Below are 56607 nucleotides of genomic sequence, written 5' to 3'. Positions count from 1 at the left end.
ACCTGCCGCAGCTCGGTCAGGTGGAAGGTCTCCCAGGCGTCGGCTCCGCCGCGGCCGCCGTGCCACCAGTCGCTGTAGTAGCCGACCGGGCCGCCCTCCGGCATGACCACCAGCGCCTCCAGCGAGGCGGTGACCGTCTCGACGTCCGTCTTCTCCGTCCACAGCCGGTAGCTCTCGCCCGGGTAGCAGCAACCGTGCAGCAGGTACAGCACCGGCCAGCGGCGCTCGGGCCGGGTGTCGAAGCCCGGCGGCAGCAGGACCCGGGTGCCGACCTCGCGGCCCAGTGCGGGCGAGTCGATGGTCAGGTCCACCGTGCGCGGCGCGCTGCGTTCGGAGCGGACGAGTGTCGCCGAGGGAGGGCCCGGCTGCCGGTCGGCCCGGGGGCCGTCGGACTGCGCGCCGCCGGGCCGCGTCGGCCCGCCGTGCGCGGACGGGCCCGCGCCGCCGTCCAACCAGCCGGCGGTCAGCAGGGTGACCAGCACGACCAGCAGCAGTCCCAGCCGCCGTCGCACGCGTACCGGGCCGGTCATGCCCTTGATGGTGCCGTTCCCCACAGAACTCCTCGCAGTGCGGATGATCATCGCAGTCCACCGGGGGAAAGCGAAGGCGGCGCGCAGGCATCCACAGGGTTACCGGAATCGGGCGGTTTCGGGACAGTGTGCGTCCCCGTCCGGTGCGGCGGTGTGTGTCCGTCCGGTGAAGGTGTCTCGTCGGAACGCGACGCGCTCTGGCCAAGTACACCCCGGTCGCGTCACCCTACGACCGCGAGCAGTTACTGAATCGCTGTCAACCGGGGGGCCGGAGCCCATATGTCCGCATCGCGCGACCTTCCCGCACCGCCCGACCGCCTCGCGCTGCCCGCCGGCGGGGACGATGCCGCCGCTCCGGAGCGCCCGGCGCGGGCGGACCGTCCGGCCGGGCACGAGGACGCGGAGGCGGCCGGGGCCGTGCGCGGCCCGTTCACCCCGCACCGGCTCCCGGGCCACGCGGGCAGCTCGGCGGGCGCCCTGGAGAGCGCCGCGTCGCAGGCGTCCCCCGCGCCCCGGTCCACTCCGGCGCGGGAGCCCGCGCCGGCACCGGAGCCCGCGGCGGGTCCGCAGCCCGGCCCCGCGTCCGGAGCCGGCCCCGCGTCCGGAGCCGGCCCCGCGTGCGGAGCAGGCCCCGCGTCCGGAGCCGACCCGGCGTCCGGAGCCGACCCGGCGTCCGGAACCCGTCCGGCGTCCGGAACCCGTCCGGCGGACGCAGGGGCGACGCCGGTGCCGCCCCTGCTGCACCTGGTGGACGGCGTGGTCCGGCAGGCGCAGGTGGAGCCGCTGGTGCCGCCCCCGGTCAGGGGCTCGCTGGCGGACATCCCCTTCGACAACGCCGCCGAGGCGCCCACCGACGTGGTGTTCGCGCGCAAGCAGGAGGACGGCGGCTGGCGGGACGTCACCAGCGCCGACTTCGCCGCCGAGGTGCAGGCCGTCGCCCGCGGGCTGCTCGCCTCGGGTCTGCGTCCCGGCGACCGGCTCGCCATCATGGCCCGCACCGGCTACGAGTGGACCCTGCTGGACTTCGCCGCGTGGGCCGCCGGGCTCATCACCGTCCCCCTCTACCCCACGTCGTCCCCCGCGCAGGCCCGCTGGATACTCCAGGACGCCGGGGCCGCGGCCGTCGTCGTCGAGGACGTGGCGGGGGTGCGGCTGGTCAGCGGCATCCGAGGCGACCTGCCGGGGCTGCGCGACCTGTGGCAACTCGACAACGGTGCCGTCAGCCAGCTGGTGACCAGGGGACGGCCGGTGCCGGACGCACTCGTCACCGAGCGCCGCGCGCTGCTGGGACCGGACACCGTCGCGACCCTCGTCTACACCTCCGGGACCACCGGGCAGCCGAAGGGCTGCGTGCTCACCCACGGCAACTTCCTCGCCGAGGTCGACAACTGCGTCGCCCTGCTGGACCCGGTGTTCCGCTCGGTCAGCGACGAGCCCGCGTCCACCCTGCTGTTCCTGCCGCTCGCCCACGTCTTCGGCCGCATGGTCGCCGTGGGCTGCCTGCGGGCCCGGGTGCGGCTCGGCCACGCGCCCAGCATCCAGTCCGAGGAGCTGCTCGCCGACCTCGCCTCGTTCCGGCCCACGTTCCTGCTGGCCATCCCGCACGTGTTGGAGAAGGTCTACAACACCGGCCGGGCCACCGCCGAGAACATGCGCAAGGCGTCCTCGTTCGACCGGGCCGCGCACGTCGCGGTCCGCTTCGGTGAGGCGCAGGCCCAGGGGCAGGTGGGTGAGGGCAGGGGCCCCGGGCGGGTGCTGCGGGCGGCCCGCGGCCTCTACGACCCGCTGGTCTACCGGCGGCTGCGGGCGGCGCTCGGCGGCCGGGTGCGGCACGTCATCTGCGGCGGCTCGCCGCTGGGGCGCCGGCTCGGCGCGTTCTACGCGGGCGCCGGCATCGAGGTCTACGAGGGCTACGGTCTGACCGAGACCACCGCCGCGTCCACCGTCACCCCGCCGCAGCGGCCCCGGCTGGGTACGGTCGGCTGGCCGGTGCCCGGTACCGCGGTGCGGATCGCGGAGGACGGCGAGGTGCTGCTGAAGGGCCGCCACGTCTTCGGCGGGTACTGGAACGCCGCGACCGGGCAGGTGGTGCCGGAGACCGACGCCGAGGGCTGGTTCGCCACCGGCGACCTGGGTGAACTCGACGCCGACGGCTACCTGACGATCACCGGCCGCAAGAAGGACCTGCTGATCACGTCCGGCGGCAAGAACGTCGCCCCGGCACCGCTGGAGAACTGGCTGCGCGCCCACCCGCTGATCGACCAGTGCCTGGTCGTCGGCGACAACCGGCCCCACCTCACGGCGCTGATCACTCTTGACCCCGACGGCCTCACCCACTGGCGCCGCATGCACCACAAGGAGGACGTGCCGATCGAGGACCTGGTCGAGGACGGCGATCTGCGGCACAACCTCCAGCAGGCCGTGAACGAGGCCAACCGGCTCGTCTCGCACGCCGAGTCCATCCGCGGGTTCGCCGTGCTGCCGCACCCCTTCTCCGAGGCCGACGGCCACCTGACGCCGTCGCTGAAGCTGCGCCGCGCGGCGATCACCCGCGACCACGCCCGGCAGATCCAGGCGCTCTACGACTGAGCGCCTGGCGGCCGGACCGGGCGGGTGAACCGGGGCAAAGGTGCGCAACCGGGCGCCGGCGTTAGGCTGGACGTGTCAGCAGGCTCCTGCGGCACCGCAGCCCGCGCCCGTCGCGGGCCCGTCGCGGGACGCCCCGAGGCAGGGAGCACCGCGATGACGTCAGCCACCCACGCGATCCACGACGCGCACAGCCACGAGCACGCCCCGGACTGCGGCCATCAGCAGGTCGAGCACGGCGACCACGTCGAGTACGCCCACGACGGGCATCTGCACCGCTCGCACGGCGACCACTGGGACGAGTGCGAGCCGGCCGGGCACATCGTGCACGCCGAGCACGGTCACGAGCACGGTGAGGGCTGCGGCCACCAGCCGGTCCCGCACGGCGACCACACCGACTACGTGCACGACGGCCACCGCCACGCCGCCCACGACGGCCACTGGGACGACCACTGAGGCCAGTCCGCCGTCAGCTGCCGGTCCGGTAGCCGTCAGCGCCCGCTCGTGCCCCCGCTCGCACCCGTGCCCGTGCGGAAGCGGTCGGCCAGCCACGCCATGGCGAGCGGCGCGCCGCCGTAGGCGCCGGGGACGTGCTTCAGCGGCAGCGTGGTGAAGGTGACGTCGGCGCCCCGGGACCGCCACTCGTCGCGCAGTCCGGTGCCGGACCAGTAGGGGATGAGAGTGTCGGCGGACCCGTGGTAGAGGAAGACGGGCGCCTGCGGCGCGGTCCGGCCGAGCCGGGACTGGTCGAGCCGGCGCACCCAGTCGGGGCGGGTCAGCGGGTTGGTGTGGGTGATGGCGTCGAAGCGGCCGAACGGCCAGGTGCCCGAGGCCAGTTCCACACACTGGTTCTCCGCGATCCGGCGCTGGAGCCTGCCCCGGGCGTTGAGGTACCGGTCCAGTGCCAGTTCGGGGAAGGCCGCGTCCTGGCCGATCGCGGCCATCACGACCAGCCCGGAACCGGCCCGCCCCTCGTTGTGCGCGGCCACCGCCAGCAGGTCCTGCGGCACGCCCCCGGTCGCGATGCCCCTCACGCGCAGCTCCGGCGCGTACGAGGCGTGCAGTTCGGCGGCCCAGCTCGACGCCTGGCCGCCCTGCGAGTAGCCCATGACTCCGATCGGCGCGTCCGCGGCGAGGCCCGCCTCCGGCAGCCGCAGCGCGGCCCGCGCCGCGTCCAGCACCGCGTGCCCGGCGGACCGGCCGACGGTGTAGGTGTGCACGCCCGGAGTGCCCAGGCCCTCGTAGTCGGTGACGGCGACCGCCCAGCCGCGGTCCAGCGCCTGCTGCACGAGCGTGCCCTCCCTCGTCCTGCCGGTCGGGAACGTGCGGGAGGGCGCGCACTGGTCGGCGAGGCCGACCGTGCCGACGGCGTACGTGAGCAGCGGGCGGGGGCCGGTGCGCCGGCCCGGGGGCACGATCACGGTGCCGGAGACGACGTTCGGACGTCCGTCAGCGGTCGTCGAGCGGTAGTGAATCCTCCACGACCTGGCCGTGGGCGGCGTCAGAGGGCTGGGCTTGAAGCGCTGTGGCACGACGCTGACCAGCTCGCCGGGCCGCTGCCCGGCGCCCTCCGGCGCACGCGGCGCAGGGACCGGCGGGGTGTGGGCCGGTCTGGCCTGGGCCGATGGGGTGTGGGCTGAAGGGGCGAGGGCCGATGGGGCGTGGGCCGATGGGGCGAGGGCCGGTGGGGCAGGGGGCGGCGCGGAGTGGGCAGCGGCCGGGGGCGTACCGGCTGTGAGGGTGAGGAACGCGGCGAACGCGCCGAGGGTCCTGCGCGCCCGGGGCGTCCGGCTGGTCCGGTGGGCCCGGCTGGTCCTGCGGACCTGGAGGGTCCGGCGGTGACGGGCGGCCGGGTGACGGGCGGCCGGGTGGCCGGGCGGGTCCACCGGCGAAATGGGGACTGGCAACTCTGGCTCCACTGACTCCACTTGATCCGCCGGCTCACTGCTCGCTGGCTCGTGCGCCTCTCCGAGGGGGGTGCGGGAGAAGCACGGAGCCCGTCCAGGCCGGTCGGCAGACCTGCGCCGTTCCGGCGCCGCTCAGTCTTGTGGGCCGGGCGCCCGGGGGCAGGGCGACGCGCCGCCGGGGCCGGCGCAAGCACCCGTAGTGATGACCCCCCGGAGGTGCGAGAACGGGTGTGCGGCGGCGTTCACCCTCGCGTGTGCGCCGGGTCGCCCGCGCTCGGCGGCGCGCATCCTACAACCGTCCGGCGTGCTCACCGCGGGAACCCGTATACCCATCCGAACATCCCACCACGCTGCGTAGTCTCCGGTTTCCGGCGATTCGTCCGCGGCCCTACGCGGCGGAACGGCGCCCCAACCCGGTTCAGCGACGAGGAGTGAGTTGCAGAATGGCGAACGTGGAGACCTCCCTCAAGGAGACCATGGCCTCGATCGAGGGCAGCGTGGGCGCTGCCCTGGTCGACTACACCAGCGGCATGGCGCTCGGCACCATCGGCGGAGGTAAGGACCTCGACCTGTCGGTTGCCGCCGCAGGCAACACCGACGTGATCCGCGCCAAGGTGCGCACCATGGAGCACCTCGGGCTGAAGGACGAGATCGAGGACGTGCTCATCACCCTCGGCGGCCAGTACCACCTCATCCGGCTGATCAGCGGGCGCGGCGGGAACGGCCTCTTCCTGTACCTGGTGCTGGACAAGCGCAACGCCAACCTGGCGATGGCCCGCCACCAGTTGAAGCGCGTCGAGGCGGAACTGGAGGTCTAGTCGCGCACCCGCCCTCCGGACTCCGTGCGCCCACAAGTTGAAGATTTCTTCAATTCGACACATCGTGATTCGATCAATGTCATGGGGGCGCGGGGCCCGGAGGCGGCAGGATGGACGGGACGACCCCGCCGAGCCGGGTCGGACATGCCCGGCCCGCCGCTCGGGGAGAGGCGAACCATCGACTGCGGCAGGAGACTTCACGATGCAGGTACCCCTGTACCAGGCCAAGGCGGAGTTCTTCCGCATGCTCGGGCACCCGGTCCGCATCCGCGTCCTGGAACTGCTCCAGCACGGCCCGGTGTCGGTGCGGGACCTGCTGAACGAGATCGAGGTCGAACCCTCGAACCTGTCACAGCAGTTGGCGGTGCTGAGGCGGTCGGGCATCGTGGTGTCCATCCGCGACGGCTCCACCGTCAACTACGCGCTCGCGGGCGGCGACGTGGCCGAGCTACTGGCGGCTGCCCGGCGCATCCTGACCGAACTGCTCGCCGGACAGACCGAGTTGCTTGCCGAACTCCGCCAGGCTGACGGCCAGGCCGACCATCTGAAGGACCACCACCCCGCCGGGCGACCGGACCTGGAACGGGTGCCCGGCTCCGCCGGATAACGCGCACCCGCCGGATAACGCGCACCCGCCGGATAACGCGCACCCGCCGGATATCGCGCACCCGGCGGAGACGGCAGCCGTGCGCAGACGGCAGCCCGCCGCTCAGCGGGGGCGGTCCCCGGCGATGGCGACCCGCTCCGCGACGCGGCGGTGCGGCGCGTAGTCGTCCACGGCGTAGTGCTGGGTGGCGCGGTTGTCCCAGAAGGCCAGGTCGCCGGCGCGCCAGCGCCACCGCACCTGGTACTCCGGCACATGGGCCTGCTGCACCAGGTAGCGCAGCAGGGTGTCGCTCTCCTCCCGGTCCATGCCGGTGATGCGGGTGGTGAACGAGGTGTTGACGAACAGCAGCCGCCGACCGGTCTCCGGGTGGACGCGGACCACCGGGTGCTGCACGGGCGGGAAGGCGTCCTGCAGCGGGGCCAGCCGCTCCGGTCCGTAGAACCGGGCGAAACCGGGGATGAAGTCGTGCACGGCGGTGGCGCCGTCGATCCTCGCGCGCACCTCGGCGGGCAGGTTGTCGTAGGCGGCGGCCATGTCCGCCCACATCGTGTCGCCACCGACCGGCGGAACCTCGTGGAGCTGGAGCACCGCACCCATCGCGGGCCGCTCCCGGAACGTGACGTCCGCGTGCCACACGTTCTCGAACGTCGGCGCCGCGTCCCCGCCCTTCTCGAACCGCACCACCTCCGCCGCCGACCCCGTGGCCAGCAGCGGGTTGGTCTCCAACTCGCCCCAGTGGCGGGCGAAGGCGCGCTGCTGCGCGGAGCTGAGGCCCTGGCCGCGGAAGAACAGCACCTTCCACTCCAGCAGCGCCCGGTTCAGCTCCTCCCGCAGCCCGTCGGCCAGCGGACGGGACAGGTCCACGCCGCGTATCTCGGCGCCGATCAGCCGCCCGCGCGGCACCAGCTCGAACCGCTCGTAGGGGCGGCCCTCCCAGCCGTCGGGCACCCGCCGCAGCACCCGGCGGCCCTCGAACAGGCCGCCGTCCGGTACACGGGCCTCCCGCAACCACACACCGGCGGCCCGCTCGGCAGCGGGCGGGCAGTCGGAGACGGGGGTGGCCGGGACCGGCGAGGGGGAGGACGGGGAGAAGGTCGGGGCGGGGGCGGGGCCACCGGTGGTGACGGTCATCTGTGCTCCTGCGGGTGTGCGAGGGCCGGTGCGAACGGGGGCCTGACAGCCCGCGAACCGCGCACGGAGGGGGAGAGCAGGGAGAGGCGCGGGGCACCTGGTCCACAGTGGCGGTACGGGGGCGGCGGAGTGCCCGGCGCAGAGGGGCCGGGCGGGAGGTCCGCAGCTATCGACCGGACCGCTCGCACCCGTCCCGGTCCGGGGCGCACGAGGGCCCCGGCGCGGTGAACGAGTGCGTGATCATGCCGTCAGTGTGGGAACGGCCCGGCACCCCTGTCAACCCGTCGTCAGCTACCCAGGGCCGGTCACGCTCCCGTCAGCACGGGCAGGGTGCGCGGGCCGCGCAGCAGCATGTGGGATCGCCAGCTCGGTGGTTGCTCGGCCAGACGCAGGCCGGGGCACCGCTGCAACAGGGTGCGTATCGCTGTCCGGGCCTCCATCCGGGCCAGTGGCGCGCCCAGGCAGTGGTGCGCACCGTGTCCGAAGGCCACATGGGCACGGGACTGCGATATCGGGCGGTGGATGTCGAACTCCGCGGCACGCGGGAGGAGTTCCTCGGCCCGACTTGCTGCGGCGAGGCCGATGAGCACCGGCTCGCCCGCTGGGATCTCCGTGCCGCCCACCGTCACGGAGGTGGTGGTGAAACGGAAGGCCGACGTCTGTACGGGCGCGGTCCAGCGCAGCATCTCCTCGACGGCACCGTCCAGCAGGGACCAGTCGGCGCGCAGAGCCTCGAACTGCTCCGGGTGCTGAAGGAGGGCGAGTACGCCGCCGGAGAGCAGGTTGACCGTGGTCTCATGCCCGGCGACCAGCAGCAGGAATGCCATGCCGAGAAGTTCCTCCTCGGTGAGCCGGCCCTCGGCGGCGGACGCGGCCCTGTCGCTGGCCCTGACCAGTGCACCCAGCAGATCGTCGTCACCACCTGCTCGCTTGAGGGCGAACAACTCGGTGAAGTAGCCGGACATGGCGGCCGCCGCCGCGGCTCCGGCCTCTGGGCTGCCGGGGTCGACCGTCTCGCTCGACCAGCGGTGGAACGCAGCCCGGTCGGTCTCCGGCACGCCCATCAGTTCGCAGATCACCGCCAAGGGCAGGGGCAGCGCCAGCGCCTCGACCAGGTCGACCTGTGGCTGGTGCGCGAGCGCGTCCACCAACGCGTCGGTGAGTCGCTGCACACGCGGGCGCATCCCTTCCACGCGCCGCGCGGTGAACTCCCCGGCGACCAGCCTGCGCAGGCGGGTGTGCTGCGGGGCGTCCGACTGGAGCATGTTGCGGCCGACCGCGTGGCCCCCGTCGTCGGTCCACGCCGCCGAGTGGCGGATGTCGTTGCTGAAGCGTGTGTCGAGCAGTGCCGCGCACGCCTGCTCGTGCCCGGTGATCAGCCAGCAGGCGCCCTCGACTCCGGGAATCCGCACCCGGTGAACAGGACCGGCCCCGGTCAGCCGGGCGTAGACGGGAGAGGGGTCCGCCGCCAGGTCGCAGCCCTCGGCGGCGGCCAGGGCGGACAGATCGCACACCTCGACGCCGCCGGGAGCGGCAACCTCCGGCTGGGTGGGGCCGCGCATGGTGTCCTCTCCCGGCGTGTTCGCGGCGGTGGAGTGGGTTTCCGGCATCACGACATCCCCTCGGCAGCTAATCGGGGAGTGCTCCCCGGTTGTCACTGTAGCAGAAGTGGGGGGCACTCCCCGGATCTCTCGAAGGGGGTCATGCGGCTGCTAAGGTCCCTGCCATGAGGCGCGACGCCGAACGCAACCGGGAGCTGATCCTCGAAGCGGCCCGCGAGGTCTACGCGGAGCAGGGCGTCGAGGCACCGCTGGACGTCATCGCCCGGCGGGCCGGGGTCGGCAACGCCACCGTGTACCGCCGCTTCCCCGACCGGGCCACGTTGATCGACGCGGTCTTCGGCGAAGCCCTGACGGCGACGCTGCACCTCGGCGAGGAGGCCCGCACCGCGCACGACCCGTGGAAGGGCCTGACCGGCTACCTCACCCGGATCTTCGAGGGGCTGGCAGCCGACCGGGGTGCGAACGACCTCATGACCACCAAGGTGCAGGGCATCCCCTCACTCGACACGCTCCACGCCCATCACCACCGCACCATCGAACTGCTGCTCACCCGGGCCCAGCGGCAGGGCTCGGTGCGCGCCGACGTCACCACCGAGGACCTGCTGCTCGCCCTCGCAGCCCTGGGGCGCACGGTCCCGGCCGCGTCCGCGGTGGTCCGCGACTCCTGGCGCCGCCATCTCGCGCTGCTTCTCGACGGCCTGCGCGCCGCCGCCGCCGTGGAGCCGCTGCCCGATCCCTCGCTCGACGCCGCGCAGTTGACCGAGGTGCTGCACGGAATGACCCCCCTGGCGGGCGGCGCCCGCTGACCTCGCGGACGCGGGCGGGACCCTGTGTGTCCATCCAGGTTCCACGTCTCCCACGCCGAACGTGAGGCCGTGGTGGAGCGGCTTCAGGCGGCCGCGGCGGAAGGCCGCCTGGACTTGGCCGAGTTGGACGGCAGGCTGGAGTCGGCGCTGAGCGCGGTGCACCCGTGCCGACCTGGTGCCGCTGACCGCTGACCGCTGACCGCTGACCGCCGACCGCCGACCTGCCGCCCCCGCTCCCGCCCGACCCGGGGCCGCCGCTGGTGGTGGAGGGCGGTCTGCTCGGAGCGGTGCAGAAGGGGCGGTGGCAGGTTCCCGTCCACGTGACGGTGCGCGGCGGTGCGGCCGGTGCGGTGCTCGACTTCACGCAGGCCACCTGCCGGCTGCCCGAGGTGGAGGTGGAGGTCCACGGCGAGTGGGGCGGCGTCCGCTGAGCCGGGGGCGGCGGGTCCGGAGGGCGCGCGGGCCACGGAAGGGCGGCCGGGAAAGGCAGGAGCCCCCGCCGTCGGCGGGGGCTCCTTGGGTGACGAAGATCAGACCGCGACCATCAGGCCGGGCTGACGTTCTCCGCCTGCGGGCCCTTGGGGCCCTGGGTCACGTCGAAGTTCACCTGCTGGTTCTCTTCGAGGGAGCGGAAGCCGCTCGCGTTGATCGCCGAGTAGTGCACGAAGACGTCGGGGCCGCCGCCGTCCTGTGCGATGAAGCCGAAGCCCTTTTCGGCGTTGAACCACTTGACGGTTCCGGTAGCCATAAGCCCTCCCTGGGCCTATAAGGGTCGCCCTGCTCCAGAACCTGCAAGAAGTCTGAAAACGACGAAAGCCTGCGGTTACATGCTCCGCAGGCTCTGTACTGCAAGGGAAACCAAACTGCAACTTGCGGCGAGCCTAGCACGGTCCCGCCGGACTGGGGAAGAGGCAAATGATCTGTTGCCGTTGCCCTGGTCACCGGCCTGCCCACCGGTCCCGGACGGCCCGGGCGTACCCTCGCGGGTGTGAGTGTGCAGCCCAGTCCCCCCAGGTCCCGCCCCCGGGTCGGGCACATCCAGTTCCTGAACTGCCTGCCCCTCTACTGGGGGCTCGCACGGACCGGGACGCTGCTCGACCTGGAGCTGACGAAGGACACCCCCGAAAAGCTGAGCGAACAACTGGTGAACGGCGGTCTGGATATCGGACCGATCACCTTGGTGGAATTCCTGCGCAATAGTGCGGGCTTGGTCGCCCTGCCCGATATCGCGGTGGGCTGTGACGGTCCGGTCATGTCCTGCGTGATCGTCTCCAAGGGGCCGCTGGACCGCCTCGACGGGGAACGGGTCGCGCTCGGCTCCACGTCGCGGACCTCGGTGCGGCTCGCCCAGCTGCTGCTGGCCGAGCGGTTCGGCATCAGCCCCGAGTACTACACCTGCCCACCCGACCTGGGGCTGATGATGCAGGAGGCCCAGGCGGCCGTGCTGATCGGCGACGCGGCCCTGCGGGCCTCGCTGCACGACGCCCCGCGCCTGGGGCTGCACGTCCACGACCTGGGGCAGATGTGGAAGGAGTGGACGGGGCTGCCGTTCGTGTTCGCGGTGTGGGCGGCCCGGCGGGACTACCTCGCCGAGCAGCCGCAGACCGTGCACGAGGTGCACCGGGCGTTCCTGGCGTCCCGCGACGTCTCGCTGGAGGAGGTCGACAAGGTCGCCGAGCAGGCGGCCCGCTGGGAGGCGTTCGACGCGGAGCTGCTGGCCCGCTACTTCACCACGCTCGACTTCCGCCTGGGCCCCGACCAGCTGGCCGGCATCACCGAGTTCGCCCGCCTGACGGGCTCGGACACCGGCTACGCCCCCGACGTCCCCGTCACCCTGCTCAGCCCCCCGGACGGCGGTTGACGGTCCGGACGGCGGCTGACCGACCGGCGCGTGACCGGGTCCGCCCGTGACGGTCCGCCCCTGACGGGCTGCCCCCGCCCGGCCTCGCGGCGGGCGGCGGGGGCCTACGCTGAGGCGGCACACGCCGCACGGTACAGGGGGAGGCGTCGCTGACATGGAGCCGCTCACGGCTGACGATCCGCGCACCATCGGCGACTACCGGCTGCTGCGCCGGCTCGGCGCCGGCGGCATGGGACGGGTGTACCTGGGACGCAGTCCGGGCGGCCGGACCGTCGCCGTGAAGGTCGTGCACGCGCACTTCGCCGCCGACACCCAGTTCCGCGAACGCTTCCGCCGGGAGATCGCGGCCGCCCGCCGGGTCGGCGGGGAGTGGACGGCCCCCGTGCTGGACGCCGACGCCGAGGCGCCGACCCCGTGGGTCGCCACCGGCTACGTCGCGGGTCCCGCGCTCGCGGAGGCGGTCGGCACGCACGGCCCGCTGGCCGAGCACACCGTGCGCGCGCTCGGCGCCGGGCTCGGCGAGGCGCTGGTCGCCGTGCACCTGCGGGACCTGGTGCACCGGGACGTGAAACCGTCGAACGTCATGCTGACCCTGGACGGGCCACGACTGATCGACTTCGGCATCTCCCGGGCGATGGACAGCACCGCGTCGCTGACCGGGACCGGGGTGTCCATCGGCTCACCCGGCTACATGTCGCCCGAGCAGGTGCTCGGCCGCGACGTGCAGACCGCCACCGACGTCTTCTCGATGGGCGCGGTGCTCGCCTTCGCGGCCACCGGCCTGCCGCCGTTCTCCGGCGACAACTCGGCCACCCTGCTCTACAAGGTCGTCCACGAGGAGCCGGAGCTGCACGACCTGGACGGCGAGCTGCGCGACCTGGTCGCCGCCTGCCTGGCGAAGGAGGCAGCCGACCGGCCGACCGCCACGGAGGCGGCCCGTCTGCTGTCCGGCGGGGAGGGCGCGGCGGCGCTGATGACGCGGGGCTGGCTGCCCGCCCCCGTGGTGGAGGGCGTCAGCCGCCGGGCGGTGGAACTGCTGGAGCTGGAGGCCGAGCCGCCACCCGGCCCGGTCCCGCAGCCGTCCCCGTCCCCGCCGCCCTCCGCCTACTCGGGGACCTTCGGCCCGCCGGACCCGTCCTACGGGGGCGGTTGGGCCGACAGGGCCGACACTCCCGCCGATCCGCGCACCTTCCCGCTGGGCGGCCGGGCCGCGTCGGCGCACACCGCGGGTTCCGGCACGCCTGGTTCCGCCACCCCGGCGGCGACCGGCCCGCAGCGCGGTGGCGACGCTCCGGCACGCGGGCGGCGCAGGTCGGCGCTGGTGGTGGCCGCGGTCGCCGCGGTGGTACTGCTCGCCGGTGGCCTGTACTTCCTCCCCCTGGAGGGCGACAACGGCGACTCCACGGCGGGCGGCACGACCTCCGGGAGCACGTCCGGCAACACGTCCGGCGACACCTCCGCCGGCACGTCGGGGGCCGACGCGGGCGGCGGCTCCGGCGGTGACGCGGGCGGTGACTCCGGGGCCGGGGAGAGCAGCGGGAGCGGTGGTGACTCCGGGTCCGGCGGCGGGGCCACCGACGAGGTGGACGACAGCGGCGGCGGCAAGCAGGCCGGGGCGGTGCCCAAGGCGTTCCTGGGCACCTGGAAGGGCTCGGTGACCACCGCCAACTTCGGAGTGTCGAGCACCTACGAGATCACCATCGAGGGCGGCGGCGTCGGCAAGGTGGTGGCCAGGGACAGCGCGGCGCTGGGCATCGCCGGGTTCGACTGCAGCGGTGACTACCGGTTGGTCTCGGCCACCTCCACCACGCTCGTGCTGGACAGCTCCGGTTCCGACAACCCGCACCCCGGCATCTGCTCGGACGGCTCCGACAAGGAGCGGTTCACCCTGCGCGGCAACGGCAGCCTGCACTACGAGTCCGGCGACACCAAGGCGGGCAACCCGCGCGGCGACCTGACCAAGCAGGACTGACCGCCCCAGCAGGACCGCCCCCCAGCAGGACCGCCCCCCAGCAGGACCGACCCCCGGCTGTCTTCCGACCAGCCCCGGCCGCCTTCCGACCACCCCCGGGTGCCCGCCGGGCGCCCGGCCCACTGGCGTACGCTGGATCGGTCCTGACACTCCCAGGGAAGGAGCGCCCCCGGTGCCCGAGAACGCCGACCTCCAGTCCGTGCTCGACCGTGCCGCCGACGGCGGGCGCATCACCCCGGAAGAGGCCCTCGACCTGTACCGTTCGGCGCCCCTGCACGCGCTCGGCCGGGCCGCGGACGCCGTCCGCAGGCGCCGCTACGCCGGCACCGAGCACATCGCCACGTACATCATCGAGCGCAACATCAACTACACCAACGCCTGCGTCACCGCGTGCAAGTTCTGCGCCTTCTACGCACCGCCCAAGAGCGACAAGGTGTGGACGAGGGACCTGGACGACATCCTGCGCCGCTGCGCGGAGACCGTCGAGCTGGGCGGCACCCAGATCATGTTCCAGGGCGGCCACCACCCCGACTACGGCGTCGAGTACTACGAAGAGCACTTCTCCGCCATCAAGAAGGCCTACCCCCAGCTGGTCATCCACTCCCTCGGCGCGTCCGAGGTCGAGCACATGGCCCGCATCTCAGGCGTCACCCCCGAAGAAGCCATCACCCGCATCCACGCCGCCGGCCTGGACTCCTTCGCCGGCGCCGGCGCCGAACTGCTCCCCGAACGCCCCCGCAACGCCATCGCACCGCTGAAGGAGTCCGGCGAGCGCTGGCTGGAGATCATGGAGACCGCGCACCGGCTCGGCGTGGAGTCGACCTCCACCATGCTGATGGGCACCGGCGAGACCAACGCCGAACGCATCGAGCACCTGCGCATGATCCGCGACGTGCAGGACCGCACCGGCGGCTTCCGCGCCTTCATCCCCTACACCTACCAGCCGGAGAACAACACCCTGAAGGGCCGCACCCAGGCCACGCTCTTCGAGTACCTCCGCCTGATCGCCGTCGCCCGCCTGTTCTTCGACAACATCGCCCACATCCAGGGCTCCTGGCTGACCACCGGCAAGGAGATCGGCCAGCTCACCCTCCACTACGGCGCCGACGACCTCGGCTCGGTCATGCTGGAGGAGAACGTCGTCTCCTCCGCAGGCGCCAAGCACCGCTCCAACCGCATGGAGCTGCTGCACCTGATCCGGTCCGCGGGCCGCGTCCCCGCGCAGCGCGCCACCACCTACGAGCACCTCGTCGTGCACGACGACCCGGCGAACGACCCGGTCGACGACAAGGTCGTCTCGCACCTGTCGTCCACCGCGATCAGCGGCGGCACCGCGCACCCCGAGCTGAAGCTCGTCGACGCCGAGTGACCATCCCGGCCGCCGCAGGACCCCGCATCCGTTCCGGCACCCGCGCCTGTTCCGGCACCCGCGCCCGCCGGGGCCGCTCCGTGCCGGGGGCCCGGCGTTGCTGACCCTGCACGTGCCGGCCACCGGCGACGCGCTCGCCGTGTCCGGCGACCGCCTCGCCGCGCTCGGCCCGGCGGCGCTGCTGCGCGCGGAGCACCCGACCGCCCGGGTCCGGGAGTGGGACGGCACGGTCGGCGCGGGCCGCTGCGCGGCCGAAGCGGTGGCGGTGCTGGAGCACGCCTACCACCCGGACCCGCGCGAGGCCGACACCCTGGGAACCGCACCGCTGACCGGAACCGCCCTGGCCGCGCTGGACCTGACCGCCACCCGCTGCGGCCACAGCGCGCGGCGCGGAGTGCAGCGGCTGCTCGCCGACGGGGTGACGGCGCTGGTCGGCCCGTTCACCCGTCCGGAGGTGCGGACCGCGGTCCGCCGCTCGGGCCTGGTGGTGCTCACCGCGCCCCGGGACCCGGAGTTGGTGACCGGCGGCCGGGCCGACTTCACCGTCACGGGCGCCGACGGGCGCTGCCTGGCCACGGTCGTCGCCGGCCGGCTGCTGTACCGGGCCCGCTGACCGGGAGGGGCGTGCCGGCGGGCCGGTGCGGCGCGACGGGGTGGACCCGGTGCGTCCGCCTGCGGCGCGGGGTGAAGAATGGCACTCGTGACCCGCGCATCGATGCACAAGCAGCCGCACGAAGTCGCCGCGATGTTCGACGGCGTAGCCGCGAAGTACGACCTGACCAACGACGTGCTGTCCCTCGGCATGGACCGGGTGTGGCGCCGGGCGGTGGCCGGTGCCGTCGCCGCCCGCCCCGGCGAGCGTGTCCTGGACCTGGCCGCCGGGACGGGCACCTCCTCGCAGCCGTTCGCCGCGGCCGGGGCGTTCACCGTGCCGTGCGACTTCAGCATCGGCATGCTGCGCGAGGGCAAGAAGCGGCTGCCGTGGATGCCGTTCACCGCCGGTGACGCGACCCGCCTGCCGTTCCGCGACGACACCTTCGACGCCGTGACGATCTCCTTCGGCCTGCGCAACGTCCAGGACACCGACGCCGCGCTGCGCGAGATGCTGCGCGTCACCCGTCCCGGCGGCCGGCTCGTCATCTGCGAGTTCAGCCACCCGACGTGGGCGCCGTTCCGGACCGTCTACACCGAGTACCTGATGCGGGCGCTGCCGCCGGTCGCCGAGGCGGTGTCCTCCAACCCCAGCGCCTACGTCTACCTCGCCGAGTCCATCCGCGCCTGGCCCGACCAGCCGGCGCTCGCCCGCAGGCTCCAGCAGGCGGGTTGGTCGAGGGTCGCCTGGCGGGACCTCACCGGCGGCATCGTGGCGATGCACCGCGGCAGGAAGGCCTGAGCCGGCAGCAAGGCTGGAGTCGGCAGGAAGGCTGGAACCGGCGCACGGACTGAACGGGCCGCAGGGCCTGAACCGGCCGGCGGGGTGTCTCGCCGGGAGCGGGGTGTGCAACAGTGTCGCCGTGCCGACGCGCTGCCCCCGGTGCGGGGATCCGTTGACGGGCGAGGTCCGCTGTGCGGCGTGCGGCCGTCCGCCCGTCGCCGGCGACTCCGCGCAGCCCGAAGCCCCGAACGCGGCGCCACCCGGCCCCCCGGCCCCACCCGCCCCACCGGCTCCGGCAGCCGCAGGCGTTCCGCTCGTCCCCGCAGGGCCGCTGCCGCCCCTGCCCGCGCTGCCGCCGTTCCCGCCGCGCCTGCCGGCGCCGCTGCCGTCGAGGCTGCTCGGTGTGGTGCGGGCCGCGCGCGGTCAGTGGCCGGTCCGGACCACCGGGCGGCCGTTCGCCGCCGGCGGCTGGCCGGCGGCGCTGGGCGCGGCCCTGTGGCCCACCGCGCTGCTGCTCGCGCTGGCACTGGCCACCGTCCCGGCCGCCGGGCAGGCCGACGGCTGGAACCCGGACTTCACCACCCGGCTGCGCATCGCGCTCGCCCTCGTCCTCCAGGGCCTCGGCGGCGGCTTCACTCTGCGCGAGGAGGCCGTACCCGCCGGGAGCAGCACCCTCGGTGGCTGGCCCGCCTCCTCGCTGAGCAGTGAACTCCACCTGTCGGCCGTCCCGTTGACCGTCACCGCACTGTGGATCGCCGCGATCGTGGTGGGCTCCCGGCTCTCCCACCGGGACCGCCCGGCCGGGCCGGGTGCCGTGCCGCGCATCGCCGTGCTCGCCACTTCCGGTGTGTTGCTGCTAGGGCTCGCCGCCAGGCCGTCGGTCGGCGGTGTCACCGTCACCACCGACCCGGCCCTGGCGGCGCTGTGGGCGCTGCTGCTGGGCGCCGCCACGGCGGCCTTCGCCCTGCACGGACGGGCCCTGCACGACTGGCTGTCGGCCCGGCCCCCGATGGGCACGGCGGTGCGCGCGCTGCGCACCGCCGCTGTCGCCACCGGGGGCGCGCTGCTGCTGTGCGGGGTGATCGGCCTGGCCTGGACGGCGGGCGGCCGGGAGGAGGGCGACAGCTGGTGGTGGCTGTTCGTGGCCTTCCTGATGCTGCCCAACCTCGCGGTCGCCGTCCTGGGGCTCGCGTGGGGCGCGACGCTGGAGACGCACCGGGCGGTGACCGGTGGCGTGTGGGAGTTCGACACCTTCGCCCTGGGCGACCTGGGCAGCACGGCCGGTGGCTGGGCGGTGTTCGCCCTGGTACTGGTCGGCGCGTGCTGCGCGCTGGCGCCCGGCGTGCTGGCGGCCAGGGCGTCCGCCTCCCGGGGTGAGCACCTGCTGTGCGCGGCGCTGGTGTGGGGGCTGTTCCTGCTGCTGGTGGTGGTCGGCTCGGTGGAGCTGCACACCTCGGCCGACGCCGGGTACGGCCTCGGCAGCTCCGAGGCGGGCGTCAACACCGTGGAGGCGGTGCTGTTCGGCGCGCTGTGGACGTTCGGCGGCGGGCTGCTCGCGCCCTACCTCGCCCGGCTGCGCCCGTCCGGCCCCGGTCCGGCCGGTGCGGGCCCGTCCGGCCCCGGTCCGAAGCCGGGCCGCTGACCGTCCGTCCCGCCCACGGCACCTGGCCGACCCGGCGGGCGGCACGCTGCATAGACTGCTGACGTCCAGTGCCTAGCTGTGCGGCCAGTGCCTAGTCTTGCGGGAGTGCTCGTGGCAGAACACCACGCCGATGTGATCGTCGTCGGGGCCGGGCCGGCCGGATCCACCACGGCCTACCACCTGGCCCGCTCCGGCCTGGACGTGCTCCTGCTGGAGAAGACGGCGTTCCCGCGCGAGAAGGTGTGCGGTGACGGGCTCACGCCCCGCGCCACCAAGCAGCTCGTCGCGATGGGCATCGACATCTCCGAGGAGGCGGGCTGGCTCCGCAACAAGGGCCTGCGCATCATCGGCGGCGGCCACCGGCTCCAGCTCGACTGGCCGGAGCTGGCCAGCTACCCCGACTACGGACTGGTCCGCAAGCGCGACGACTTCGACGAGCAGCTCGCCCGGCAGGCCGAGAAGGCCGGTGCGCGGCTGCACGAGCGCTGCAACGTCGGCGACCCGATCCTGGACCGGACGGGCCGCATCACCGGCGTGCACGCCAAGCTCGGTGAGGAGCGCACCCCGGCCACCTTCCACGCGCCCGTGGTCGTCGCCGCCGACGGCAACTCCACGCGGCTCTCGCTGAAGATGGGCCTGCACCGCCGCGAGGACCGCCCGATGGGCGTCGCCGTCCGCACCTACTTCACGTCCCCCCGGCACGACGACGACTACCTGGAGTCCTGGCTGGAGCTGTGGGACAAGCGCGGCCCGCAGGACGAGCTGCTGCCCGGCTACGGCTGGGTGTTCGGCATGGGCGACGGCACGTCCAACGTCGGCCTGGGCATCCTCAACAGCTCCAGCGCCTTCAAGGAGCTGGACTGGCGCGAGGTGCTGAAGGCCTGGTGCGCGTCGATGCCCGCCGAGTGGGGCTACACCCCGGAGAACATGACCACGCCGATCCGCGGCGCCGCACTGCCGATGGCCTTCAACCGCAAGCCGCACTACACGCGCGGTCTGCTGCTGGTCGGCGACGCGGGCGGGCTCGTCAACCCGTTCAACGGCGAGGGCATCGCCTACGCGATGGAGTCCGGCCAGATGGCCGCCGAGGTCATCGTGCAGGCCCACGCCCGGCAGACGCCCACGCAGCGCGAACTGGCCCTGCGCCGCTACCCGAAGGTGCTCTCCGACACCTACGGCGGCTACTACAGCCTCGGCCGCGCGTTCGTGAAGCTGATCGGCAACCCGAAGGTGATGAAGCTCGCCACCGACCGGGGCCTGTCGCACCCGGTGCTGATGCGCTTCACGCTGAAGATGCTCGCCAACCTGACCGACCCGACGGGCGGCGACGCCATGGACCGCATCATCAACGGCCTCTCCCGCGTGGCCCCGCGCGCCTGAGGCGCGGACGAGGCGGGGACCCGTAAGGTGCTCAGCCGCCTCGGCGGCCTCAGCCGATCTGCGCCTCGCGGTAGAGCGCTGACGGGTCGGCTGCCTCGGCGGCTTCCGAGGGGTGAAGGTGCTCCTGCCGCTCGGGGTGCAGTACGGCGGCCCTCCACTCCGACACGGTGGCGCTGTCCCCGCCGGGCACCTCGACCGGGGTGAGGTTCGCTGGGACGAGGTGCCACCCGTCGGAGGCAACCCGGGTGGCGAGGACGTAGGTCGTGCCCGGTTGGAGCGGCGGTACGTCACCGACGGTGGACCGTTCCCGCCGCACGGGGTCGTCACCGCCTTCCTGGGCGACGCGGACGGTGCCGCCCACCTCGCCCTGGAGCGTGTCCGTCACGTCGACTTCGAAGGTGGTCCACAGCAGGCCGTCCTCCGAGCGGTCCACGGAGGCACGTTCCTTCACCGTGCCCACGAAGACGTCGTCGGCCCATCCGGCGGCTTGCCCGGCCGTCCCCAGGCTCACCGCGTAGCTCGAACTCACGTGCGTCGTCCCGTACGGAACGGTGAACCACGCCACCGCGACGGCGGCGGCGATGACCGTACCGGCCGCGGCGATTGCGACGGTTGCCGTTCGGCTGACAGCGACCATGAAAAGCCCCACCCGGGTCGGCTCGTCCGTTCGTGCACCGGCTGCGCCACGGGCACACGCGTTTGCGGCACTCGCGCTTGCGGCACGCGCGCTTGCGGCACTCGCCTGCGCTGCGGCGCCCGGACAGGGCTTCGACGCGGAGGGGGTTCGTGTGGTTCCCGCAGTCGCGCCTTCGGTTCGTCGTGCCGTCGTGTCGCCGTGCCTTCGGGCGCATGCGTGAGGGGCTTTCCGCGGTCCACCGCGGAAAGCCCCTCAACGTGTTCCTGCTGCGTTCTCGGGTGCGTCAGAGCACGCGCACGGCTCCGGACGGGGTGCCGCCCCAGCCGAGGTCGTGCATCGCGACGCCGGTGGACGGGTTCTGCGCGCCGACGTACTTGCCGCCGCCGACGTAGATGGCCACGTGCGTGGCGCTGCCCTTGCCGCCCCAGTACAGGATGTCCCCGGGCTGGAGGTTGCTCAGGCCGACCTCGGTACCGGCGGTCGACTGGGCCTGCGAGGTGCGCGGCAGGGAGACGCCGACCTGGCGGAAGGCGGCGGTGGTGAGGCCGGAGCAGTCGTAGGCGTTGGGGCCGGTGGCACCCATCACGTACGCCTTGCCCACCTGGGCGCGGGCGAAGTTGACGACGCTGGCGGCGTTGCCGGACGCGGGCGCGGCGGCTGACGGCGCGGACTGGGTCGCCGTGCTGCCGGAGTTGGAGCTGCTGCCCGAGTTGGAGCTGGTGCCGGCGTTGGCGCTGAGCGTCGTGCGGGCCGCGCTGCGGGAGGCGCGCTCCTCGGCGGCGCGCTTCTCGGCTTCGGCGGCCTTGCGGGCGGCCTCGGCCTTCTGGCGGGCCTCCTCGGCGTCGGCCTTCTTCTTCGCCTTGGCGGCGGCCTTGGTGGCCGCGTTGGCGGCCTCGGTCTGGGCCGCGTCCAGCTCGTACTTGATGGCGATGGTCTGCGTGACGTGCGCTGCCTTGCTGCTGCTGGAGGCGATGACGCCGTCCAGCGAGGGGAGCTCGACGGTGTCGGTGGGCGCCTGCTTCTCGGCGGATGCCGGAGAGGCCGCACCGGTCACCGCGAGAGTCGTGAGGACGCCACCGGCAACACCCGTGCGAATGAGCGTGTTCCGCGAGGAACGACGGGGCTTCCGGTGGCTACGTATGTGAGTCGAGGACATGACCACAGGGCTATCAGGGACGCAGGGTTCCCCTCAACAAAGGTGGGATGCGCCACAGCGGGCCGCCTCCTGTCCGCTTTACGGCATTTGAGGAACCCTCAGGGGTGGGCGAGGTGATGATCAATGTCCAACTAAGCGGTTGTGACCACGTAGTTGTCCGCATTGTCCGCAGGGGGTGGATGCCTAGCATGTCTCAGGCTGGTAACGCCAATATGGCAGCGGCTGACATCAAGACGTGTGGCGCAGGTCACACCGGAACCCCTGCTTCACATCCGCCACAACAGCCCCAAACGGGCATACCTGGTGAACAGCCCAAGTGCGCCCATGTGGCCCGTGTTCGACCATGCCCTGACAAGACGTCAGTGTGGACGTGGAGCCGGGGGTCGGCTGGTGTGGCGACGGTGTGCGCATCGGGCTTCACGTCGCATTCTTCACGAATTTTCCAAAGCGGGCGCGGTGCGCCGATCCGGTGAGTGGGCGTCACGTGTGTACGCACCTCAGTCGTCCGCTCCTTCCCCCGGTACACCGTGCGCCACGGTGTCCGTGGCCGTGGTCCGTGTGGGGGTGGGTGGCGGGACTGCTTGCTGCTCAGGAATCCGTGGCGGCTCGATCGGACTCGCTGCGCAGAACGCAGAACTCGTTGCCTTCGGGGTCTCCCAACACTCCGTTCTAGCAGTTCTGGAGTGTCGGCATGGTGGCATCGGCCCTGGTCAAGCACGGTAGCGGGAATCCGTCCGGCCCTACAGGTTCCATGGAGAAGGAAGCAGGCGCAACACCTTCGGTCCCCACCAGGGCCATGGAGTACACAGCACGTAGGAATTCGCCGCTCTCCACAGAGAGTATGGAGAGAAACCCTCTAGTGAGCTGATCTCATCGTGGCCGGTTCGGGTGATGGCCGGGCCCGTGACGTGACGAAGCTCCTCGACGTTGCTTGGAGTGTCAACAGCCACGCAGCGCAAGGAGCTTCGGTGATCACCTATCGTGCCACGCTCGATGTGCCCTCGGACCTGGTTTCCTGGCTGGAGAACCAGATTGCCACCCGAAGGGGTGAGGCCGGGGGCTCCTGGCGGGCGCTGACGAGCTGGGACCAGGCGATCGTGCTGCTGGTCTTCCTCGCCAAGGGCGACACATTCGCCCAGCTCGGAGAGCACTTCGGTATCGGGACCGAGACTGCCCGGCGCTACGTCAACGAAGGCATCGAGGCCCTCGCGCCGCTCGCACCGACCCTCACCGACGCGCTGGAGGCTGCCGGGCCCGAGCGCCGCCTGCTGCTGGACGGGACGCTCATCCCGGCCTGGCGCTGTGGCGCCCTGTCCACGGACACCAACGACGACCCGCTGTGCAACTCCAAGCACCGCGAGCACGGCTTGACCGTCCAAGGGCTCACCGACACCAGCGGTGAGCTGCTCTTTCTCGGCGAGGCCCGGCCGGGATCGACTCACGATCTGACCGCTGCCCGCGCCGACGGCATCATCGCCGCCGTCGCCGATGCCGACATCGAGACCACGGCGGACGCGGGCTACCAGGGGGCCGGCGGCACCGTGCGCACACCCATCAAGCGCCCGAAGGGCAAGGGGCACAACGGCTGGGAGAAGCTGGCGAACACCGCCCTGGCCAAGCTCCGGGCCCCGGTCGAGCGCGGCTTCGCGGAACTGAAACGCTGGAGAGTGCTGGACACCCTCCGCATCAGCCCGAACCGCATCACCAACCTGCTGCACGCTCTCCTCGTCATCCACCGCAAACGGGCATCACTCGCCAGGGGGTAGATGAGATCAGCTCAGTTTCGACGATGACGATTCGGATCTGTGGGATTAAATACAGTTTGCACGGAAACCCCACCCTTTCACCTGTTCGGGGTGAGGGGGTGGGGTTTTTCAGTTTTGCTCAACGAAATCGCACGCTCAGACGTTTGACGGGCAAGTGAATTTCGTCGATACCGGGAAAGGAGGGCGGAGATTTTCTTCACTTGCCCGTCGATTCTCCCCGAGTGAATTGTTGAATACTCATCAAGAACGGCGCTCCACGTGGAGCACGCCGCTTCCACGTGGCCGATTTCGAGCTGTCTCTCAGCTAAGGGTTGTCCCGTAACTGATCTTTGGCAGCACGAGAGTGGCCGGCCGGGATCGAGGTTCCCTTTGGGGAAGCACTGACCTCCGGTTCACCCCTGTGACCGCACGACACAGCAGCGGATGGCAGGGGCCGTCCTCCCGGCAACGCGTGGATCCACCCGCCCGGGGAGATGAGCAGGGCCCCTGTTATCGTGCGCCGATGTCAACGATCAAGCAGTTCCAAGTGACCTTCGACTGCGCGGAACCTGCGCGCCTCGCCGCCTTCTGGTGCGAGGTGCTGGGGTACGTCGTACCGACAGTCCCGGAGGGCTTTGCCACGTGGGAGGAGTACCACCACTCGCTGCCGCCTGAGGACGAGATCTACTTCGCGTGTACTGATCCCTCGGGTGTGGCCCCGCGCCTGCTCTTCCAGCGAGTTCCCGAAGGGAAAGTCGTCAAGAACCGGGTGCATCTCTGTGTGCGGGCCGGCGCCGGGCTCGTGGGTGACGAGCGCCTGGCCACACTCGAGGCCGAATGCGCACGGCTGATGGCGCTCGGCGCGAAGCACGTGCTGACGCAGCGCGCCGATGGCGTCAACGAGTCGTGCATCACGATGCAGGACATCGAGGGCAACGAGTTCTGCCTCGGCTGACTCTCCTCCGAGACTGGGAGGTGGGGAGCCGTCTCCCGGGGACCTCTCAGGTCCCGCATGCGGCGGGAGTCATCCCGTGAGGGCGAGGTTGTGTAGGCGGGCAACGCCGTGCATCGCGTGGCGCACACCGTCGCCTCTCAGGCGGCAGTCGCGCAGAATCTTCCAGGTCTTCATCCGGGCGAAGGCGTGCTCGACGCGGGCGCGAACCCGTTTGTGGTCGTGGTTGTGTTCGGCCTGCCAGTCGGTCAGTTCGCCGCCTCGGGGCCGGCGGTGCGGGATGACGAGGCCTGTTCCGGGGTAGCCGCCGTCGGCGATCGTGGTTGTCCGGCCGACGGCGGCCTTGGCCCCGGATTCCTCCCATGCCCGGCAGTTGTTGCGGTTGCCGGGCAGGGGCCGGCCGACCACCACAACCAGGCGGGTGTCGGCGTCGATGACCACCTGGTGGTTCGTCGAGTAGCGATAGTTCTTCGACTGCTCGGCGACCTGGTGGTCGCGGGTGGGTACCAGTGTCCCGTCCACGATCAGCACCGCGTCCTTGGCGAATCGCCTACGCGGGGCAAGCGCGAGCCTGGGGCCGAGATGGTCGATGACGCGATCGGCGGTGGACTTCGACACTCCGAAGAGCGGCGCGAGTTGGCGCAGAGTCAAGTTGGTGTGCCAGTACGCGGCCACCAGTAGCACCCGGTCCTCCAGGGAGAGCTTCCACGGCCGGCCACGGCCCGGCGCGTCGCCGCCCTCGCGGCGCAGCTGCCTCATCAACTTGCCGAAGGCGCGCGGGCTCAGTCCGGCGAACGGGGCTATCCAGGACGGCTCCGACGCCGGGATCACACCAGCCACGGCCAAGATCATCCCACGGCAAAATCACTTACGGGACAACCCTTAGTAGTGAACCAAAAATCAGCTTACTGCGCTGCATATCCGTAGAATCGCGGAGGCGAAAATGGTCGTGCAAGGATTCGACGCTTCCTTTTGTGTCGCCCAATGCATACCGGACTTCCGCAGTCGAATATGCCAGGGTCGCAGAGCTGAAGCCGCCGAAGGTTCCTAGTTGGCTTTCCGCCTGGTTGACTGCCCGCTCCGCCTCCCGAAGACTGATGAGTGCGTTCGTCTTTTCTCCAGAGAGAGCATAGGCATAAGCCTGCTGGCCCGCCATGAATGCTCGCATGCGCGGGTTAGATTCCGGCGCCGCTTCTGCGGCGGCGTCAGCAAGTCTCGCCGCTGGTGGTCGACAGCGCGGGATCGGAAGGCGATCTCTGGGAACGTGAGATCAAGCTTCTGATGCGTGACAACACCATGGTCTTCAACATGGCGGAACGCATCCTCGCAAACGCCGTTGCCTACAGCATCACGGCGATGGAACGCCCGGACGTGCATCTCGGAGTCGGCAAGACGGTGGATATCGGCGTCCACCAACTCATCCTCGACACGCCCGTCTACTTCGCCTTCTGCGAGGTGTACAACGGCGGACGGTACAAGCACCATGCGCCGCTGATCGAGCGCCGCCGCGACGGGATCGTGATCCGTACGGCGGAGGTCATCCGCGCCAACGGGTTCGACGCCGACGAGGAACTGTGGGCGATGGACGGCGCCGACTGTTCCCCGTGCGACAACAAGGCACCGGACAGTCACTAGCACCGGCTACAGTGCGTGCCCCTGCCTCGGGCGACCGGGCAGGGGTACCCCTCGGGCGACCGGGCAGGGGCACCGCTGCGAGAAAGGAAATCTGTTGGCGGCAGAGCACAACTACGCGCATGAGCAGGAGCTTTGGGACACCTACGCGGAGAGCACGCGCGAGACGGTGTTCGACTCCGAGCCGGTCTTCCGTTGGACCCAGTACGGCGACCACGGGCCCGGTACGGAACTCCTCGGGGACAGCCCGGGGAGCGTGCTGGAACTCGGGTGCGGCACTGGCCGGGCACTGGGCTATCTCGCCCAGCGGGGGACCGAAGCAACGGGCATCGACATCTCGCCAGTCATGGTCAAGCACACCACTGAGAAATGGGGCCCTCTCGGCGTCCGCTTCATCTGCGCGGAAGTGATTGAGCACTTGGAGAACGACGCCACCACCTATGACGCGATCTACTCCATGTTCGGCGCTGCCTGGTTCGCCGACCCGGCCCGCCTCTTCCCTCTGGTCGCACAGCGCCTGAAACCGGGCGGGGTCTTCGTGTTCTCGCAGCCCCCGGCCATCCCCGGCGCCTACGGGCCGCAAGGCATGTACAAGGGTGGCTTCGCCGGGCCCGCGATGTTCACGTACCGCTACAGCTACACCCCCGCCACGTGGGAAGACTTCCTGTCCACCGCCGGACTCGCCGAGCCTCAGGTACGGGTTCTGGACGCCCCCAAGCCCGGCCACATCGGAACACTGATCGGCAGAGCAGAGCGCCGCTGACTGTCCCCCGCCCGTTCGCGCGCACCACTTGGGCAGCGCGCGGACGGGGCTCTGTTGTGCCCTCTGAGCTGCCGGTATGCTCAGAACTGGTAGTTAGAAGTGTTGGGGTCAGCGAGGATCGCCCAGCCTGAACCGTCAGGATTCCGGTGATCGGCGACAAAGGTGGCACCGAGGCCCAGTAGCCGGTCCGGTTCCTGCTCGCGAGAGGTCTCGGGGCGCAGGCACAGGTGGACCCGATTCTTGATCGTCTTCGCCTCGGGTACCTGGTTGAAGTACAGCGCTGGGCCTTCCGCCAACAGCACCTGCGTCTCCCGGTCACCCGGTCCGGTGTCCGGATGCATCGGACTGCCCGTCACGCCGCTCCAGAAGCGAGCCAGCTCGTAGGCGTCCGCACAGTCAATCGCCACGTTCTGCAGTACCGAAACCATCTGCCCCAGCCTTGCCGGTCTCCACTCAAGGCGCCAACGAGTTGATGCCCACGAGGCTCAGGCGTGGCAGTGCCCGCCGTTCTGCGAGGCCTCGACGGCGTGAACCTTCGGGGTGCCTGTGTCTCCGGCCGAGGCCGCTGGCCTTGGTCGCGGCGATCCGCCGGGCGCGCTCAGCCCCTGAGGGAGGAGGCACCTGACGCCGTCGTCTCCTGCTGCTCGCGGGCGGCGAGTACGGCGGGCATGTGGGCTTCGACGTGCTCGATGAGGGCCAGGAGGCGGTCGGCGGTGGTCTCGCCGAGTTCGGTGAGGGAGTAGCTGACGCTCGGCGGCATGACGGTCAGGACCTCGCGTCGAACGAAGCCGTCCCGTTCCAGGGCCTGGAGGGTCTGGGCGAGCATCTTCTCGCTCACGCCCTCGACCCTGCGGCGCAGGGCGTTGAAGCGGGCCGGTCCCTTGCGCAGGCCGGCCAGGACCAGCACTCCCCAGCGTCCGGTGAGGTGTTCCAGTACGGAGCGCGAGGGGCACTGCTTGGCGAAGACGTCGAAGTCCTCCGCTGAGTCCTCCGTCGCGCCCTCTGCCTCGTCCGCCTGGTCGCACATCTTGTCCATGCTCTCCTCCTCCACCCCGCCATGCTACCTCGCGCACAGCACTGCGAAAAAGTTGGCACTAACTAAAAGTTTGTGTACGGTGAGGTGACCGCGGCCCGGTAGGACCAAGAGGGCTGCCAGACCCATCCGTGTGCGAGAAAGAGAGCCCGTCATGATCGTTGTCACCGGAGCCACCGGACAGCTCGGCCACCTGGTCGTGGAGCACCTGCTCAAGCGCGGCGTCGCCCCGCAGGAAGTCGTCGCCGCGGTGCGCACGCCGGAGAAGGCGGCCGACCTCGCGGCCCTCGGTGTCGAGGTCCGTGTTGCCGACTACGACCGCCCCGAGACGCTGGCCCCCGCCCTCGCCGGCGCCGACAAGCTGCTGCTGGTGTCCTCGTCGGCTCCCGACGAGGTCCGGGTGCCGCAGCACCGCGCGGCGGTGGACGCGGCGGTGGCGGCCGGGGTCGGCCTGATCGCCTACACCTCCGTCGTGGAGGCGGACACCAACCCGCTCGGCCTGGCCAAGGTGCACCGCGAGACCGAGCAGGTCGTCAAGGAGTCCGGACTGCCCGCCGTGCTGCTGCGCAACGGCTGGTACACCGAGAACTACACCGCCGCCCTGCCGGGCGCGGTCGAGCGCGGCGCCATCGCGGGCAGCGCGGGGGACGGACAGATCGCCTCCGCGGCCCGCGCCGACTACGCCGAGGCCGCCGCCGTCGTGCTGACCAGCGACGACCAGGCCGGCAAGGTGTACGAGCTGACCGGTGACACCACCTGGTCCCTGCCGGAGCTGGCTGCCGAGGTCACCGCCCGCTCGGGCACCGAGGTCACCTACGCGGACCTGCCCGCCGAGCAGTACGCGCAGATCCTCACCGGCGCCGGGCTCCCGGGGTTCCTGGTGGAGCTGCTCGTCGACGCCGACGTCAAGGTCTCCAAGGGCGCACTGTCCACGGTGACCGGTGACCTGTCCGCCCTTCTCGGCCGTCCCACCACCCCCATGCCGGTCACGGTGGCGGAGACGCTGGGCTCCTGAGAGGGCGCGAAGCGGTACGGCAACGGCCGGGAGTGCTTCTGAGGTGGCCGAGCGCTGCGGTTGTCAGGTGACGAGCTGGGCGGCCCGATGCCGCAGCTCCTCGGCCCTTGACACCAACGGTGTCCGTCGAAGCGGAACAAGCTCAATGCGCGAGTGCCGTGAGCACAGGGCGTGGAGCCGCCAGGCTGTGTCGGCCACTGGCTCTGGAGGCTGCGCTGCGCTCGCTGACCGCACCGTCTGATGCCGGGCCCGCAGCGCCGAGGGAAGCGGCGCCTCGTACCGACGTCATCGGATGAGCGGTTTCCGGCCACCTCGTTCACGTGCCCTTGTCATATCGCCCCGGTGCTGGGGTTCTGCCGGTAACCCGACAGGCGTATTTTGGTCAGTCGCCTGCGTCTCAGCGTCGTTCACGCGCGTCAGTGTCGTTCGCGCGTCCCAACGTCGCACAGGGGCTGCGGGCGTCATCATGCCCGTCCGGGGCATGTGTCCGTCCGGGGGAGAGGCACACCGCCCATGCAGGGAACGATCGACGGCTTCAACTACGGCGCCTTCACGCCGGTGGCGGCATACCTGATGGCCTGTCTCGGCGCGGCACTCGGCCTGCGCTGCACCACCAGATCACTCAGAGGCAACGACTCGCGCAGAGCGGGATGGCTCACGCTCGGAGCCGCCTGTATCGGGTCGGGTATCTGGACCATGCACTTCATCGCCATGATCGGCTTCCACGTGAAGGAGGCGCCGGTCAGCTACGACGTGCCGACGACCGTGCTCAGCCTGGTCGTGGCGATCGCGGTCGTCGGTGTCGGCGTCTTCATCGTGGGCTACCGGGGGGCCAATCGGATCACCCTCGTCACGGCGGGCGCGGTCACCGGCCTCGGCGTCGCGGCCATGCACTACATCGGCATGGCCGGTATGCGCTTCCGGGGCGAGCTGGTCTACGACCCGTTCGTGGTCGCGCTGTCCGTCGTCATCGCCGTGGTCGCGGCGACGGCCGCGCTGTGGGCGGCGGTGTCCATCCACGGCTTCCTGCCGAGTCTCGGCGCGAGCATGGTGATGGGAGTCGCGGTCACCGGCATGCACTACACGGGCATGGCCGGGCTGAGCGTGCACCTGCACGAGGGCTCCCAGGTCTCCGAGGCGGGAAGCCCGCTCACCTCGGTGCTCTTCCCCATGCTGCTCGGGCCGCTGGTGTTCCTGGTGATCGCCTGCGTGATCGTCATGTTCGACCCGATGCTGGTCTCCGGCGAGGACAACGGCCGACCGTCGTCCCGGCCCGCGCCCCCCGGTGACGCCTTCCGGCCGTCGGCCCACCGCCACGCCGCAGGCAGCGCCGTGATGCACCGGGGGCCGCGCGCGGCCGACGGGCGGATCGACGCCGCGCTGCCCGGCAGCCCCCGCCGTCCCGGTGACCTGGGAAGCCGGGGCCCGTACGGCCGCCCCTGAGCAGTACGCGCCCGCCACCGAACGGGCGACGGGACGTCCCGGGATGTCCCGGGACGTCCCAGGCTGGCGGGCCGAGTGCCCAGGTGACGGCCTGGGACGTCCCGACCTGCCCGTTTCCCGTCGACGCCGCCCTCACCGCCGTGACCTACTGGAGGCGAGAGGCGCCGCGCCACTGCGGCCCGCAGGACATGGAACAGGGAGCGTCATGAAGGCTCGTAAGTCACTGGCTGGTTCGGTCATCGCCGCCGCGGTGCTCAGCATGGGCGTGATCGGTACGACCCCGGCCGCTGCGGCGCCGGGCGACACGGTGGCCTCCTGCGTGAAGACCAGGGCGTTCAACCAGGCCAGCGACTACACGGTCCAGGTGCGGAACACGTGCAAGAAGGCGGTCAAGATCAAGGTCGTCATGCGGCTCGGCAGGGACCACCCCTGCACGACGATCAAGGCCGGCAAGCTCAAGCACTTCTCCAGCAACAGCCTCGGCACCTGGAAGAAGACCGTCTACTGCTGAGCCGTTCCGTCACCCGCTGAGGTGACGGCACGGCAGACGGACGGGCCCGGGGTGTGGTCACCACGCCTCGGACCCGTCGTCGTCAGCGCGAGCGGTGGGCGGTCAGCGGGAGGTGGCGCGGGTGAGGAAGGCGGCCCAGGTGGTCGGGTCGAGGTGGAGGTGCGGGCCGTCGGGGCGGGTGGAGTCCCGGACGTGCACGGCGGCCGGGGTGACGGCCACCTCCACACATTCGTTGCTGTCGCTGGGGCTGTGGGTGCTCTTGAACCATCGCAGCGGGTGGGGGCCGTCGTCACGAACCGAGAGGGTCATGTCTCTCCAAGTGCCCTGTGGATGAAGGTCAGCGACTCTCCGGGGCGTGGTCACGCCGCCTCGGACCCGTCGTCGTCAGCGCGAGCGGTGGGCGGTCAGCGGGAGGTGGCGCGGGTGAGGAAGGCGGCCCAGGTGGTCGGGTCGAGGTGGAGGTGCGGGCCGTCGGGGCGGGTGGAGTCCCGCACGTGCACGGCGGCCGACGTCACGGCCACCTCCACACAATCATTGCTGTCGCTGGGGCTGTAGGTGCTCTTGAACCATCGCAGCGGGTTGGAGCCGTCGTCACGAACGGGAGCGGTCATGTCTCTCCAAGTGTCCTGTGGATGAAGGTCAGCGACTCCCCGGGCGTAAGGGCCTGGGCCCTTAGAATCCCGTACCGCAGCTCAAGGATCTGTATCTCTCTCGGATCGCTGACTAGTCGGCTCGAGAGCTGCGCCTCCGAATAACCTAACGCCGAACCGTCGGTCAGCTGTAGAACCTGAATCTGGCCACCCATCCCCGCATGGTCCTCCCGGTCCGTCGGCATCACCTGTAGCTCGACGTTGCGGAGTTCGGCCAGCGATAGCAGGTGCTCCAGCTGGCGGCGCAGCACCGCCTTGCCGCCGAGAGGCCTCCGCAGGGTCACCTCCTCCATGACGAAGCTGAGGGTCGGGGGCGGCGTCCTGTCGAAGACGGCCCTTCGGGCCATGCGGGCGCCGACGTGCCGCTCCACCTCGGCCTCCCCGTACACCGGGCGGCGCATGGCGAAGAGGGCGCGGGCGTACTCCTCGGTCTGGAGCAGGCCGTGCACGTTGTGGTTTCCGTAGGAGCCCAGCTCGACGGCTTCCGCCTCCAGGCGGGCCAGGTCGCGGACCTTCGTGGGGTAGCGGGCCTCGGCCACGTCCCGTTCCATGGCGACGATCTTGCCGCCCGCGCCCAGCACCTCGTCGGCCTTGCGCAGCAGTTCCGGTTTCGGCAGGCGACGGCCGCGTTCGACGGCGGACACCATCTCCTCGCTGTATCCGAGTGCCGCTCCCAGCTCGGCCTGTTTGAGGCCTGCGTCCTCCCGCCAGAGTTTGAGCTGCCGACCGACCGCCTTCATCACGGAGGCCGACTCGTTGTCGAGGTTCGTGTCCCAGGTGTTGTCGTCGGCGCCGTCCGTCGTGTGGTGCCCGCCCATGTGCCCCGCCTTTCCGCCTCGTCGAACGTGTGCAACGCCGGCGGTGGACGTTCCGTCACCCCGGACTGCCCGGACAAGTGCGCAGCCGACCCGGACAACCCCCCTCCGTGCAGGCTGAGTCACTTCACAGCGTAGAACCGGGCGGACACGCTCAGTGAGATGAACACGGAAATCGATCAGGACAAGAAGGCCGGACAGGACGTGGTGTGTCACCGCTTCACGGTGCTGCTGTCGGCGACGCGCAGGGGTGCGCGGCTGGCGCGGTTGCTGACGGTCGCGCACCTCGGGGTGTGGGGGCTGCCGGTGGACCGGGCCTGCCAGGTGGTTGCCGAGCTGGCGGCGAACGCCGTGCTGCACGGTCGGGTGCCGGGCCGGGACTTCCGTCTGGACCTCACGGTGACGGGTGAGGTGCTGCGCATCGCGGTGACGGACACCCGGGGTGATCGTTTGCCGCTCGCGGCTCAGGTCCGGTCGTCGGCCTGCGCGGCGGACGGGCCGCGTTCGTGGCCGGAGGTGGAGACGGGACGCGGGTTGCTGCTGGTGTCCGTGCTGGCGGACCGCTGGGGGGTGACGGCCGGGCCGGTTCCGCGCAAGACGGTGTGGGCCGAACTCGACATCGGGGGCTGACACCCTGTCACCGGAACGCGGAGATCCACGTTTCGGTCCGTGGGGGAGTGGCGGTCGAAGACGCGGTGGGGCCCGGGGCCACCTACCAAAGAACGTGAAGGAGAGAACAAGGAACCCACCCGCCGACCGACCGTCCGAGCCGTCACCCACAGGGGTGAAGAACGACGGCTGAGGTGGGTTTGGGGGTGCGCGTCGGGAGTAGGGTCGCGGCGTTCGACATCTCGCACGCACATCACACATAACGACGGCCCCCGCCGGGACTGGCATCCCGGACGAGGGCCTGACCAACAAGGAAGACAGAACCTTCCCGATGACCTACTCCGAGAGTAGCGCGCCCCCGTGCGCGCCACCGGCCGTTCCGGCGCGCGGCGTGACGCACGTCCGGGCCCGCCACACCGACCGCTTCACCGTGGTCGGCAACCACCTCGCCCAGCACCGCGAGCTGACGCTTACCGCGATCGGGCTGGCCGTCCACATCCAGTCGCTGCCGCAGGGCGCGCGGGTGGACATCCGCAGCCTCTCCGACCGCTTCCCCGAGGGCGAGACCCGTATCGCGGGCGCGTTGCGGGAGTTGGAGGCGCACGGATACCTGACGCGCACCCGGCGGCGGCTGCCGAGCGGTCGCATCGTCACCCGCACCGTCTGCCACCACCGGCCGGGTCCTGCCGACGACGCCGCAGCTCGGCCCGGGGTGCAGGGGCCCGACGTCCGCAGGCCCGCTGCCCGAGGGCCCTCCCTGCGGGCGGTTCCGGCGCGCGGCCCCCGCGCAACCGGTGCGACAGCAGGCCGCACGTCCCCGGCCACGGCGCCCTCCTGTCCCACCCCGCCACCACCCCCGCCCGCACCAGTTGCCCCCGCACCGCCCACACCTCTCCCGCCCCCGGCAATCCCCGCGCCAACCGCAACGCCCGTACCAACCGCAACACCCCCGCTGCCCATGCCGGTTTGCACGGACCCGGGGCGGATGCGTACGGCGACGGCGCTGCTGGGGGAGCTGCACCGGCACGAGCCCCGGCTGCTGCTGGCCGAGCGGGAGGTGCGGCGGCTTGCTCCGGCGGTGGCGGCCTGGCTGGAGCGTGGAGCCTCGCCGGACGTGGTCCGGCGCGCTCTCGCCAACGGCCTGCCCGAGCCACTGCACCACCCCGCCGGGCTGGTCGCCCACCGGCTGACCGCGCTGCTGCCGCAGCAGCTCCACGCCCCACCTCAGGCAGTACCCGCGCCCGCGCCACCGCCGTTGCGCAACTGCGGCGGCTGCGACCGGGCGTTCCGGGCGCCCGCGTCCGTCCGGCGCTGCCGGGAGTGCCGCGAACGAGAGGAGGGGACAGGCGCCACCGAGTCGATCGATTCCGGGGACAGGCGCCACCGAGTCGATCGATTCCACCGAGCCCACCATCACGACTGACCTCACTGACCTCACTGACCGAGACAACCCCGCCGACCCCAACCACCCCACGGCCCTCACCCCTCGCAACAGTCCGTAGCGAGCCGGAGGTTGGCGAACGCCCCTCCGGACGCCAACCCACCTCTCCTCGACGCACTTGTGCGCGGGTGCACAAAGGAGTCGGTCCGTGACCGTGGGCAACGGCGGTGCTTCGCCGCCCGGCTGGGGCAAGGGTCGCGCTAGCACGCCCACCCGCCCCATTGCGAATTTGTATGGCGCGGGCATCTTTTGGTAGGCGCCAAGCCGTCAACCTGCGGTAACCGTCCGGAAGGTCACGCGCGGTGACCGTTCGCGGGCTTCGCGTATGAAGATCACCGACTGCCCGAACGGCAAGTGGATCTCCCGGTGTTGAAGATCACAAAGTCTCACCGGTACCCCGTGTCGCATGTCACAGAGGTAGGGGCATAGGATGCAGTCCGCTCGGGCTTGTGAACTGCCTCACAATTGCACGATCTCCGCAACCGCGTGGGAGATCCGCAACCGCGAGGGGGCGCAGTCCCGCAGCAGGACCCAGCTAGTCAGCGGCGACTGGAAGGAGCGAGGAGCGGTGAACGCCTACGTACCCATCCTCGTGCTCGGAGCTCTCGGTGCGGCCTTCGCGGTCTTCTCCGTGGTGATGGCCTCGGTCATCGGCCCCAAGCGCTACAACCGCGCCAAGCTGGAGGCGTACGAGTGCGGCATCGAGCCCACTCCCATGCCGGCCGGCGGCGGGCGCTTCCCGGTGAAGTACTACATCACGGCGATGCTCTTCATCGTCTTCGACGTCGAGATCGTCTTTCTCTACCCCTGGGCCGTCCACTTCGACGCCCTCGGCATGTTCGGTCTCGTCCAGATGCTGATCTTCGTCGGCCTGATCGGCGTCGCCTACGCCTACGACTGGCGGCGCGGCGGCCTGGAGTGGGACTGACGGGGACACCACCGACGAACAGTCCAGCCGGCCGGACGGTCGGACACACGGACCCGACACCCGGACCCGACACCCGGACCGAGGATCTGAGATAGGGGCGAAACCAGATGGGAATCGAGGAGAAGCTGCCAAGCGGCTTCCTGCTCACAACGGTGGAGCAAGCCGCCGGCTGGGTGCGCAAGTCATCCGTCTTCCCGGCCACCTTCGGGCTCGCCTGCTGCGCGATCGAGATGATGACCACCGGCGCCGGACGGTACGACCTGGCCCGGTTCGGCATGGAGGTCTTCCGCGGCTCGCCGCGCCAGGCCGACCTGATGATCGTGGCCGGACGGGTCAGCCAGAAGATGGCACCCGTGCTGCGGCAGGTCTACGACCAGATGCCGAACCCCAAGTGGGTCATCTCGATGGGTGTCTGCGCCTCGTCGGGCGGCATGTTCAACAACTACGCGATCGTGCAGGGCGTCGACCACATCGTGCCCGTCGACATCTACCTGCCGGGCTGCCCGCCGCGGCCGGAGATGCTGCTCGACGCGATCCTGAAGCTGCACGAGAAGATCCGCGAGGAGAAGCTCGGCGTCAACCGCGAGCAGGCGGCCCGTGAGGCGGAGGAAGCGGCCCTGAAGGCCCTCCCGACGATCGAGATGAAGGGGCTGCTCCGGTGAGCGACGATCAGAGCGGCGGCAGCACCGCCAAAGAGGTCCGCGCCCAGCGGGACGACGTGGGTGAGGTCATCGACGTCCGGCGCGGCATGTTCGGCGCCCAGGCCGCCGGGGACACCTCCGGTTACGGCGGCCTGGTGCGCACCGTGCGGCTGCCGGGCGCGAGTTCGCGGCCCTACGGCTCGTACTTCGACGAGGTCGCCGACGAACTCGAAGGCGCGCTGGAGGAGCAGGGGCTGCTCCCGGAGAACGCCCTGGAGAAGACGGTCGTCGACCGCGGCGAGCTGACGTTCCACGTCGCCCGCGAGCACCTGGTGCTGGTCTGCCGGACCCTGCGCGACGACCCGGCGCTGCGCTTCGAGTACTGCTCCGGCGTGAGCGGCGTGCACTACCCGGGTGACAAGGGACGCGAGCTGCACGCCGTCTACCACCTGCGGTCCTACACCCACAACCGGATCATCCGGCTGGAGGTCTCCGTCGCCGACGCCGACCCGCACATCCCGTCGGTCGTCGACGTCTACCCGACGAACGACTGGCACGAGCGGGAGGCGTTCGACTTCTTCGGCATTGTCTTCGACGGCCACCCGGCACTCACCCGGATCATGATGCCCGACGACTGGCAGGGCTTCCCGCAGCGCAAGGACTACCCGCTCGGCGGCATCCCCGTCGAGTACAAGGGCGCCCAGATCCCGGCTCCCGACCAGCGGAGGTCGTACAGCTAATGAGCAACACCTCGCAGGCCGCCACCCCGACGGCCAGTTCCCGAGAGACGACCGAGGGCACCGTCTACACCGTCAGCGGCGGAGACTGGGACGAGGTCGCCGCGGCGGCGGCCAGGACCGACGACGAGAAGATCATCGTCAACATGGGCCCCCAGCACCCCTCCACGCACGGTGTGCTGCGGCTCATCCTGGAGATCGACGGCGAGACGGTCACCGAGGCCCGCTGCGGCATCGGCTACCTCCACACCGGCATCGAGAAGAACCTCGAGTACCGCACGTGGACGCAGGGCACCACGTTCGTGACGCGGATGGACTACCTCACGCCGTTCTTCAACGAGACGGCGTACTGCCTCGCGGTGGAGAAGCTGCTCGGCATCGAGGACGACATCCCCGACCGGGCCACCGTGCTGCGGGTCCTGCTGATGGAGCTGAACCGTCTCTCCTCGCACTTCGTCGCCATCGCCACCGGCGGCATGGAGCTGGGCGCGACCACCGTCATGATCTACGGCTTCCGGGACCGCGAACTGGTCCTGGACCTCTTCGAGTTGATCACCGGCCTGCGGATGAACCACGCCTTCATCCGTCCCGGCGGCCTCGCCCAGGACCTGCCACCCGGTGCGATCGACCAGCTGCGCGAGTTCGTCAAGCAGATGCGCAGGAACCTGCCGGAGTACGACAAGCTCTGCACCGGCAACCCCGTCTTCAAGGCGCGGCTCATGGACGTCGGTCACCTCGACCTGGCCGGCTGCATGGCGCTCGGCGCGACCGGCCCGATCCTGCGCTCGGCCGGACTGCCGCACGACCTGCGCAAGGCTCAGCCCTACTGCGGTTACGAGACGTACGACTTCGAGGTGCCGACCGCCGACACCTGCGACTCCTACGGCCGGTTCCTGATCCGGCTGGAGGAGATGCGCGAGTCGCTGCGCATCGTCGAGCAGTGCATCGACCGGCTCGAACCAGGACCGGTCATGGTCGGCGACAAGAAGATCGCCTGGCCCGCGCAGCTCGCGCTCGGCCCGGACGGGCTCGGCAACTCCCTCGACCACATCAAGAAGATCATGGGCACCTCCATGGAGGCCCTCATCCACCACTTCAAGCTGGTGACCGAGGGCTTCCGGGTGCCGCCCGGCCAGGCGTACGCCGCGGTCGAGTCGCCCAAGGGCGAACTGGGCGTGCACGTCGTCAGCGACGGCGGCACCCGCCCCTACCGGGTGCACTTCCGCGACCCGTCCTTCACCAACCTCGAATCCATGGCGGCGATGTGTGAGGGCGGCCAGGTCGCCGACGTCATCGTCGCCGTCGCATCCATCGACCCCGTGATGGGAGGTGTCGACCGGTGACGGACGTGCAACTGGGCATGCCGCAACTGCCCGCCCCCGACTTCCCGGCCGATGTCCGGGCCCGGCTCGAAGCGGACGCCAAGGAGGTCGTGGCCCGCTACCCCGACAGCCGCTCGGCGCTGCTGCCGCTGCTGCACCTGATGCAGGCGGAGGAGGGCCACGTCACCCGCACGGGCGTGCGGTTCTGCGCCGAGGTGCTGGGACTGACCACCGCCGAGGTCACCGCGGTGGTGACCTTCTACTCCATGTACCGGCGCAAGCCCAGCGGTGACTACCAGGTCGGCGTGTGCACCAACACGCTGTGCGCGGTGCTCGGCGGCGACGCCATCTTCGAGGCGCTCCAGGACCACCTCCGGGTGGCGAACAGCGAGACCACCGAGGACGGCAAGGTCACGCTGGAGCACATCGAGTGCAACGCGGCCTGCGACTACGCGCCGGTGGTGATGGTCAACTGGGAGTTCTTCGACAACCAGACGATCGACTCCGCCAAGCAGCTCGTCGACGACCTGCGGGCCGGCCGCGAGGTCGTGCCGACCCGCGGTGCGCCGCTGTGCACCTTCAAGGACACCGCCCGCATCCTCGCCGGATTCCCCGACGAACGGCCCGGCGCCGTCGCCGCGGGCGGCGGCGCGGGCCCCGCCTCGCTCGCCGGCCTGCGCCTCGCCAAGGGCGAGACGGAGTCCGGCCGGGTCGTCGGACCGCGCAGCGAACGTGTGCCCGCCGATCCCGCGCCCCGCCCGTCCGGCGGCGCGGGCCGCAAGGCGGCGGAGGAGCCCCCGGCGACGCACCCCAGCTCGCACGACGCCCCGCAGGACACCGCTGCGTCCGACCCGGACAACCCGACCGACCCCGTCAACCCGACCGGTCCGGCCGCCGACAGCGGGGAGGAGGACCGATGACCCCCACCGAGTCCGCCGAGAAGCTGCTCTCCCCGGTGCTGTCCGAGTTCTGGGACCAGCCCGACGCGTGGACGCTGGACACCTACCGGCGGTACGACGGCTACGAGGGCCTGCGCAAGGCCCTCGCCATGGACCCCGACGACGTCATCGCCTACGTGAAGGCCGCCGGCCTGCGCGGACGCGGCGGCGCCGGCTTCCCCACCGGCATGAAGTGGCAGTTCATCCCGCAGGGCGACGGCAAGCCGCACTACCTCGTGGTCAACGCCGACGAGTCCGAGCCCGGCACCTGCAAGGACATCCCGCTTCTCTTCGCCAACCCGCACTCCCTCATCGAGGGCATCGTGATCGCCTGCCACGCGATCCGCTCCAGCCACGCGTTCATCTACCTGCGCGGCGAGGTCGTGCCGGTGCTGCGGCGCCTGCACGAGGCGGTCCGCGAGGCGTACGCGGCGGGCTACCTCGGCAAGGACGCGCTCGGCCCCGGCAAGGACCTGGAACTGACCGTGCACGCCGGGGCCGGCGCGTACATTTGCGGTGAGGAGACGGCGCTGCTCGACTCCCTGGAGGGACGCCGCGGCCAGCCCCGGCTGCGTCCGCCCTTCCCGGCCGTCGCCGGCCTCTACGCCTGCCCGACCGTCGTCAACAACGTCGAGTCGATCGCCTCCGTGCCCGCGCTGATCCACCGCGGCAAGGAGTGGTTCATGTCGATGGGCAGCGAGAAGTCGCCCGGCTTCACGCTGTACTCGCTCTCCGGCCACGTCGCCGCACCCGGCCAGTACGAGGCGCCGCTGGGCATCACGCTGCGGCAGCTGCTCGACATGAGCGGCGGCATGCGGCCCGGCCACCGGCTGAAGTTCTGGACGCCCGGCGGCTCGTCCACGCCGATGTTCACCGACGAGCACCTCGACGTGCCGCTCGACTACGAGGGTGTCGCCGCGGCCGGGTCGATGCTCGGCACCAAGGCGCTCCAGTGCTTCGACGAGACCACCTGCGTGGTCCGCGCGGTGACCCGCTGGACGGAGTTCTACGCCCACGAGTCCTGCGGCAAGTGCACGCCCTGCCGCGAAGGCACGTACTGGCTCGTCCAGTTGCTGCGCGACATCGAGGCCGGCAAGGGCTCGATGGAGGACATCGACAAGATCGACGACATCGCCGACAACATCAACGGCAAGTCGTTCTGCGCGCTCGGCGACGGCGCCGCCAGCCCGATCTTCTCGTCGCTGAAGTACTTCCGCGACGAGTACGAGCAGCACATCACCGGCCGCGGCTGCCCCTTCGACCCGGCCCGCTCCACGGTCTGGGCCGACCGGGGCGGCAACGACGACAACGCTCACCTGGAGGTGAAAGCGTGACCGTGACCACTGACGCCAAGACCTCCGGTGGCGGGGAAGCGGGTCCGCCGCCCGAGGACCTGGTATCCCTCACCATCGACGACGCGCAGATCAGCGTGCCCAAGGGCACCCTGGTCATCCGCGCCGCCGAGCTGCTGGGCATCGCCATCCCCCGGTTCTGCGACCACCCGCTGCTCGACCCGGTCGGCGCCTGCCGCCAGTGCATCGTCGAGGTCGAGGGCCAGCGCAAGCCGATGGCCTCCTGCACCATCACCTGCACCGACGGCATGGTGGTCCGCACCCAGCTCACCTCGCCCGTCGCCGAGAAGGCGCAGCGCGGTGTGATGGAGCTGCTGCTCATCAACCACCCGCTGGACTGCCCGGTCTGCGACAAGGGCGGCGAGTGCCCGCTGCAGAACCAGGCGATGTCCACCGGCGACGCCGACACCCGCTTCGAGGGCCGCAAGCGGACCTTCGAGAAGCCGGTGCCGATCTCCACGCAGGTGCTGCTGGACCGGGAACGCTGCGTGCTGTGTGCGCGCTGCACCCGCTTCTCCAACCAGATCGCCGGCGACCCGATGATCGAGCTGCTGGAACGCGGCGCGCTCCAGCAGGTCGGCACCGGCGAGGGCGACCCGTTCCAGTCGTACTTCTCCGGCAACACCATCCAGATCTGCCCCGTCGGCGCGCTCACCTCGGCCGCGTACCGCTTCCGGTCCCGGCCGTTCGACCTGGTGTCCTCGCCGTCGGTGTGCGAGCACTGCTCGACGGGCTGCGCCACCCGCACCGACCACCGCCGCGGCAAGGTCATGCGGCGGCTCGCCGCCGACGACCCCGAGGTCAACGAGGAGTGGATGTGCGACAAGGGACGCTTCGGCTTCCGCTACGCGCAGCGCCCCGACCGCCTCACCACCCCGCTGGTGCGGGACGCCGCCACCGGTGAACTGGCCCCCGCGAGCTGGCCCGAGGCGCTCGCCGCCGCCGCGGCCGGGCTCGCCGGGGCCCGCGGCCGGACGGGCGTGCTCACCGGCGGCCGGCTCACCGTCGAGGACGCCTACGCCTACGGCAAGTTCGCCCGCGTCGCGCTCGGCACCAACGACGTCGACTTCCGGGCCCGGCAGCACAGCGCCGAGGAGGCCGACTTCCTCGCCGCCCACGTCGCCGGACGCGGACACGACCTCGACGGCGGTGGCCTCACCCACACCGCTCTGGAAGCCGCGCCCGCCGTGCTGCTGGCCGGGTTCGAGGCGGAGGAGGAGGCGCCCGGCGTCTTCCTGCGGCTGCGCAAGGCCCACCGCACGCACGGCCAGCGCACCTTCACCCTCGCCACGCATGCCACCCGGGGCCTGCGCAAGACGGGCGGCACCCTGCTGGCCGCCGCACCCGGCACCGAGACCGAGTGGCTGGACGCGCTCGCCGGCGGCGTCGGGCTCGACGAGCAGGGCCGCCAGGCCGCCGACGCGCTGCGCGCCGAGGGCGCGGTGATCCTCGCCGGTGAGCGGCTGGCCGCCGTGCCCGGCGCGCTCACCGCCGCCGTGCGGCTCGCCACCGCGACCGGCGCGCGCCTGGTGTGGATTCCGCGCCGGGCCGGGGAGCGCGGCGCCGTCGAGGTGGGCGCGCTGCCCACGCTGCTGCCCGGCGGGCGGTCCGCGACCGACCCGCGGGCCCGCGAGGAGACGGCCACCGCCTGGGGCGTCGCCGAACTGCCGCGCGGCGTCGGCCGCGACACCGGGCAGATCATCGAGGCCGCCGCCACCGGGGAACTCGCCGCGCTGCTCGTCGGCGGCGTCGAGGTCGCCGACCTGCCCGACCCGGCGCGGGCGCGTGCCGCGCTGGACGCCGTCGGGTTCCTGGTCAGCCTGGAACTGCGGCCCAGCGAGGTCACCCAGCGGGCCGACGTGGTCCTGCCGGTGTCCGCGGTGGTCGAGAAGTCCGGCACCTTCCTCAACTGGGAGGGCCGGGCGCGGCCGTTCGAGGCGGCCATCAAGCCCGACCAGATGACCCGCCGGTTCGTCCTCCCCGACGCCCGCGCGCTCAACATGCTCGCCGACGCGCTCGACGTGCACCTCGGACTGCCCGACGTGCGCACGATCCGCGCCGAACTGACCCGGCTCGGCCACCGCGGACCCACCGACCGAGCGGCCGACGAGGGCCGTGCGACGCTCACCGAACCGCCGTCGTCCGGCCGGGCGGTGCCCGCCGCAGGCGCCGGCGAGGCGGTGCTCGCCGGGCACCGGCTGCTGCTGGACAACGGGCGCCTCCAGGACGGCGACGAGGCCCTGGCCGGCACCCGCCACCCGGCGGTCGCCCGGCTCTCCACTGCCACCGCCGCCGAGGCGGGCGTCGCGGACGGCGAGCCGCTGGCCGTGACGGGCCCGCGCGGCACCGTCGTACTGCCGCTGGCCGTCACCGAGATGCCCGACCGGGTGGTGTGGCTGCCGCTCAACTCCGTCGGCGGCGGCGTCGCCGACGAGACCGGCGCGCAGCCCGGCGGCCTCGTCCGGATCGGCGCCCCCGCCGAACCGGACGCCGACACCGAAGCAGCATCACCGGAGGTGCGAGCGTGAGCGTCATCCAGGCGGGGGTCCCCGGCTCCCCGGTCCACCTCGCCGCCGAGGACCTGTCCATGTTCGGGACCGACCCGTTCTGGCTGATCCTGCTCAAGGCGGTCTTCTGCTTCGCGTTCCTGATGGTGACCGTGCTGATCTCCATCGTCATGGAGCGCAAGGTCGTCGCCTGGATGCAGCTGCGCATCGGGCCCAACCGGCACGGCCCGTGGGGCATGCTCCAGTCGCTCGCCGACGGCATCAAGCTGATGCTGAAGGAGGACGTCAACGTCAAGGGCGCCGACAAGGCCGTCTACGTGCTGGCGCCGATCCTGGGCGCCATCCCGGCCTTCATGGCGATCGCCGTCATCCCGTTCGGGCCGCCCGGCAACGAGGTGTCGATCTTCGGCACCCGCACCGCGATGCAGCTCACCGACATGCCGGTGGCGATCCTCTACATCCTCGCCACCGCGTCCATCGCCGCCTACGGCACGGTCCTCGCCGGCTGGTCGTCGGGCTCGACGTACCCGCTGCTGGGCGGCGTGCGGGCCACCGCCCAGATCATCAGCTACGAGGTCGCCATGGGCCTCAGCTTCGCGGCGGTCTTCCTCTACTCCGGTTCCATGTCCACCTCGACCATCGTCGGGGCGCAGGGCGACACCTGGTTCGCGGTGCTGCTGCCGGTGTCGTTCCTCATCTACATGGTGGCGATGGTCGGCGAGGCCCACCGGGCGCCGTTCGACATGCCCGAGTCCGAGGGCGACCTCGTCGGCGGCTTCAACACCGAGTACTCGTCGATCAAGTTCGCGATGTTCATGCTCGCCGAGTACATCCACATGGTCACCGTCTCCGCGCTCGCCGTGACGCTGTTCCTCGGCGGCTGGCGCGCGCCGGCGCCCATCTCCACCTGGTGGCCGGGCGCCAACGAGGGCTGGTGGCCGCTGCTGTGGTTCGTCATCAAGCTCAACGTGCTGCTGTTCGTCTTCGTCTGGCTGCGCGGCACGCTGCCGCGGGTGCGCTACGACCAGTTCATGAAGCTCGGGTGGAAGGTCCTCATCCCGGTCTCCCTGGTGTGGCTGATGATGGTCGCCACCGTCCGGGCGATGCGCAACGAGGGCTACGAGTTCACCCAGATCATCCTGTGGGTGGCCGGCGGCATCCTCGCGCTGCTGCTCATCTCCTTCGTCGTGGACATCCTCCGCGACCGGGAGGAACGCCGGACCGCCGCCGAGACCGAGGCGGACGGCGAGCCCGAGTTCGACCCGATGGCGGGCGGCTACCCCGTGCCGCCGCTGCCGGGCCAGAGCCTGCCACCGGTACCGCGCCGACGCTCCCGCCAGGAGCAGCCGGCCACCGTCGGCGCACCCGCCGCGGGCGGCGACGGCCCGCACGACGCCGGGAGCGCCGGGAGCGACAGCAAGGAGTCCGACGATGCCTGAATTCCTCAATCCGGTGGCCGGCTTCGGCGTGACCTTCAAGGCCATGTTCAAGAAGCGGCTCACCGAGCAGTACCCCGAGCAGAAGAAGGCCACCGCGCCGCGCTTCCACGGCCGCCACCAGCTCAACCGGCACCCGGACGGCCTGGAGAAGTGCATCGGCTGCGAGCTGTGCGCCTGGGCCTGCCCGGCCGACGCCATCTACGTCGAGGGCGCGGACAACACCGAGGAGGAGCGCTACTCGCCCGGTGAGCGGTACGGCCGCGTCTACCAGATCAACTACCTGCGCTGCATCCTGTGCGGCCTGTGCGTCGAGGCGTGCCCCACCAGGGCACTGACCATGACCAACGAGTACGAACTCGCCGACCGCACCCGGGAGTCCCTCATCTACACCAAGGAGGAACTGCTCGTCGGCCTCCAGGAGGGCATGGTCGACTCGCCGCACGCGATCTTCCCGGGGATGACCGACAAGGACTACTACAGCGGCCTCGTCACCGAGGCCGCGCCCGGCACCGAGCAGCAGACGATCACCGACACCGGCGTCCCGCAGGCGTCCGCGGACACCTTCGGCCCGCAGGAGCCGGCCGCCACGCCCGCCCCCGAGCCGACCACCGCGCCGGCCGCCGAGGAGGTGAAGCAGAAGTGAGCACCGCACTCACCGCCGCGCCCGAGATGCTCGCGGCCACCACCTCCACCGCTGAGGCCGTCCAGTTCTACGTACTGGGCACCTTCGCGGTCGCCGGCGCGCTCGGCACGGTCCTGCTGCGGCGCGCGGTGCACTCCGCGCTCTGCCTGGCCGGGACGATGGTGATGCTGGCGATCTTCTACATCGCCAACGGCGCCTACTTCCTGGGCATCGTGCAGATCGTCGTCTACACCGGCGCCGTGATGATGCTGTTCCTGTTCGTGCTGATGCTGGTCGGTGTCAGCGCCGCGGACTCCCTCAAGGAGACGCTGAAGGGGCAGCGCTGGCTGGCCGTCACCTGTGCGCTCGGCCTGGCGATCCTGCTCATCGCCGGCATCGGCCAGGCCTCGCTGGGCACCTTCACCGGAGTCGAGGAGGCCAACGCCGCGTTCGGCGGCAACGTCCCCGGCATCGCCGAGAAGCTGTTCACCGAGTACGTCGTGGCGTTCGAGATCACCGGCGTGCTGCTCACCGTCGCCGCCGTCGGCGCGACGATGCTCACGCACCGCGAGCGCATCGACAAGCCCAGGTCGCAGCGCGAGCAGGCCGAGGCGCGGGTGCGCAGCGGCAAGCAGCTCCCGCCGCTGCCCGCGCCCGGCGTCTACGCCCGGCACAACGGCGTCAACCAGCCCGGCCTGCTGCCCGACGGCACGCCGTCCGAGCTGACCGTCAACCCGACACTGCGTGAACGCGACCAGGTGCGGGACATCGGGGCCGAGGAACTGGCCCGGCTCGCCGCGATCGAGCAGCGCACCGCCGAGTACCACGGGCAGTCGCCCGCCGAGGAGGCCGGCAAGTGAACCCGGTGAACTATCTGTACCTGGCCGCGCTGCTGTTCACCATCGGCGCCTCCGGGGTGCTGATCCGGCGGAACGCCATCGTGGTGTTCATGAGCATCGAACTGATGCTGAACGCGGCCAACCTGACGCTGGTCGCCTTCTCCCGCATGCACGGCAACCTCGACGGCCAGGTCATGGCGTTCTTCGTCATGGTCGTCGCCGCCGCCGAGGTCGTGGTGGGACTGGCGATCATCGTGATGCTCTACCGCTCCCGCCACTCGGCCTCGGTCGACGACGCCAGCCTGATGAAGCTGTAAGGGGTACGAACCAGTGGAGTCATTGATCGGACTGCTCGTCGCGGCGCCGCTGCTCGGCGCGGCCGTCCTGCTGTGCGGCGGGCGAAGGCTGGACGGGGTCGGGCACTGGCTCGGCACCGCCCTGGCCGGTGCGTCCTTCGTCCTCGCCGCCGTCCTCTTCGCGGGCATGCTCGGTCGCAGCGGCGACGACCGCGCCCTGCACCAGCACCTGTTCAGCTGGGTGCCGGTGGCCGACTTCCAGGCGGACGTCGCCTTCCAGCTGGACCAGCTGTCCATGACGTTCGTGCTGCTGATCACCGGTGTGGGCACGCTGATCCACATCTACTCGATCGGCTACATGGAGCACGACGAGCGGCGCCGCCGCTTCTTCGGCTACCTCAACCTGTTCCTGTCGGCGATGCTGCTGCTCGTCCTCGCCGACAACTACCTGCTGCTGTACGTCGGCTGGGAGGGCGTCGGCCTGGCGTCGTTCCTGCTGATCGGCTTCTGGCAGCACAAGCCGAGCGCCGCCGCCGCGGCGAAGAAGGCGTTCCTGGTCAACCGGGTCGGTGACATGGGGCTGGCCATCGCCATCTTCCTGATGTTCACCACCTTCGGCACCTTCGCCTTCACCCCGGTCCTGGGCAGCGCCACCGAGGCCTCGCAGGGCACGCTGACCGCGATCGGCCTGATGCTGCTGCTCGCCGCCTGCGGCAAGTCCGCGCAGGTGCCGCTGCAGTCCTGGCTGGGCGACGCGATGGAGGGCCCGACCCCGGTCTCCGCCCTGATCCACGCGGCGACCATGGTCACCGCCGGCGTGTACCTCATCACCCGGTCCGGCGCGATCTTCAACGCCGCCCCGGACGCGCAGACGGCGGTGGTCGTCGTCGGCGCGGTCACGCTGATCTTCGGTGCGATCGTCGGTTGCGCCAAGGACGACATCAAGAAGGCCCTCGCGGGTTCGACGATGTCGCAGATCGGCTACATGGTCCTCGCCGCCGGGCTCGGCCCGATCGGCTACGCCTTCGCCATCATGCACCTGGTCACGCACGGCTTCTTCAAGGCCGGGCTGTTCCTCGGTGCCGGCTCGGTCATGCACGGCATGAACGACGAGGTGGACATGCGCCGGTACGGCGGGCTGCGGAAGTACATGCCCGTCACCTTCGTCACCTTCGGCCTGGGCTACCTCGCCATCATCGGTTTCCCCGGCCTGTCCGGCTTCTTCTCCAAGGACGCCATCATCGAGGCGGCCTTCGCCAAGGGCGGCACCCAGGGCTGGATCCTGGGCGCGGTCACGCTCCTCGGCGCGGCGCTCACCGCGTACTACATGACGCGCGTGATGATCCTGACGTTCTTCGGCGAGAAGCGCTGGCAGCCCGACGCCGAGGGCCGCGAGCCGCACCCGCACGAGTCGCCGAGGTCCATGACGATCCCCATGGTGGTCCTGGCGTTCGGCTCGGTCTTCGCCGGCGGCCTGTTCAAGCTGAACGACGCCTTCGTCAACTGGCTGGAGCCGGTCACCGCGTACGAGCACGGCCACCCGCCGCTCAGCGTCCCGGTGATCACCGCTCTGACGGTCGTCGTGCTGCTGATCGGCGTCGGCGTCGCCTGGGCCCAGTACGGGCGCAGTCCCGTGCCGGCGGTCGCCCCCCGCGGCAGCGTGCTCACCCGCGCGGCCCGGCGCGACCTGCTCCAGGACGACTTCAACCACGTCGTGCTGGTCCGCGGCGGCGAGCACCTGACCCGCAGCCTCGTCTACGTCGACCACAAGCTCGTCGACGGGGTCGTCAACGGTACCGCCGCCGGCTTCGGCGGCCTGTCCGGCCGGCTGCGACGCGTCCAGAACGGCTTCGCCCGCAGTTACGCGGTCTCGATGTTCGGCGGTGCGGCGCTCCTGATCGCTGCCACCCTGCTGATGAGGGCGGTCTGATTCATGTCCACAACATTTCCCCTGCTGACGGCGACCGCGGTGCTGCCGGCACTCGGCGCGGTCGCCACCGCGGCGGTGCCCGCCGCCAGGCGGGAGGCCGCCAAGTGGCTGGCGCTGCTGGTGTCGCTTGGCACACTGGTGCTGGCCGCGGTGGTGCTGATCCGCTTCGATCCCGGCGGTGCCCGCTACCAGCTCACCGAGTCCCACGCCTGGATCGCCGACTTCGGCGTGCGCTACGAACTGGGCGCCGACGGCATCGGCGTGGCGATGATCGCGCTGACCGCGCTGCTCGTCCCGTTCGTGATCGCGGCCGGCTGGAACGACGCGGACGCCGACATCGAGGACTCCGACGCCGCGAAGCAGCGGCGGTGGCGGCCCACCCAGGGCTTCTTCGCGCTGATCCTGATGGTCGAGGCGATGGTGCTCATCTCCTTCGCCGCGACCGACGTCTTCCTCTTCTACATCTTCTTCGAAGCCATGCTCATCCCGATGTACTTCCTCATCGGCGGCTTCGGCGACCGCGCCCACTCGGGCGGCGAGGAGGACGGCGCCAAGCAGCGCAGCTACGCCGCGGTGAAGTTCCTGCTCTACAACCTGGCCGGCGGCCTGGTCATGCTGGCCGCGGTCATCGGCCTCTACGTCGTCACCGCCGACCAGCTCGGCGAGGGCACGTTCTCCCTCCAGCAGATCACCGAGGCCCGCGCGGCCGGTGAGCTGACCATGGGCACCAACATCGAGCGGCTGCTCTTCCTCGGCTTCTTCCTCGCGTTCGCGATCAAGGCGCCGCTGTGGCCGCTGCACACCTGGCTGCCCAACGCGATGGGGGAGTCCACCGCGCCGGTCGCGGTCCTCATCACCGCGGTCGTCGACAAGGTCGGCACCTTCGCGATGCTGCGGTTCTGCCTCGGCCTGTTCCCCGAGGCCAGCGCCTGGGCGACGCCGGTGGTGATCACGCTGGCGCTGGTGAGCATCATCTACGGCGCGCTGCTGGCCGTCGGCCAGCGCGACATCAAGCGGCTGATCGCGTACGCGTCCATCTCCCACTTCGGCTTCATCGTGCTGGGCGTCTTCGCGATGACCAGCCAGGGCCAGACCGGCGCGACGCTGTACATGGTCTTCCACGGCCTCTCCACCGCGGTGCTGATGCTCGTCGCCGGGTTCCTCATCTCCCGGCGCGGCTCGCGGCTCATCGCCGACTACGGCGGGGTGCAGAAGGTGGCGCCGGTCCTGGCGGGCACCTTCCTCGTCGGCGGCCTCGCCACCCTGTCGCTGCCCGGACTCGCGCCGTTCATCAGCGAGTTCCTCGTCCTGGTCGGCACGTTCAGCCGCTACCCGGTGGCCGGAATCGTGGCCACCGCCGGCATCGTGCTGGCCGCCCTGTACGTGCTGCTGCTGTACCAGCGGACCATGACCGGTCCGGTGGAGAAGCCGGAGATCGCCGGGATGCCCGACCTGCGGGCCCGTGAGCTGGCCGTGGTCGCGCCGCTGATCGCCCTGCTGATCCTCCTCGGGGTCTTCCCGAAGCCGCTGACCGAGATCGTCAACCCGGCGGTTGAGCACACCCTGTCGGATGTGCAGAAGACCGACCCCGAGCCAGAGGTGGAGGCGGCGAAGTGAGTGCCCCGACGAGCACCGAACAGATCGCGGCGTCCGTCCACAGTCTGTGGACGACGGCGGCCCCCGAGGGCGGCACACCCTCGATCGAGTACCTCCAGATGTCCCCGGCCATCATCGTGCTCAGCGTCGCCGTGATCGGCATCCTGGTGGAGGCGTTCGCCCCGCGCCGGGTCCGCTACCCCGCACAGGTGGGGCTGGCCGCACTGGCCCTGGCCGGCGGCTTCGCCGCGGTCGTCGGCCTCGCCGCCGGCGGCCACGCCACGGACAAGGCGGCCGTGGTGGGCCTGGGGTCCATCGCGGTGGACGGCCCGGCGCTGTTCCTCCAGGGCATCATCCTGCTGGTGGCACTCGCCTCCGTCTTCACCTTCGCCGAACGCAAGCTGGAACCCGTCGCGCACGGCGCCCGGGTGGACTCCTTCGCCGCCCAGCCCGCGTCCGTGCCCGGCGGTGAGGGCGAGCAGGCCGCGACGAAGGCCGGCTGGACGACCACCGAGATCTTCCCGCTGCTGCTGTTCGCGGTCGGCGGCATGATGATCTTCCCCGCCGCCAACGACCTGCTGACGCTGTTCATCGCGCTGGAGGTCTTCTCGCTGCCGCTGTACCTGCTGTGCGCGCTGGCCCGCCGGCGCCGCCTGCTGTCGCAGGAGGCAGCGGTCAAGTACTTCCTGCTCGGCGCGTTCTCCTCGGCGTTCCTCATCTTCGGCATCGCGCTGCTCTACGGCTACGCCGGGACCGTCGACTACGCCGGCATCGCCCAGGTCGTCGACGGCACCGTCTCCAGCCCCAACCCGGCGCTCGCCGCCGCCATGGGCAACGACGCGCTGCTGCTGATCGGCGCCGCCATGATCCTCATGGGGCTGCTGTTCAAGGTCGGCGCCGTGCCCTTCCACATGTGGACGCCCGACGTCTACCAGGGCGCCCCCACCCCCGTCACCGGCTTCATGGCCGCCGCCACCAAGGTCGCCGCCTTCGGCGCCCTGCTGCGGCTGCTGTACGTCGTCCTGCCGGGACTGCGCTGGGACTGGCGGCCGATCATGTGGGGCGTCGCCATCGCGTCCATGCTGCTCGGCGCGATCATCGCCATCACTCAGACCGACGTGAAGCGGCTGCTCGCCTACTCCTCCATCGCGCACGCCGGCTTCATCCTCGCCGGTGTCATCGCCACCACCCCGGCGGGCATCTCCTCGGTGCTCTTCTACCTGCTGGCGTACTCCTTCGTGACGCTCGGCGCGTTCGCCGTCGTCACGCTGGTCCGCGACTCCGGCGGCGAGGCGACGCACCTGTCGAAGTGGGCCGGACTGGGACGCAGGTCGCCCCTGGTGGCGGCGGTCTTCGCGGTCTTCCTGCTCGCCTTCGCCGGCATCCCGCTCACCTCGGGCTTCGTCGGCAAGTTCGCGGTCTTCAAGGCCGCCGCCGAGGGCGGCGCGGGCGCGCTGGTCGTCGTCGGTGTCATCGCCTCGGCCATCGCCGCGTTCTTCTACGTGCGGGTCATCGTGCTGATGTTCTTCAGCGAGCCGCGCGCGGACGGGCCGACGGTCGCCATCCCCAGCAGCTTCACCGCCGTCACCATCGGCGTCGGCGTGGTCGTCACGCTGGTGCTCGGCGTCGCCCCGCAGTACTTCCTCGACCTGGCCTCCCAGGCGGGGGTCTTCGTCCGCTGACACCGGCACCTCGAACGACAGGGCCGGGACCTCCCTCGCGGGGGACGTCCCGGCCCTGTCGCCTGTGCGCTCAGCCCTGGGGGACCAGGTCCTCCAGGCCGCCGAGGTCGGTCGGCACGTCCTTCGGAGTGTCGGCCACCTTCACGAAGGAGTCGGTGTCTCCGCCGTTCCAGGTGACCTTCATGTTTTTGCCCTCAAGGCTGTCGACCGTCCCGTTGGTGCGCTCCTCGCCGCTTCCGCCGGGGCACTTCAGCGTGAACGACGGCTTGGCCGCGTCGGTCACCCGTCCCGTGCACGCGGTGTTGTCCCGCAGCAGCGTGGCGCCGTCGCCCAGCACGGTGAGGACCACGTCCTTGCCGTCCACCGTGGTGTTCCAGATGCCCTGCACCGAACCCGGCTGCGCGGCGGCCTCGCCCGCGCTCTGCTCGGCCGACGGCTTCCCGTCCTTCGCGGCGTCGTCGTCGCTGCCGCCCCCGCAACCGCTCGTGAGCAGCACGGCCGCCGTGACGGCGACCGCCCCCGTGTAACGCGCTGACGTGCGCACGTGCTTCTCCTACCTTCGTCGGTCAGATGGCGGTCAAGCTAGCAGGCGATGCGCCCTGACACCTCTCCCAGGCCGACCCGGGTCCCGTCGGGCCCCGGCGCCCAGGCCGTCAGCACGACCTCGTCGCCGTCCTCCAGGAACGTCCGCTTGCCGTCGGGCAGTTCGACCGCGTCCCGGCCCGACCAGGTCAGCTCCAGCAGGCAGCCCCGCTGGTGCGGCTCCGGGCCGCTGACCGTTCCGGACGCGAAGAGATCACCCGTTCGCAGGGACGCGCCGTTGACGGTCATGTGCGCCAGCTGCTGCGCCGCCGTCCAGTACATCGCGGAGAACGGCGGCTCGGCGATGGTGTGGCCGTTGAGGGTGACCGTGATGCGCAGGTCGAACCCGCCCGGCTCGGCACCGGAGTCGTCCAGGTAGTCCAGCAGCTCGTGGGTGCGCTCCGGCGGCGCGGTCCGCGCTGCGTCCAGCGCCTCCAGCGGCGTCACCCACGCCGAGACCGAGGTCGCGAACGACTTGCCCAGGAACGGGCCCAGTGGCACGTACTCCCACGCCTGGACGTCCCGCGCCGACCAGTCGTTGAGCAGGCAGACACCGAAGACGTGCTCGCGGAACGCCCCCTGCGGCACCGGCTCGCCCAGCACCGACGGCGCACCCACCACGAAGCCCACCTCGGCCTCGATGTCCAGCCGCTGCGAGGGGCCGAACACCGCCTTCGGCGCCGCACCCGGATTCGCCGGGTCAGCCGGTGCCCGGCGCTGGCCGCTGGGCCGCCGCACCTCGGTGCCCGACACCACCACCGTGCCCGCACGGCCGTGGTAGCCGATCGGCAGGTGCTTCCAGTTCGGGGTCAGCGGCTCCCCGTCGGGGCGGAAGATCCGGCCGACGTTGGTGGCGTGGTGCTCGCTGGCGTAGAAGTCGACGTAGTCGGCGACCTCGAACGGCAGGTGCAGCGTCGCGTCGGCCAGCGGCACCATCAGCCCGCCCACCCGCTCCCGCTCGGCGGGGGAGGTGAGCCACAGCCGGGCATCGGTCCGCACCGCCGTCCACACCGCGCGGCCTGCGGCGAGCAGCGGGTTCAGCGTCGGAGCGGACAGCAGCTCCGCGTGCGGGGAGGCGAACAGCCGCGCCGCGGCCGCCAGGTCCAGCACGTGGTCGCCGTACCGGATTCCGATGCGCCGCAGGCCAGGGGTGTCGGCCGTGCTGTAGACGCCATAGGGAAGATTGTGCTGCCCGAAAAGATGGTCTTCGGGAAGAATGAGAGGGTTCGCTGCTGACATGGGGTGGTGCCCTCGCCTTCGAGGTCGTCGCCGGTCTCGGCCGCGAACAGGCTATCGAGGGACGTGCCTGACGTGATCCTCACGTGACCGGATACGCTGCCGGTAATGGTGGCAGCGACGCAGTGACCAGCTGAGTGATTGTCCGCAGACAGGAGACCTCCTCGTGACCGTCGTCGGGCCCTTGGGGCTGAGCGTGCGCGACCAGGCGCTGGAAGCCGACGTGCAAGCCGGACTGGCGGCCGTCGAAGAAGGGCTGTTCGAGGCCACCAAGAGCAGCGTCCCCTTCATCACCGAAGCCGCCCAGCACCTGGTGCGGGCCGGCGGCAAACGCTTCCGCCCGCTGCTCGCCCTGCTCGCCGCCCGGTTCGGCGACCCGCACGCCCCCGGCATCGTGCCGTCCGCGGTGGTCGTCGAGCTGACCCACCTGGCGACGCTCTACCACGACGACGTCATGGACGAGGCCGAGGTGCGCCGCGGCGTGCCCAGTGCCAACGTCAACTGGGGCAACTCCGTCGCCGTGCTCACCGGCGACTTCCTCTTCGCCCGCGCCTCGCACATCCTCGCCGACCTCGGCCCGGAGGCCGTGCGCATCCAGGCCGAGGCGTTCGAGCGGCTCGTCACCGGCCAGATCCTGGAGACCGCCGGACCGCGCGAGCGCACCGACCCGATCGACCACTACCTGGAGGTCGTCGCCGGCAAGACCGGCTCGCTGATCGCCGTCTCCGGCCGCTTCGGCTCGCTGATGGCCGGTGCGGACGAGCGCACCGTCGACGTGCTCACCCAGTACGGCGAGCGGATCGGTACCGCCTTCCAGCTCGCCGACGACGTGCTCGACATCGCCAGCGACTCCCACGAGTCCGGCAAGACCCCCGGCACCGACCTGCGCGAGGGCGTGCCCACCCTGCCCGTCCTGCACCTGCGGGCCATGGCCGAGCAGGGCGGCGCACCGGAGGACCGCGCGCTGTGCGCGCTGCTCGACGGCGACCTCACCGACGACGCCCGGCACGCCGAGGCCCTCGCCGGCCTGCGCGCCCACCCCGCCCTGGAACAGGCCCGACGGGACACCGTGCGCTTCGCCGACCAGGCCCGCGAGGTGCTGGGCCCGCTGCCCGACTGCGCCGCCAAGCAGGCCCTCGCCGAGCTGTGCGACACCGTGGTGCACCGGGCCGGCTGACCGTCCCGCAGCCGGGCGCTGCTCCGGTCTCGGCCGGGCGCTGCTCGGCCGGACGGCGGTTGCCCGGTCGAAGCCCCCGCGCTCTCGGCAACCTCCGCGCTCTCGGCAGCTCACGCTCTCGGCAACCCCCTTCACCGTGGGAACCCCTAGGGGACAGGGCGGATCTTCCGCATGCCGATGTCATCCCCCGGGATTACCCGGTTTGACCTGATGGCTGACGCCCCACAGCGTGTGGTTTGGTGTTATTGAACTACCACCCCGCACCGAGGACGGTGAAGAAGGCGGCCGGGGGTGGGCGCCGCCGACACGGAGGATGGGCAGTCATGGCAGAGACCCGAACCAGCAGCAAGGCGAAGCGCTACGTGGTCCCGGTGGCCGTGGCGGGGGTGGTGGTGGCCAGCATCGGCCTGGTGCCCGCGCTGGCGAACAACGGCGACCCGGACCTGCCGGAGATCACCGCCGAGGAGCTGATCGCCAAGATCGCGGAGTCGGACGTGCAGCAGTTCTCCGGCACCGTGCGCATCAGCACCGACCTCGGCCTTCCCGGCATGCAGAACGGCGCAACCGCGAAGCTCCTGGAGGGCATGACGGAGTCGGCGTCCCCCTCGGGCGGTGACCCGGACCCGTCCAGCCAGCTCATGCGGCTGGTGGCCGGCGAGAACACGCTGAAGATCGCCGCCGACGGTCCGGAGCGGCAGCGTGTCGTCCTCAACGAGGGCAAGGGCGAGTACCTGCTCGTCCACAACAAGGGCGAGGTCTGGGGCTACGACCGGGCTTCCAACGCCGCCTACCACGCCGAGGCGCCCGAGGGCGCGGACGCGAAGGGCCCGTCGTCGGGCGGCCTGGAGAAGGCCAACCCGGCCGAGGCCGCCCGTGAGGTGCTCGACGCGGTGGACGACACCACCGACGTCAAGGTCGACGGCACGACCCGGGTCGCCGGGCGGGACGCCTACCAGTTGGCGATCACCCCGAAGAACGCGCCGGACTCCACCGTGGAGGCCATCCGCATCGCGGTGGACGCCGACAACGGCTCGCCGCTGCGGTTCACCCTCGCCCCCAAGGGCGGCGGCAAAGCCATCGTCGAAGCCGGCTTCACCAAGGTCGACTTCACCAAGCCGGACGCCGGGACCTTCGACTTCAAGCCGCCGAAGGACGCCACGATCACCGAGGCCGAAGACCACACGGCGGCCGACCTCCCCGGCGAGGGCGACCACCAGGGTTCCGAGCACCACGAATCCGACCACCACAGTTCCGGGGCGCCCGCCGACCTCGGTCTGGCCGAGCGCGGTCTGGCGGAGCTGGGCTTCGGCGGCCTGGGGGAGGGCGGCGAGCCCGAGGTGATCGGTGAGGGCTGGAACTCGGTGCTCGCGGTCAAGGTCCCCGAGGACGCCAAGGGCGACAAGGCGGACGGCCGGGGCTCCGGCGGCGGCCGTGAGGACACCCTGCTGGACTCCTTCTCCGAGAAGGTGAAGGGCGACTTCGGCACCGGCCGCGTGTTCAGCACCCGCCTGGTCAACGTCCTGCTCACCGACGACGGCGACGTCTACGCCGGCGCGGTGACGAAGGCGGGCCTCATCAAGGTCGCCAACAACCACTGACCCAGGCCCGGTTGCCGTCACCGCACGGCGACGGCGCCGGCGCCGGAACGACGCGACCCCCGCCCATCGGGCGGGGGTTCCGTCGTTGCGTGAGCACCGGGATCGAGGCCAAGGGCTGTCCCGCAATCCCCGGCGGCCCGGCACGGCGGCCGGGGTCAAGGAATTCCGGCCGCCGGGCCACGCATGTCCGAGCGTCGCGGCGGCGGCCCTGCTCACGGACTCTTCGCCACAGAGAAACTGGCGATGCATGTTGTGTGAGTTTCAATCAATCGTGCAGATGCAGAGAGATGCGCCATGCAAGGGAACCGGTAACCTCAGATGGTCCTCAAGTATTTGGAAAACTCTGCGAGGAGTCGATAAGATCATCAACGACCAATCGAGGTGTGCTCTGACCAGGTGCATCTCTGACAACTGAAATCATGGGGGAATCTGTGCGCTACTTCACACGCGAATCTGTGGTGTCCGTGCTCGCTTCGGCGGTCGCGCTGAGCGGTGCTCTGGCAACTCCGGCAGTTGCGTCGGACTCTGAGCGCGAGGCCGAGAAGGCCGGTGCGATTGTCGAGCGAGCTACGGGAACCGCGGACATCGCAGAATCCTCGAAGGCTGTGGGCCAGGCGGCTGCGAGGGCGAGCATCGACACGGGTGACGGTCATGTGGTTGTGACCGCTGCGCACAGGCTGCGCATCAGTTCTCCTTCGACCTGAAGCTTCCCGAACACGCTGTCCTCCGGCCTACCGAGGAAGGGGGGTACTCGATGGACCGGAACGTGGGGGACGGAGTGCACCTCACGGTAGGCGCGATCGAGGCGCCATGGGCCAGGGATGCCGACGGTCGGCCGGTCGAGACCAGTTACGAACTCCAGGGTGAGAAGCTCGTCCAGACCGTCGTTCCTGACGCTGAAACCAATTTCCCCGTCGTGGCGGATCCTAAATTCACTTGGGGCATTGTCACGGGTACCGCATATTTCAACAAGAAGGAAACCAAGGCGGTCGCTCAGAACGGTGCTCTGGTTGCAATGGGATCGTGGGCGCTGCCTCCGGGCCTGAATGCCTACGTTTCGTCGCACGCCGCAGCCATAACCGTGACCGCGAACAAGGCGCACTCCGCCAAGCGGTGCCTGAGTATAAAGTTCGCCGCTGGCATCTTTCAGCCGCGGGACTACAAGGGTGGTTACTGAGCGTTTCCGATCTACGCTCTGGGGAGTGAAGATCGTTTCTGCATGACCGCGAGGATGGCG

General features: G+C 71.2%; 54 protein-coding genes and 2 pseudogenes (1 of these 56 only partly in view). 40 read left to right on the top strand and 16 right to left on the bottom strand.

Translation table 11 applies throughout. The features are described 5' to 3' along the window. Nucleotides 1-554, bottom strand: the 5' portion of a protein-coding gene (locus tag QNO07_RS18235; RefSeq protein WP_283993193.1) for an alpha/beta hydrolase. It extends 520 nt beyond the left edge of the window; only the first 554 of its 1074 coding nucleotides appear in the window; it begins with the start codon at nt 552-554; the stop codon falls past the left edge of the window. Between the two features lie 255 nt (nt 555-809). On the opposite strand from QNO07_RS18235, the gene QNO07_RS18230 reads away from it, so the two are divergent. Continuing rightward, complete coding sequence (locus QNO07_RS18230; RefSeq protein WP_283993192.1) at nt 810-3119, top strand: AMP-binding protein; 2310 nt, start codon at nt 810-812, stop codon at nt 3117-3119. A 153-nt stretch (nt 3120-3272) separates the two neighbouring features. Further along, nucleotides 3273-3572: a hypothetical protein gene (locus QNO07_RS18225; protein ID WP_283993191.1), complete on the top strand. Its 300-nt coding sequence runs from the start codon at nt 3273-3275 to the stop codon at nt 3570-3572. A gap of 35 nt (nt 3573-3607) precedes the next feature. Here the strand turns inward: QNO07_RS18225 and QNO07_RS18220 are convergent. Further along, a pseudogene (locus tag QNO07_RS18220) lies at nt 3608-4693 on the bottom strand (lipase family protein); the annotation flags it as partial. A gap of 773 nt (nt 4694-5466) precedes the next feature. On the opposite strand from QNO07_RS18220, the gene QNO07_RS18215 reads away from it, so the two are divergent. Together QNO07_RS18215 and QNO07_RS18210 are read left to right on the top strand one after the other, a co-directional pair. Continuing rightward, nucleotides 5467-5841, top strand: coding sequence for a roadblock/LC7 domain-containing protein (locus QNO07_RS18215; protein ID WP_283993190.1), 375 nt, complete (start codon nt 5467-5469; stop codon nt 5839-5841). 202 nt (nt 5842-6043) lie between these two features. Then, a complete protein-coding gene (locus QNO07_RS18210; RefSeq protein WP_283993189.1) occupies nt 6044-6448 on the top strand; it encodes an ArsR/SmtB family transcription factor in 405 nt (134 codons plus the stop codon). Nucleotides 6449-6550: 102 nt separating this feature from the next. On the opposite strand, the gene QNO07_RS18205 is transcribed toward QNO07_RS18210, so the two are convergent. Together QNO07_RS18205 and QNO07_RS18200 are read right to left on the bottom strand one after the other, a co-directional pair. Continuing rightward, nucleotides 6551-7579 carry a TauD/TfdA dioxygenase family protein gene (locus QNO07_RS18205; RefSeq protein WP_283993188.1) on the bottom strand — a complete coding sequence of 343 codons (1029 nt, stop codon included), beginning with the start codon at nt 7577-7579 and terminating at the stop codon, nt 6551-6553. A 305-nt stretch (nt 7580-7884) separates the two neighbouring features. Further along, a complete protein-coding gene (locus QNO07_RS18200) occupies nt 7885-9189 on the bottom strand; it encodes a cytochrome P450 family protein (RefSeq protein ID WP_283993187.1) in 1305 nt (434 codons plus the stop codon). Nucleotides 9190-9305: 116 nt separating this feature from the next. On the opposite strand from QNO07_RS18200, the gene QNO07_RS18195 reads away from it, so the two are divergent. The 3 genes from QNO07_RS18195 (at nt 9306) to QNO07_RS18190 (ending at nt 10378) form a co-directional block, all read left to right on the top strand. Continuing rightward, entirely contained in the window at nt 9306-9947 is a 642-nt protein-coding gene (locus tag QNO07_RS18195) for a TetR/AcrR family transcriptional regulator (protein ID WP_283993186.1), read from the top strand. Between the two features lie 24 nt (nt 9948-9971). Continuing rightward, a complete protein-coding gene (locus QNO07_RS27720) occupies nt 9972-10139 on the top strand; it encodes a DUF1707 SHOCT-like domain-containing protein (protein WP_502961875.1) in 168 nt (55 codons plus the stop codon). A 68-nt stretch (nt 10140-10207) separates the two neighbouring features. Next, entirely contained in the window at nt 10208-10378 is a 171-nt protein-coding gene (locus QNO07_RS18190) for a hypothetical protein (RefSeq protein ID WP_283993185.1), read from the top strand. A gap of 113 nt (nt 10379-10491) precedes the next feature. On the opposite strand, the gene QNO07_RS18185 is transcribed toward QNO07_RS18190, so the two are convergent. Then, nucleotides 10492-10695: a cold-shock protein gene (locus tag QNO07_RS18185; RefSeq protein WP_267090929.1), complete on the bottom strand. Its 204-nt coding sequence runs from the start codon at nt 10693-10695 to the stop codon at nt 10492-10494. A 240-nt stretch (nt 10696-10935) separates the two neighbouring features. Here QNO07_RS18185 and QNO07_RS18180 point away from each other — a divergent pair, with 240 nt between their 5' ends. The 7 genes from QNO07_RS18180 to QNO07_RS18150 all read left to right on the top strand — a co-directional run bounded on the left by QNO07_RS18180 (nt 10936) and on the right by QNO07_RS18150 (nt 19546). Continuing rightward, nucleotides 10936-11808: a menaquinone biosynthetic enzyme MqnA/MqnD family protein gene (locus tag QNO07_RS18180; protein ID WP_283993182.1), complete on the top strand. Its 873-nt coding sequence runs from the start codon at nt 10936-10938 to the stop codon at nt 11806-11808. A 154-nt stretch (nt 11809-11962) separates the two neighbouring features. Beyond that, complete coding sequence (locus QNO07_RS18175; RefSeq protein WP_283993181.1) at nt 11963-13780, top strand: serine/threonine-protein kinase; 1818 nt, start codon at nt 11963-11965, stop codon at nt 13778-13780. A 172-nt stretch (nt 13781-13952) separates the two neighbouring features. Next, nucleotides 13953-15149, top strand: coding sequence for a cyclic dehypoxanthinyl futalosine synthase (gene mqnC / locus QNO07_RS18170; RefSeq protein ID WP_283993180.1), 1197 nt, complete (start codon nt 13953-13955; stop codon nt 15147-15149). Nucleotides 15150-15246: 97 nt separating this feature from the next. Beyond that, entirely contained in the window at nt 15247-15762 is a 516-nt protein-coding gene (locus tag QNO07_RS18165) for a hypothetical protein (protein ID WP_283993179.1), read from the top strand. A gap of 87 nt (nt 15763-15849) precedes the next feature. Beyond that, nucleotides 15850-16542, top strand: coding sequence for a demethylmenaquinone methyltransferase (locus tag QNO07_RS18160; RefSeq protein WP_283993177.1), 693 nt, complete (start codon nt 15850-15852; stop codon nt 16540-16542). Between the two features lie 154 nt (nt 16543-16696). Continuing rightward, complete coding sequence (locus QNO07_RS18155) at nt 16697-18166, top strand: hypothetical protein (RefSeq protein WP_283993176.1); 1470 nt, start codon at nt 16697-16699, stop codon at nt 18164-18166. 105 nt (nt 18167-18271) lie between these two features. Beyond that, nucleotides 18272-19546, top strand: coding sequence for a geranylgeranyl reductase family protein (locus QNO07_RS18150; RefSeq protein WP_502961874.1), 1275 nt, complete (start codon nt 18272-18274; stop codon nt 19544-19546). Nucleotides 19547-19595: 49 nt separating this feature from the next. Here the strand turns inward: QNO07_RS18150 and QNO07_RS18145 are convergent, their stop codons facing one another. The 3 genes and pseudogenes from QNO07_RS18145 to QNO07_RS18135 form a co-directional block, all read right to left on the bottom strand. Next, on the bottom strand, nt 19596-20183 hold the full coding sequence (locus tag QNO07_RS18145; protein ID WP_283993174.1) for a hypothetical protein: 588 nt from the start codon (nt 20181-20183) through the stop codon (nt 19596-19598). A gap of 283 nt (nt 20184-20466) precedes the next feature. Further along, nucleotides 20467-21339 carry a C40 family peptidase gene (locus tag QNO07_RS18140; RefSeq protein WP_283993173.1) on the bottom strand — a complete coding sequence of 291 codons (873 nt, stop codon included), beginning with the start codon at nt 21337-21339 and terminating at the stop codon, nt 20467-20469. Between the two features lie 588 nt (nt 21340-21927). Then, nucleotides 21928-22002, bottom strand: a pseudogene (locus QNO07_RS18135) (VOC family protein); the annotation flags it as partial. Between the two features lie 305 nt (nt 22003-22307). On the opposite strand from QNO07_RS18135, the gene QNO07_RS18130 reads away from it, so the two are divergent. Both QNO07_RS18130 and QNO07_RS18125 read left to right on the top strand, forming a co-directional pair. Further along, a complete protein-coding gene (locus QNO07_RS18130) occupies nt 22308-23105 on the top strand; it encodes a transposase family protein (RefSeq protein ID WP_283993172.1) in 798 nt (265 codons plus the stop codon). A 502-nt stretch (nt 23106-23607) separates the two neighbouring features. Continuing rightward, nucleotides 23608-24039, top strand: a complete 432-nt coding sequence (locus QNO07_RS18125; RefSeq protein ID WP_283993170.1) for a VOC family protein — start codon at nt 23608-23610, stop codon at nt 24037-24039. A 69-nt stretch (nt 24040-24108) separates the two neighbouring features. Here QNO07_RS18125 and QNO07_RS18120 read toward each other — a convergent pair whose 3' ends face one another. Next, entirely contained in the window at nt 24109-24876 is a 768-nt protein-coding gene (locus QNO07_RS18120; protein ID WP_283993169.1) for a transposase, read from the bottom strand. A gap of 441 nt (nt 24877-25317) precedes the next feature. Between QNO07_RS18120 and QNO07_RS18115 the strand changes: the two genes are divergently transcribed. Both QNO07_RS18115 and QNO07_RS18110 read left to right on the top strand, forming a co-directional pair. After that, nucleotides 25318-25671 (top strand): hypothetical protein, encoded by a 354-nt coding sequence (locus QNO07_RS18115; protein WP_283993282.1) that lies wholly within the window; start codon nt 25318-25320, stop codon nt 25669-25671. A gap of 94 nt (nt 25672-25765) precedes the next feature. Further along, nucleotides 25766-26431, top strand: coding sequence for a class I SAM-dependent methyltransferase (locus QNO07_RS18110; protein ID WP_283993168.1), 666 nt, complete (start codon nt 25766-25768; stop codon nt 26429-26431). A gap of 80 nt (nt 26432-26511) precedes the next feature. On the opposite strand, the gene QNO07_RS18105 is transcribed toward QNO07_RS18110, so the two are convergent. Next, nucleotides 26512-26859 (bottom strand): VOC family protein, encoded by a 348-nt coding sequence (locus tag QNO07_RS18105; protein ID WP_283993167.1) that lies wholly within the window; start codon nt 26857-26859, stop codon nt 26512-26514. A gap of 170 nt (nt 26860-27029) precedes the next feature. After that, entirely contained in the window at nt 27030-27458 is a 429-nt protein-coding gene (locus tag QNO07_RS18100; RefSeq protein ID WP_283993281.1) for a winged helix-turn-helix transcriptional regulator, read from the bottom strand. A gap of 160 nt (nt 27459-27618) precedes the next feature. Here QNO07_RS18100 and QNO07_RS18095 point away from each other — a divergent pair, with 160 nt between their 5' ends. From QNO07_RS18095 to QNO07_RS18085, 3 genes are all read left to right on the top strand, one after another. After that, a complete protein-coding gene (locus tag QNO07_RS18095) occupies nt 27619-28479 on the top strand; it encodes an SDR family oxidoreductase (RefSeq protein ID WP_283993166.1) in 861 nt (286 codons plus the stop codon). Nucleotides 28480-28992: 513 nt separating this feature from the next. Next, the gene (locus tag QNO07_RS18090) at nt 28993-29922 is read left to right on the top strand and encodes an MHYT domain-containing protein (protein ID WP_283993164.1); all 930 of its coding nucleotides are present in this window, start codon (nt 28993-28995) and stop codon (nt 29920-29922) included. Nucleotides 29923-30127: 205 nt separating this feature from the next. Beyond that, on the top strand, nt 30128-30433 hold the full coding sequence (locus QNO07_RS18085; RefSeq protein ID WP_283993163.1) for an alpha-amylase inhibitor: 306 nt from the start codon (nt 30128-30130) through the stop codon (nt 30431-30433). Nucleotides 30434-30535: 102 nt separating this feature from the next. Here the strand turns inward: QNO07_RS18085 and QNO07_RS18080 are convergent, their stop codons facing one another. The 3 genes from QNO07_RS18080 to QNO07_RS18070 form a co-directional block, all read right to left on the bottom strand. Then, nucleotides 30536-30742, bottom strand: a complete 207-nt coding sequence (locus QNO07_RS18080) for a DUF397 domain-containing protein (RefSeq protein ID WP_283993162.1) — start codon at nt 30740-30742, stop codon at nt 30536-30538. A gap of 95 nt (nt 30743-30837) precedes the next feature. Further along, nucleotides 30838-31044, bottom strand: a complete 207-nt coding sequence (locus QNO07_RS18075; RefSeq protein ID WP_283993161.1) for a DUF397 domain-containing protein — start codon at nt 31042-31044, stop codon at nt 30838-30840. Next, complete coding sequence (locus QNO07_RS18070) at nt 31041-31901, bottom strand: helix-turn-helix domain-containing protein (protein ID WP_283993160.1); 861 nt, start codon at nt 31899-31901, stop codon at nt 31041-31043. The genes QNO07_RS18075 and QNO07_RS18070 overlap by 4 nt, the downstream gene beginning before the upstream one ends. A 159-nt stretch (nt 31902-32060) precedes the next feature. On the opposite strand from QNO07_RS18070, the gene QNO07_RS18065 reads away from it, so the two are divergent. The 16 genes from QNO07_RS18065 to nuoN all read left to right on the top strand — a co-directional run bounded on the left by QNO07_RS18065 (nt 32061) and on the right by nuoN (nt 50777). Next, a complete protein-coding gene (locus tag QNO07_RS18065) occupies nt 32061-32528 on the top strand; it encodes an ATP-binding protein (protein ID WP_283993159.1) in 468 nt (155 codons plus the stop codon). Nucleotides 32529-32838: 310 nt separating this feature from the next. Then, entirely contained in the window at nt 32839-33930 is a 1092-nt protein-coding gene (locus tag QNO07_RS18060; RefSeq protein WP_283993158.1) for a helix-turn-helix domain-containing protein, read from the top strand. Nucleotides 33931-34516: 586 nt separating this feature from the next. Then, complete coding sequence (locus tag QNO07_RS18055) at nt 34517-34876, top strand: NADH-quinone oxidoreductase subunit A (protein WP_283993157.1); 360 nt, start codon at nt 34517-34519, stop codon at nt 34874-34876. Nucleotides 34877-34983: 107 nt separating this feature from the next. Then, on the top strand, nt 34984-35538 hold the full coding sequence (locus QNO07_RS18050; protein WP_100203749.1) for a NuoB/complex I 20 kDa subunit family protein: 555 nt from the start codon (nt 34984-34986) through the stop codon (nt 35536-35538). After that, complete coding sequence (locus QNO07_RS18045; RefSeq protein WP_283993155.1) at nt 35535-36257, top strand: NADH-quinone oxidoreductase subunit C; 723 nt, start codon at nt 35535-35537, stop codon at nt 36255-36257. The genes QNO07_RS18050 and QNO07_RS18045 overlap by 4 nt, the downstream gene beginning before the upstream one ends. Further along, nucleotides 36257-37597 carry an NADH-quinone oxidoreductase subunit D gene (locus tag QNO07_RS18040; protein ID WP_283993154.1) on the top strand — a complete coding sequence of 447 codons (1341 nt, stop codon included), beginning with the start codon at nt 36257-36259 and terminating at the stop codon, nt 37595-37597. Before QNO07_RS18045 ends, QNO07_RS18040 begins: the two co-directional genes overlap by 1 nt. 17 nt (nt 37598-37614) lie before the next feature. Further along, the gene (gene nuoE / locus QNO07_RS18035) at nt 37615-38496 is read left to right on the top strand and encodes an NADH-quinone oxidoreductase subunit NuoE (RefSeq protein WP_283993279.1); all 882 of its coding nucleotides are present in this window, start codon (nt 37615-37617) and stop codon (nt 38494-38496) included. After that, complete coding sequence (gene nuoF / locus QNO07_RS18030; RefSeq protein WP_283993153.1) at nt 38493-39848, top strand: NADH-quinone oxidoreductase subunit NuoF; 1356 nt, start codon at nt 38493-38495, stop codon at nt 39846-39848. Before nuoE ends, nuoF begins: the two co-directional genes overlap by 4 nt. Beyond that, the gene (locus QNO07_RS18025) at nt 39845-42394 is read left to right on the top strand and encodes an NADH-quinone oxidoreductase subunit G (RefSeq protein WP_283993152.1); all 2550 of its coding nucleotides are present in this window, start codon (nt 39845-39847) and stop codon (nt 42392-42394) included. The genes nuoF and QNO07_RS18025 overlap by 4 nt, the downstream gene beginning before the upstream one ends. A 59-nt stretch (nt 42395-42453) precedes the next feature. Beyond that, on the top strand, nt 42454-43812 hold the full coding sequence (nuoH, locus tag QNO07_RS18020) for an NADH-quinone oxidoreductase subunit NuoH (RefSeq protein ID WP_283993278.1): 1359 nt from the start codon (nt 42454-42456) through the stop codon (nt 43810-43812). Continuing rightward, entirely contained in the window at nt 43805-44455 is a 651-nt protein-coding gene (nuoI, locus tag QNO07_RS18015) for an NADH-quinone oxidoreductase subunit NuoI (protein ID WP_283993151.1), read from the top strand. The genes nuoH and nuoI overlap by 8 nt, the downstream gene beginning before the upstream one ends. 26 nt (nt 44456-44481) lie before the next feature. Next, entirely contained in the window at nt 44482-45294 is an 813-nt protein-coding gene (locus QNO07_RS18010; RefSeq protein WP_283993277.1) for an NADH-quinone oxidoreductase subunit J, read from the top strand. Beyond that, complete coding sequence (gene nuoK, locus QNO07_RS18005) at nt 45291-45590, top strand: NADH-quinone oxidoreductase subunit NuoK (protein WP_283993150.1); 300 nt, start codon at nt 45291-45293, stop codon at nt 45588-45590. The genes QNO07_RS18010 and nuoK overlap by 4 nt, the downstream gene beginning before the upstream one ends. Nucleotides 45591-45603: 13 nt before the next feature. After that, nucleotides 45604-47499, top strand: a complete 1896-nt coding sequence (nuoL, locus tag QNO07_RS18000; RefSeq protein ID WP_283993149.1) for an NADH-quinone oxidoreductase subunit L — start codon at nt 45604-45606, stop codon at nt 47497-47499. Between the two features lie 3 nt (nt 47500-47502). Beyond that, nucleotides 47503-49116, top strand: a complete 1614-nt coding sequence (locus QNO07_RS17995; RefSeq protein ID WP_283993148.1) for an NADH-quinone oxidoreductase subunit M — start codon at nt 47503-47505, stop codon at nt 49114-49116. Then, on the top strand, nt 49113-50777 hold the full coding sequence (nuoN, locus tag QNO07_RS17990; RefSeq protein ID WP_283993147.1) for an NADH-quinone oxidoreductase subunit NuoN: 1665 nt from the start codon (nt 49113-49115) through the stop codon (nt 50775-50777). Before QNO07_RS17995 ends, nuoN begins: the two co-directional genes overlap by 4 nt. A gap of 70 nt (nt 50778-50847) precedes the next feature. Here nuoN and QNO07_RS17985 read toward each other — a convergent pair whose 3' ends face one another. Together QNO07_RS17985 and fahA are read right to left on the bottom strand one after the other, a co-directional pair. Further along, nucleotides 50848-51321, bottom strand: coding sequence for a hypothetical protein (locus tag QNO07_RS17985; RefSeq protein ID WP_283993146.1), 474 nt, complete (start codon nt 51319-51321; stop codon nt 50848-50850). Between the two features lie 38 nt (nt 51322-51359). Beyond that, on the bottom strand, nt 51360-52598 hold the full coding sequence (gene fahA, locus QNO07_RS17980; protein WP_283993145.1) for a fumarylacetoacetase: 1239 nt from the start codon (nt 52596-52598) through the stop codon (nt 51360-51362). A gap of 163 nt (nt 52599-52761) precedes the next feature. On the opposite strand from fahA, the gene QNO07_RS17975 reads away from it, so the two are divergent. The 3 genes from QNO07_RS17975 (at nt 52762) to QNO07_RS17965 (ending at nt 56547) form a co-directional block, all read left to right on the top strand. Next, a complete protein-coding gene (locus tag QNO07_RS17975; RefSeq protein ID WP_283993144.1) occupies nt 52762-53772 on the top strand; it encodes a polyprenyl synthetase family protein in 1011 nt (336 codons plus the stop codon). 323 nt (nt 53773-54095) lie between these two features. Continuing rightward, a complete protein-coding gene (locus tag QNO07_RS17970; RefSeq protein WP_283993143.1) occupies nt 54096-55370 on the top strand; it encodes a LolA family protein in 1275 nt (424 codons plus the stop codon). Between the two features lie 754 nt (nt 55371-56124). Beyond that, entirely contained in the window at nt 56125-56547 is a 423-nt protein-coding gene (locus tag QNO07_RS17965; protein ID WP_283993142.1) for a hypothetical protein, read from the top strand. Nucleotides 56548-56607: the final 60 nt, after the last annotated feature.

Origin of the sequence: Streptomyces sp. 549, assembly GCF_030124175.1 — a bacterium.
GTDB lineage: Bacteria > Actinomycetota > Actinomycetes > Streptomycetales > Streptomycetaceae > Streptomyces.
Note: the sequence above shows the minus strand (reverse complement) of the source record. Positions and strands in the feature narration are given on the sequence as shown.

What these genes read in the sequence shown, in the direction of transcription:
- QNO07_RS18230 (WP_283993192.1), top strand. Translation starts at nt 810, where the DNA reads ATGTCCGCATCGCGCGACCTTCCCGCACCGCCCGACCGCCTCGCGCTG.
- QNO07_RS18225 (WP_283993191.1), top strand. Translation starts at nt 3,273, where the DNA reads ATGACGTCAGCCACCCACGCGATCCACGACGCGCACAGCCACGAGCAC.
- QNO07_RS18215 (WP_283993190.1), top strand. Translation starts at nt 5,467, where the DNA reads ATGGCGAACGTGGAGACCTCCCTCAAGGAGACCATGGCCTCGATCGAG.
- QNO07_RS18210 (WP_283993189.1), top strand. Translation starts at nt 6,044, where the DNA reads ATGCAGGTACCCCTGTACCAGGCCAAGGCGGAGTTCTTCCGCATGCTC.
- QNO07_RS18205 (WP_283993188.1), bottom strand. Translation starts at nt 7,579, where the DNA reads ATGACCGTCACCACCGGTGGCCCCGCCCCCGCCCCGACCTTCTCCCCG.
- QNO07_RS18200 (WP_283993187.1), bottom strand. Translation starts at nt 9,189, where the DNA reads ATGCCGGAAACCCACTCCACCGCCGCGAACACGCCGGGAGAGGACACC.
- QNO07_RS18195 (WP_283993186.1), top strand. Translation starts at nt 9,306, where the DNA reads ATGAGGCGCGACGCCGAACGCAACCGGGAGCTGATCCTCGAAGCGGCC.
- QNO07_RS18185 (WP_267090929.1), bottom strand. Translation starts at nt 10,695, where the DNA reads ATGGCTACCGGAACCGTCAAGTGGTTCAACGCCGAAAAGGGCTTCGGC.
- QNO07_RS18175 (WP_283993181.1), top strand. Translation starts at nt 11,963, where the DNA reads ATGGAGCCGCTCACGGCTGACGATCCGCGCACCATCGGCGACTACCGG.
- QNO07_RS18145 (WP_283993174.1), bottom strand. Translation starts at nt 20,183, where the DNA reads ATGGTCGCTGTCAGCCGAACGGCAACCGTCGCAATCGCCGCGGCCGGT.
- QNO07_RS18140 (WP_283993173.1), bottom strand. Translation starts at nt 21,339, where the DNA reads ATGTCCTCGACTCACATACGTAGCCACCGGAAGCCCCGTCGTTCCTCG.
- QNO07_RS18125 (WP_283993170.1), top strand. Translation starts at nt 23,608, where the DNA reads ATGTCAACGATCAAGCAGTTCCAAGTGACCTTCGACTGCGCGGAACCT.
- QNO07_RS18115 (WP_283993282.1), top strand. Translation starts at nt 25,318, where the DNA reads ATGCGTGACAACACCATGGTCTTCAACATGGCGGAACGCATCCTCGCA.
- QNO07_RS18105 (WP_283993167.1), bottom strand. Translation starts at nt 26,859, where the DNA reads ATGGTTTCGGTACTGCAGAACGTGGCGATTGACTGTGCGGACGCCTAC.
- QNO07_RS18100 (WP_283993281.1), bottom strand. Translation starts at nt 27,458, where the DNA reads ATGTGCGACCAGGCGGACGAGGCAGAGGGCGCGACGGAGGACTCAGCG.
- QNO07_RS18095 (WP_283993166.1), top strand. Translation starts at nt 27,619, where the DNA reads ATGATCGTTGTCACCGGAGCCACCGGACAGCTCGGCCACCTGGTCGTG.
- QNO07_RS18090 (WP_283993164.1), top strand. Translation starts at nt 28,993, where the DNA reads ATGCAGGGAACGATCGACGGCTTCAACTACGGCGCCTTCACGCCGGTG.
- QNO07_RS18085 (WP_283993163.1), top strand. Translation starts at nt 30,128, where the DNA reads ATGAAGGCTCGTAAGTCACTGGCTGGTTCGGTCATCGCCGCCGCGGTG.
- QNO07_RS18080 (WP_283993162.1), bottom strand. Translation starts at nt 30,742, where the DNA reads ATGACCCTCTCGGTTCGTGACGACGGCCCCCACCCGCTGCGATGGTTC.
- QNO07_RS18075 (WP_283993161.1), bottom strand. Translation starts at nt 31,044, where the DNA reads ATGACCGCTCCCGTTCGTGACGACGGCTCCAACCCGCTGCGATGGTTC.
- QNO07_RS18070 (WP_283993160.1), bottom strand. Translation starts at nt 31,901, where the DNA reads ATGGGCGGGCACCACACGACGGACGGCGCCGACGACAACACCTGGGAC.
- QNO07_RS18065 (WP_283993159.1), top strand. Translation starts at nt 32,061, where the DNA reads ATGAACACGGAAATCGATCAGGACAAGAAGGCCGGACAGGACGTGGTG.
- QNO07_RS18060 (WP_283993158.1), top strand. Translation starts at nt 32,839, where the DNA reads ATGACCTACTCCGAGAGTAGCGCGCCCCCGTGCGCGCCACCGGCCGTT.
- QNO07_RS18050 (WP_100203749.1), top strand. Translation starts at nt 34,984, where the DNA reads ATGGGAATCGAGGAGAAGCTGCCAAGCGGCTTCCTGCTCACAACGGTG.
- QNO07_RS18040 (WP_283993154.1), top strand. Translation starts at nt 36,257, where the DNA reads ATGAGCAACACCTCGCAGGCCGCCACCCCGACGGCCAGTTCCCGAGAG.
- nuoE (WP_283993279.1), top strand. Translation starts at nt 37,615, where the DNA reads ATGCCGCAACTGCCCGCCCCCGACTTCCCGGCCGATGTCCGGGCCCGG.
- nuoF (WP_283993153.1), top strand. Translation starts at nt 38,493, where the DNA reads ATGACCCCCACCGAGTCCGCCGAGAAGCTGCTCTCCCCGGTGCTGTCC.
- nuoH (WP_283993278.1), top strand. Translation starts at nt 42,454, where the DNA reads ATGTTCGGGACCGACCCGTTCTGGCTGATCCTGCTCAAGGCGGTCTTC.
- nuoI (WP_283993151.1), top strand. Translation starts at nt 43,805, where the DNA reads ATGCCTGAATTCCTCAATCCGGTGGCCGGCTTCGGCGTGACCTTCAAG.
- QNO07_RS18010 (WP_283993277.1), top strand. Translation starts at nt 44,482, where the DNA reads ATGCTCGCGGCCACCACCTCCACCGCTGAGGCCGTCCAGTTCTACGTA.
- QNO07_RS17995 (WP_283993148.1), top strand. Translation starts at nt 47,503, where the DNA reads ATGTCCACAACATTTCCCCTGCTGACGGCGACCGCGGTGCTGCCGGCA.
- fahA (WP_283993145.1), bottom strand. Translation starts at nt 52,598, where the DNA reads ATGTCAGCAGCGAACCCTCTCATTCTTCCCGAAGACCATCTTTTCGGG.
- QNO07_RS17970 (WP_283993143.1), top strand. Translation starts at nt 54,096, where the DNA reads ATGGCAGAGACCCGAACCAGCAGCAAGGCGAAGCGCTACGTGGTCCCG.
- QNO07_RS17965 (WP_283993142.1), top strand. Translation starts at nt 56,125, where the DNA reads ATGGACCGGAACGTGGGGGACGGAGTGCACCTCACGGTAGGCGCGATC.